At 60.9% G+C, this 52,781-nt stretch carries 50 protein-coding genes, 1 tRNA gene and 2 pseudogenes (1 of these 53 running past the window's edge); 26 read left to right on the forward strand and 27 right to left on the reverse strand.

Annotated features, from left to right (window positions below):
* From AC13Q5_RS28160 to AC13Q5_RS28185, 6 genes are all read right to left on the reverse strand, one after another.
* On the reverse strand, positions 1–273 hold the 5' portion of the coding sequence (locus AC13Q5_RS28160) for an arsenate-mycothiol transferase ArsC (protein WP_457877951.1). The gene continues 210 nt to the left of window position 1, outside the view; 273 of the gene's 483 nt are visible here — the first part of the coding sequence; its start codon is at positions 271–273; the stop codon falls past the left edge of the window.
* A gap of 5 nt (positions 274–278) precedes the next feature.
* A complete protein-coding gene (locus AC13Q5_RS28165) occupies positions 279–752 on the reverse strand; it encodes a UPF0262 family protein (RefSeq protein ID WP_457877950.1) in 474 nt (157 codons plus the stop codon).
* A gap of 3 nt (positions 753–755) precedes the next feature.
* The gene (gene hisD, locus AC13Q5_RS28170; protein WP_488503911.1) at positions 756–2,054 is read right to left on the reverse strand and encodes a histidinol dehydrogenase; all 1,299 of its coding nucleotides are present in this window, start codon (positions 2,052–2,054) and stop codon (positions 756–758) included.
* Between the two features lie 58 nt (positions 2,055–2,112).
* Positions 2,113–2,556 carry a DUF2948 family protein gene (locus AC13Q5_RS28175; RefSeq protein WP_457877948.1) on the reverse strand — a complete coding sequence of 148 codons (444 nt, stop codon included), beginning with the start codon at positions 2,554–2,556 and terminating at the stop codon, positions 2,113–2,115.
* A gap of 233 nt (positions 2,557–2,789) precedes the next feature.
* Positions 2,790–4,082 (reverse strand): UDP-N-acetylglucosamine 1-carboxyvinyltransferase, encoded by a 1,293-nt coding sequence (gene murA / locus AC13Q5_RS28180; RefSeq protein ID WP_457877947.1) that lies wholly within the window; start codon positions 4,080–4,082, stop codon positions 2,790–2,792.
* A 145-nt stretch (positions 4,083–4,227) separates the two neighbouring features.
* On the reverse strand, positions 4,228–4,512 hold the full coding sequence (locus AC13Q5_RS28185; protein ID WP_488503912.1) for a hypothetical protein: 285 nt from the start codon (positions 4,510–4,512) through the stop codon (positions 4,228–4,230).
* A gap of 155 nt (positions 4,513–4,667) precedes the next feature.
* Between AC13Q5_RS28185 and AC13Q5_RS28190 the strand changes: the two genes are divergently transcribed.
* The 4 genes from AC13Q5_RS28190 to AC13Q5_RS28205 all read left to right on the forward strand — a co-directional run bounded on the left by AC13Q5_RS28190 (position 4,668) and on the right by AC13Q5_RS28205 (position 7,502).
* Positions 4,668–4,742 (forward strand) — tRNA-Thr (locus tag AC13Q5_RS28190).
* A gap of 197 nt (positions 4,743–4,939) precedes the next feature.
* On the forward strand, positions 4,940–5,557 hold the full coding sequence (locus tag AC13Q5_RS28195) for a hypothetical protein (RefSeq protein WP_488503913.1): 618 nt from the start codon (positions 4,940–4,942) through the stop codon (positions 5,555–5,557).
* A 107-nt stretch (positions 5,558–5,664) separates the two neighbouring features.
* On the forward strand, positions 5,665–6,303 hold the full coding sequence (locus AC13Q5_RS28200) for a hypothetical protein (RefSeq protein WP_488503914.1): 639 nt from the start codon (positions 5,665–5,667) through the stop codon (positions 6,301–6,303).
* 134 nt (positions 6,304–6,437) lie between these two features.
* A complete protein-coding gene (locus tag AC13Q5_RS28205) occupies positions 6,438–7,502 on the forward strand; it encodes a D-alanine--D-alanine ligase family protein (protein WP_488503915.1) in 1,065 nt (354 codons plus the stop codon).
* Positions 7,503–7,522: 20 nt separating this feature from the next.
* Here the strand turns inward: AC13Q5_RS28205 and AC13Q5_RS28210 are convergent, their stop codons facing one another.
* The gene (locus AC13Q5_RS28210) at positions 7,523–7,870 is read right to left on the reverse strand and encodes a CAP-Gly domain-containing protein (RefSeq protein ID WP_488503916.1); all 348 of its coding nucleotides are present in this window, start codon (positions 7,868–7,870) and stop codon (positions 7,523–7,525) included.
* A gap of 505 nt (positions 7,871–8,375) precedes the next feature.
* Here AC13Q5_RS28210 and AC13Q5_RS28215 point away from each other — a divergent pair.
* Entirely contained in the window at positions 8,376–9,560 is a 1,185-nt protein-coding gene (locus AC13Q5_RS28215; protein WP_488503917.1) for a four-carbon acid sugar kinase family protein, read from the forward strand.
* Positions 9,557–10,573, forward strand: coding sequence for a 4-hydroxythreonine-4-phosphate dehydrogenase PdxA (pdxA, locus tag AC13Q5_RS28220; RefSeq protein WP_488503918.1), 1,017 nt, complete (start codon positions 9,557–9,559; stop codon positions 10,571–10,573). The genes AC13Q5_RS28215 and pdxA overlap by 4 nt, the downstream gene beginning before the upstream one ends.
* Here the strand turns inward: pdxA and AC13Q5_RS28225 are convergent.
* A complete protein-coding gene (locus AC13Q5_RS28225; protein WP_457877939.1) occupies positions 10,570–11,490 on the reverse strand; it encodes a LysR family transcriptional regulator in 921 nt (306 codons plus the stop codon). The two genes, pdxA and AC13Q5_RS28225, sit on opposite strands and share 4 nt — an antisense overlap.
* Before the next feature lie 112 nt (positions 11,491–11,602).
* Between AC13Q5_RS28225 and AC13Q5_RS28230 the strand changes: the two genes are divergently transcribed.
* From AC13Q5_RS28230 to AC13Q5_RS28240, 3 genes are all read left to right on the forward strand, one after another.
* Positions 11,603–12,349, forward strand: coding sequence for an SDR family oxidoreductase (locus AC13Q5_RS28230; RefSeq protein ID WP_488503919.1), 747 nt, complete (start codon positions 11,603–11,605; stop codon positions 12,347–12,349).
* A gap of 102 nt (positions 12,350–12,451) precedes the next feature.
* Positions 12,452–12,925, forward strand: a complete 474-nt coding sequence (locus AC13Q5_RS28235) for a VOC family protein (protein WP_488503920.1) — start codon at positions 12,452–12,454, stop codon at positions 12,923–12,925.
* A gap of 233 nt (positions 12,926–13,158) precedes the next feature.
* Positions 13,159–13,902, forward strand: a complete 744-nt coding sequence (locus AC13Q5_RS28240; protein ID WP_488503921.1) for a metallophosphoesterase family protein — start codon at positions 13,159–13,161, stop codon at positions 13,900–13,902.
* Between the two features lie 156 nt (positions 13,903–14,058).
* Here AC13Q5_RS28240 and AC13Q5_RS28245 read toward each other — a convergent pair whose 3' ends face one another.
* The 4 genes from AC13Q5_RS28245 to AC13Q5_RS28260 all read right to left on the reverse strand — a co-directional run bounded on the left by AC13Q5_RS28245 (position 14,059) and on the right by AC13Q5_RS28260 (position 19,755).
* On the reverse strand, positions 14,059–17,217 hold the full coding sequence (locus tag AC13Q5_RS28245; RefSeq protein WP_488503922.1) for an efflux RND transporter permease subunit: 3,159 nt from the start codon (positions 17,215–17,217) through the stop codon (positions 14,059–14,061).
* Between the two features lie 22 nt (positions 17,218–17,239).
* Complete coding sequence (locus tag AC13Q5_RS28250; protein WP_075851784.1) at positions 17,240–18,388, reverse strand: efflux RND transporter periplasmic adaptor subunit; 1,149 nt, start codon at positions 18,386–18,388, stop codon at positions 17,240–17,242.
* 60 nt (positions 18,389–18,448) lie between these two features.
* On the reverse strand, positions 18,449–19,057 hold the full coding sequence (locus AC13Q5_RS28255) for a TetR/AcrR family transcriptional regulator (protein ID WP_075851785.1): 609 nt from the start codon (positions 19,055–19,057) through the stop codon (positions 18,449–18,451).
* Between the two features lie 218 nt (positions 19,058–19,275).
* On the reverse strand, positions 19,276–19,755 hold the full coding sequence (locus AC13Q5_RS28260; RefSeq protein WP_488503923.1) for a hypothetical protein: 480 nt from the start codon (positions 19,753–19,755) through the stop codon (positions 19,276–19,278).
* A gap of 487 nt (positions 19,756–20,242) precedes the next feature.
* On the opposite strand from AC13Q5_RS28260, the gene AC13Q5_RS28265 reads away from it, so the two are divergent.
* A complete protein-coding gene (locus AC13Q5_RS28265; RefSeq protein WP_075851788.1) occupies positions 20,243–20,782 on the forward strand; it encodes a hypothetical protein in 540 nt (179 codons plus the stop codon).
* A 102-nt stretch (positions 20,783–20,884) separates the two neighbouring features.
* On the opposite strand, the gene AC13Q5_RS28270 is transcribed toward AC13Q5_RS28265, so the two are convergent.
* Positions 20,885–21,316, reverse strand: a complete 432-nt coding sequence (locus AC13Q5_RS28270; RefSeq protein WP_075851931.1) for an OsmC family protein — start codon at positions 21,314–21,316, stop codon at positions 20,885–20,887.
* 365 nt (positions 21,317–21,681) lie between these two features.
* On the opposite strand from AC13Q5_RS28270, the gene AC13Q5_RS28275 reads away from it, so the two are divergent.
* Together AC13Q5_RS28275 and dgoD are read left to right on the forward strand one after the other, a co-directional pair.
* Positions 21,682–22,476 carry a FadR/GntR family transcriptional regulator gene (locus tag AC13Q5_RS28275; RefSeq protein WP_488503924.1) on the forward strand — a complete coding sequence of 265 codons (795 nt, stop codon included), beginning with the start codon at positions 21,682–21,684 and terminating at the stop codon, positions 22,474–22,476.
* Positions 22,477–22,506: 30 nt separating this feature from the next.
* Entirely contained in the window at positions 22,507–23,655 is a 1,149-nt protein-coding gene (gene dgoD, locus AC13Q5_RS28280) for a galactonate dehydratase (protein ID WP_457893870.1), read from the forward strand.
* Between the two features lie 326 nt (positions 23,656–23,981).
* On the opposite strand, the gene AC13Q5_RS28285 is transcribed toward dgoD, so the two are convergent.
* From AC13Q5_RS28285 to AC13Q5_RS28310, 6 genes are all read right to left on the reverse strand, one after another.
* Positions 23,982–24,698, reverse strand: a complete 717-nt coding sequence (locus AC13Q5_RS28285; protein ID WP_075851793.1) for a Bax inhibitor-1/YccA family protein — start codon at positions 24,696–24,698, stop codon at positions 23,982–23,984.
* 22 nt (positions 24,699–24,720) lie between these two features.
* Positions 24,721–25,491, reverse strand: a complete 771-nt coding sequence (locus tag AC13Q5_RS28290; protein ID WP_075851794.1) for an anti-sigma factor family protein — start codon at positions 25,489–25,491, stop codon at positions 24,721–24,723.
* Positions 25,478–26,017, reverse strand: coding sequence for a sigma-70 family RNA polymerase sigma factor (locus tag AC13Q5_RS28295; protein ID WP_457877931.1), 540 nt, complete (start codon positions 26,015–26,017; stop codon positions 25,478–25,480). Before AC13Q5_RS28295 ends, AC13Q5_RS28290 begins: the two co-directional genes overlap by 14 nt.
* Positions 26,018–26,081: 64 nt before the next feature.
* The gene (locus AC13Q5_RS28300) at positions 26,082–27,005 is read right to left on the reverse strand and encodes a bestrophin family protein (protein ID WP_488503925.1); all 924 of its coding nucleotides are present in this window, start codon (positions 27,003–27,005) and stop codon (positions 26,082–26,084) included.
* Positions 27,006–27,127: 122 nt separating this feature from the next.
* A complete protein-coding gene (gene msrA, locus AC13Q5_RS28305) occupies positions 27,128–27,880 on the reverse strand; it encodes a peptide-methionine (S)-S-oxide reductase MsrA (RefSeq protein ID WP_488503926.1) in 753 nt (250 codons plus the stop codon).
* 134 nt (positions 27,881–28,014) lie between these two features.
* Positions 28,015–28,224 (reverse strand): SlyX family protein, encoded by a 210-nt coding sequence (locus tag AC13Q5_RS28310; RefSeq protein ID WP_075851798.1) that lies wholly within the window; start codon positions 28,222–28,224, stop codon positions 28,015–28,017.
* Between the two features lie 235 nt (positions 28,225–28,459).
* Here AC13Q5_RS28310 and AC13Q5_RS28315 point away from each other — a divergent pair, with 235 nt between their 5' ends.
* From AC13Q5_RS28315 to AC13Q5_RS28335, 5 genes are read left to right on the forward strand one after another with little or no spacing between them, the layout of a single operon-like run.
* The gene (locus AC13Q5_RS28315) at positions 28,460–29,296 is read left to right on the forward strand and encodes a metallophosphoesterase family protein (RefSeq protein ID WP_488503927.1); all 837 of its coding nucleotides are present in this window, start codon (positions 28,460–28,462) and stop codon (positions 29,294–29,296) included.
* Positions 29,293–30,456, forward strand: coding sequence for an ABC transporter ATP-binding protein (locus AC13Q5_RS28320; RefSeq protein WP_488503928.1), 1,164 nt, complete (start codon positions 29,293–29,295; stop codon positions 30,454–30,456). The genes AC13Q5_RS28315 and AC13Q5_RS28320 overlap by 4 nt, the downstream gene beginning before the upstream one ends.
* Positions 30,449–31,372, forward strand: a complete 924-nt coding sequence (locus AC13Q5_RS28325; protein WP_488503929.1) for a carbohydrate ABC transporter permease — start codon at positions 30,449–30,451, stop codon at positions 31,370–31,372. Before AC13Q5_RS28320 ends, AC13Q5_RS28325 begins: the two co-directional genes overlap by 8 nt.
* Positions 31,369–32,205 carry a carbohydrate ABC transporter permease gene (locus AC13Q5_RS28330; protein WP_488503930.1) on the forward strand — a complete coding sequence of 279 codons (837 nt, stop codon included), beginning with the start codon at positions 31,369–31,371 and terminating at the stop codon, positions 32,203–32,205. Before AC13Q5_RS28325 ends, AC13Q5_RS28330 begins: the two co-directional genes overlap by 4 nt.
* A gap of 32 nt (positions 32,206–32,237) precedes the next feature.
* Positions 32,238–33,503: an ABC transporter substrate-binding protein gene (locus AC13Q5_RS28335; RefSeq protein WP_488503931.1), complete on the forward strand. Its 1,266-nt coding sequence runs from the start codon at positions 32,238–32,240 to the stop codon at positions 33,501–33,503.
* A 71-nt stretch (positions 33,504–33,574) separates the two neighbouring features.
* On the opposite strand, the gene AC13Q5_RS28340 is transcribed toward AC13Q5_RS28335, so the two are convergent.
* Positions 33,575–34,558 (reverse strand): LacI family DNA-binding transcriptional regulator, encoded by a 984-nt coding sequence (locus tag AC13Q5_RS28340; protein ID WP_457877924.1) that lies wholly within the window; start codon positions 34,556–34,558, stop codon positions 33,575–33,577.
* A 248-nt stretch (positions 34,559–34,806) separates the two neighbouring features.
* On the opposite strand from AC13Q5_RS28340, the gene AC13Q5_RS28345 reads away from it, so the two are divergent.
* A complete protein-coding gene (locus AC13Q5_RS28345) occupies positions 34,807–35,715 on the forward strand; it encodes a YncE family protein (protein ID WP_488503932.1) in 909 nt (302 codons plus the stop codon).
* A gap of 34 nt (positions 35,716–35,749) precedes the next feature.
* On the opposite strand, the gene AC13Q5_RS28350 is transcribed toward AC13Q5_RS28345, so the two are convergent.
* Entirely contained in the window at positions 35,750–36,205 is a 456-nt protein-coding gene (locus tag AC13Q5_RS28350; RefSeq protein WP_488503933.1) for a MarR family winged helix-turn-helix transcriptional regulator, read from the reverse strand.
* Between the two features lie 74 nt (positions 36,206–36,279).
* Here AC13Q5_RS28350 and AC13Q5_RS28355 point away from each other — a divergent pair.
* A pseudogene (locus tag AC13Q5_RS28355) lies at positions 36,280–37,203 on the forward strand (FAD-dependent oxidoreductase); the annotation flags it as partial.
* 300 nt (positions 37,204–37,503) lie between these two features.
* On the opposite strand, the gene AC13Q5_RS28360 reads toward AC13Q5_RS28355, so the two are convergent.
* Positions 37,504–39,090 carry an aldehyde dehydrogenase (NADP(+)) gene (locus AC13Q5_RS28360; protein ID WP_488503934.1) on the reverse strand — a complete coding sequence of 529 codons (1,587 nt, stop codon included), beginning with the start codon at positions 39,088–39,090 and terminating at the stop codon, positions 37,504–37,506.
* A 225-nt stretch (positions 39,091–39,315) separates the two neighbouring features.
* Here AC13Q5_RS28360 and AC13Q5_RS28365 point away from each other — a divergent pair, with 225 nt between their 5' ends.
* Entirely contained in the window at positions 39,316–40,821 is a 1,506-nt protein-coding gene (locus AC13Q5_RS28365) for a mechanosensitive ion channel family protein (protein ID WP_075851809.1), read from the forward strand.
* 5 nt (positions 40,822–40,826) lie between these two features.
* Here the strand turns inward: AC13Q5_RS28365 and AC13Q5_RS28370 are convergent, their stop codons facing one another.
* The gene (locus tag AC13Q5_RS28370; RefSeq protein ID WP_488503935.1) at positions 40,827–41,438 is read right to left on the reverse strand and encodes an NAD(P)H-dependent oxidoreductase; all 612 of its coding nucleotides are present in this window, start codon (positions 41,436–41,438) and stop codon (positions 40,827–40,829) included.
* 79 nt (positions 41,439–41,517) lie between these two features.
* Between AC13Q5_RS28370 and AC13Q5_RS28375 the strand changes: the two are divergent.
* A pseudogene (locus AC13Q5_RS28375) lies at positions 41,518–42,224 on the forward strand (TetR/AcrR family transcriptional regulator).
* Here the strand turns inward: AC13Q5_RS28375 and AC13Q5_RS28380 are convergent.
* Complete coding sequence (locus AC13Q5_RS28380; RefSeq protein WP_457877919.1) at positions 42,179–43,708, reverse strand: S10 family peptidase; 1,530 nt, start codon at positions 43,706–43,708, stop codon at positions 42,179–42,181. The pseudogene AC13Q5_RS28375 and the gene AC13Q5_RS28380 sit on opposite strands and share 46 nt — an antisense overlap.
* Positions 43,709–43,915: 207 nt before the next feature.
* Between AC13Q5_RS28380 and AC13Q5_RS28385 the strand changes: the two genes are divergently transcribed.
* Complete coding sequence (locus tag AC13Q5_RS28385; protein WP_488503936.1) at positions 43,916–44,647, forward strand: dienelactone hydrolase family protein; 732 nt, start codon at positions 43,916–43,918, stop codon at positions 44,645–44,647.
* A gap of 81 nt (positions 44,648–44,728) precedes the next feature.
* Here AC13Q5_RS28385 and AC13Q5_RS28390 read toward each other — a convergent pair whose 3' ends face one another.
* Both AC13Q5_RS28390 and AC13Q5_RS28395 read right to left on the reverse strand, forming a co-directional pair.
* Complete coding sequence (locus tag AC13Q5_RS28390) at positions 44,729–45,433, reverse strand: cysteine hydrolase family protein (RefSeq protein ID WP_488503937.1); 705 nt, start codon at positions 45,431–45,433, stop codon at positions 44,729–44,731.
* A gap of 128 nt (positions 45,434–45,561) precedes the next feature.
* Positions 45,562–46,041, reverse strand: coding sequence for a MarR family winged helix-turn-helix transcriptional regulator (locus AC13Q5_RS28395; RefSeq protein ID WP_083961274.1), 480 nt, complete (start codon positions 46,039–46,041; stop codon positions 45,562–45,564).
* 25 nt (positions 46,042–46,066) lie between these two features.
* Here AC13Q5_RS28395 and AC13Q5_RS28400 point away from each other — a divergent pair, with 25 nt between their 5' ends.
* The 3 genes from AC13Q5_RS28400 to AC13Q5_RS28410 all read left to right on the forward strand — a co-directional run bounded on the left by AC13Q5_RS28400 (position 46,067) and on the right by AC13Q5_RS28410 (position 50,783).
* Complete coding sequence (locus AC13Q5_RS28400) at positions 46,067–46,981, forward strand: haloalkane dehalogenase (protein WP_488503938.1); 915 nt, start codon at positions 46,067–46,069, stop codon at positions 46,979–46,981.
* A gap of 148 nt (positions 46,982–47,129) precedes the next feature.
* Positions 47,130–48,020: an amino acid ABC transporter substrate-binding protein gene (locus tag AC13Q5_RS28405; RefSeq protein WP_488503939.1), complete on the forward strand. Its 891-nt coding sequence runs from the start codon at positions 47,130–47,132 to the stop codon at positions 48,018–48,020.
* Positions 48,021–48,221: 201 nt separating this feature from the next.
* The gene (locus AC13Q5_RS28410; protein ID WP_488503940.1) at positions 48,222–50,783 is read left to right on the forward strand and encodes a GcvT family protein; all 2,562 of its coding nucleotides are present in this window, start codon (positions 48,222–48,224) and stop codon (positions 50,781–50,783) included.
* Between the two features lie 49 nt (positions 50,784–50,832).
* Here the strand turns inward: AC13Q5_RS28410 and AC13Q5_RS28415 are convergent, their stop codons facing one another.
* Positions 50,833–51,696 carry an alpha/beta fold hydrolase gene (locus AC13Q5_RS28415; protein ID WP_488503941.1) on the reverse strand — a complete coding sequence of 288 codons (864 nt, stop codon included), beginning with the start codon at positions 51,694–51,696 and terminating at the stop codon, positions 50,833–50,835.
* A gap of 241 nt (positions 51,697–51,937) precedes the next feature.
* Here AC13Q5_RS28415 and AC13Q5_RS28420 point away from each other — a divergent pair, with 241 nt between their 5' ends.
* Positions 51,938–52,660: a class I SAM-dependent methyltransferase gene (locus AC13Q5_RS28420; protein ID WP_488503942.1), complete on the forward strand. Its 723-nt coding sequence runs from the start codon at positions 51,938–51,940 to the stop codon at positions 52,658–52,660.
* The last annotated feature ends 121 nt before the right edge of the window (positions 52,661–52,781 follow it).

Genomic DNA, 52,781 nt, shown 5'->3' on the forward strand with positions numbered 1-52,781 from the left:
GAAGAAATCATCCTCCAGCTCTTCGAGGGTCTGCGGCTGGCGGCGGCCGAGCGAAAGTCCGATTTCACCAAGGACGACATCGACGAAGGGATTGCGCTCGCCGGCCCGCACGCCCGCCGAGGCGATATAGGTGCCCTGCGGCAGCATGCTGCGGGCCATCGCCTCGGCCATGGGCGAGCGGATGGCGTTCAGCCCGCACATGAAGAGGATGGCGCCGGGGGATTTGCCCCCGGGCGACCTGCCATTGTGCTCGATCGCCTGCGGCTCGTCCATATCAGTCACCCGCGCCAGTGGAGCACGCAGACGAGCGTGAAAAGCCGGCGCGCCGTATCGAAATCCACGGTGATCTTGCCGTTCAGCCGGTCCATCAATGTCTGGGAGCCTTCGTTGTGGATGCCGCGCCGGCCCATGTCGATTGCTTCGATGCGGCTGGGGGTGGCCGAGCGGATCGCCTCGTAATAGCTCTCGCAGATCATGAAATAGTCCTTCACGATGCGGCGGAACGGGGTCAGCGACAGAATATGGGTGGCGACGACGCCACCGTCTTCCGTGCGGATGTCGAAGACCAGCTTCTGCTCGACCAGCGACAGGTTGAGCAGATAAGGGCCGCCTTGGTGACCTGCGGGCTCGAAGCTGTTTTCCTCGATCAGGTCGAAGATGGCGACGGCGCGCTCATGCTCGACATCGGGCGTCGAGCGGCCGATCGTGTCATCCAGGACCACATCGCTCAGCCGGAAGACGCCCTTGGCCATGCCTTACCCCTCGAGATTGAGGCGGATCGCGACCGATCGCGCATGTGCATCCAGCCCCTCGGAATTGGCAAGCGCGATTGCGGCCGGCCCGAGTGCGCGAAGCTGCTCCGACCCCAGCCGGAGAATAGACGTGCGCTTGACGAAATCCAGCACGGAAAGCCCGGAGGAAAAGCGCGCGGAGCGCGCCGTCGGCAACACATGGTTCGAACCGCCGACATAGTCGCCGATCACCTCCGGCGTATGACGGCCGACGAAGATCGCGCCGGCATTGCGCACGCCTGAAAGCAGCGGCTCGGGATCATCGACCGCAAGTTCGAGGTGCTCGGCCGCGATGCGGTTGGCGAGCGGAATGGCTTGTCTCAGGTCCGAAACCAGGATGACCGCGCCGAAATCCCGCCAGCTCGTTGCCGCCGTCTGCGCGCGGCTGAGCTGCTTCAGCTGCCGCTCGACCGCCGCGTCCACGGCCTTGCCGAATTCGGCATCGTCGGTAATGAGGATCGATTGCGCGCTTTCGTCATGCTCGGCCTGGGCGAGCAGATCGGCGGCGATCCAGTCCGGATCGTTGTTCTTGTCGGCGATGACGAGCACTTCCGACGGGCCGGCGATCATGTCGATGCCGACGGTGCCGAAGACCTGACGCTTGGCCGCGGCCACATAGGCATTGCCGGGGCCGGTGATCTTGTAGACCGGCTGGATCGTCTCGGTGCCATAGGCGAGCGCCGCAATCGCCTGCGCGCCGCCGATGCGGTAGATTTCCTCGACGCCGGCCATGCGGGCCGCCGCAAGCACGGCCGGATTGACGGCACCGCCTGTGGCCGGCACGACGATGACGATGCGGTCGACACCGGCGACCTTGGCCGGCACGGCATTCATCAGCACCGAGCTGGGGTAGCTCGCCGTGCCGCCCGGCACATAGAGGCCGACGGCCTCGATTGCCGTCCAGCGCGACCCCAGCCCGACGCCGAGATCGTCCTCATAGATATCGTCCTTCGGCAGCTGCCGGCGGTGATGCGATTCGATGCGGGTGGCGGCAACCTTCAGCGCGCCAAGCACTTCGGCCGGAACCGCCTCGATCGCCGCGTCGATTTCGGCTTCGCTGACGCGCATCGGCGTCACGGCGAAATCGACGCCGTCGAACTTTTTGGAGTATTCCGCAAGGGCGGCATCGCCGCGCGCGCGCACATCATCGATAATGCCGCGTACGACGGCATTCACATCCTCGGACACTTCCCGCTTGGTCGTCAGGAATGCGGCGAACTGCTGCTCGAACCCTTCCGACGCCTGATCCAGCCAGATAGCCAAAACTGATATTCCCTTCCATCGGGGCCGCCGTCAGCGGCCAAATGCAACCGTTACAAGCCTATTCGCCGGCGTCCGGATGTCGAGGCTTATGGGCCGTTTCCCATGCACCGCCGATATCCGCAAGCTGAGCCTCGATACATTCGACATCGAGCGCGATCGTGGCATTGGCGGCAAGAGCAAGCTCGATCGTGCCGTCTGGCCCGTCGCCCCTCTGGTCGAAGCGGATGGCGAGCAGCGACAGCACTTCATCGCGGTTGCGCCGGTCGATGCCGTTCGAACGCACGGCCTGCACGCGCTTGAACACCAGCGCGGAACGATGGCGTTCGTAAGGCTTGCTGCGCTGATCCGATTGCTCCCAGACGAAACGGTTGGCTGCGAGCGAAAACTGCTCCTGCTTCGGCGCAAAGGACATGTCGCCGACCTTGAAGACGCTATCCTGCATATAGGCAGAGATGACATCCAGGTCATCGGTGTCGAGTGCCATTAGCTTGAGATCGCTCATTCGTCCTTTATCCCTAATCGCGCCATCAGAACGCCCGGCAAGCACGATTGCCGAGGTTTCTTCATTCTGGACATAAAATGCGAGCGCAAAAGACGCAACCGAAGAAAACGGGCTTGCCCACTCTCTTGGCGTCATCTGACGGAATTGAGACATGCCCGACAAAATTCTGTCGCGGCTTTGCGACAGCGGCATGCGCAAAACTTCGGATTAATTCCGCGATATCGCGACGCGCTTTAGTCGCTGATGCGCTCGACGACGGCGCCGCAGCGCGTCAGCTTGTCTTCCAGCCGCTCGAAGCCGCGATCGAGGTGATAGATACGCGAAACCAGCGTCTCGCCCTCCGCGGCAAGGCCGGCGATGACGAGCGAGACGGAGGCGCGAAGGTCGGTCGCCATAACCGGCGCGCCCTTCAGCTTCTGCACGCCCTCGACCCGGGCCGTCTGGCCTGACAGAGAGATCTTCGCGCCGAGGCGGGCAAGCTCCTGCACGTGCATGAAGCGATTTTCGAAGATGGTCTCGGTGATATGCGAGACGCCCGAGGAGCGGGTCATCAGCGCCATGAACTGCGCCTGCAGGTCGGTCGGGAAGCCTGGGAACGGATCGGTGACGACGTCGACCGGCTGGATGCCGCCGCCATTGCGCATGACGCGGATGCCGTTGTTGGTCGGCGAAATAACAGCACCGGCGCGGCGCAGGCTTTCGAGCGCGGTGTCGAGCAGCGCGACATCGGTATTTTCGAGCGTGACGTCGCCGCCGGCCATGGCGACGGCCATGGCATAGGTGCCGGTCTCGATACGGTCGGGCAGCACGCGGTGGCGAGCGCCGGAGAGCGAGGTGACGCCCTCGATGGTGATCGTGCTGGTGCCGGCGCCGGAAATCTTGGCGCCCATGGCGATCAGGCAATTGGCGAGATCGACGATCTCGGGCTCGCGGGCCGCATTGCCGATAATCGTGGTGCCGCGGGCAAGCGTCGCGGCCATCATCAGCACATGCGTCGCGCCGACGGAAACCTTCGGGAAGTCATAACGCGCGCCGACGAGGCCGCCCTTCGGCGCGGTGGCGTTGATATAGCCGGCGTCGATTTCCATGGTGGCGCCGAGCGCCTGCAGGCCTTCGATGAAGAGATCGACCGGGCGCGTGCCGATGGCGCAGCCGCCGGGCAGCGACACGCGCGCCTGGCCCTCGCGGGCGAGCAGCGGCCCGATGACCCAGAAGCTCGCGCGCATCTTGGCGACGAGCTCGTAAGGTGCTGTCGTATCGACGATGGTGCGGCAGGTGAAATGGATCGTGCGGGAATAGCCGTCTTCCTGGCGCTCGCGCCGGCCGTTGACGGCGACATCGACGCCGTGATTGCCGAGGATGCGCATCAGGAGCTCGACATCGGCCAGATGCGGCACGTTTTCGAGCGTCAGCGTGTCGCTGGTCAGAAGCGAGGCGATCATCAGCGGCAGGGCGGCATTCTTGGCGCCGGAGATCGGAATGATACCGTTAAGCTCATTGCCGCCGACAATCCTGATACGATCCATATAAGCAATACGGGCGAGGCCCGCCTTTCCTGATAGTCCCGGGCGCCTTGAAGTCGCGGGCGCCAGGTTTCGTGCACCTGGTAAAACGCGCTCTTTAGACGAAATAGATTAACGCATCAATTCGTTTGATGATGGACGACATCAATCATTGCGATTCGTCCCTTTTTGCGGCGGCATCCGCGCTATCCCCAGCCTTTGCAGCCGGCAAACCATCCGTCTCGTCGGCCTGGCCGGCGCGCCGCGCCCTCACCTGCTGCTTGCGCCGCGACAGGTTCTCGCGCAGCTTCTGCGCCGCCCGCTCCCGCCGCCGATCGGCTTCCGTGACCTGCCTGCCGCCCACGGGCTCGCCCGCCTCGTCACCGGCCCCACCCGGCGCCGAACCGCCCTGCAAAGCCTGCCCTTCATCGATTTTCGTCTTGTCCGCAGCCATGGTTTTCCCATAACCGAAAACCCCGGCCTTCAAAAGACCGACACATTTTTTCCAACGATCTTTCACAGAACTTGCAATTTGCGACTTGCACTCGGCCCCGACCTATGGCAATAGCCGCCTCGCCCAATACGGCGCACCACACCGCGCCACGGAATGCTGCTATAGCTCAGGGGTAGAGCACTCCCTTGGTAAGGGAGAGGCCGAGAGTTCAAATCTCTCTAGCAGCACCAGTTTTCCTAAAAAGCTCCAAACTCTGCTAGCTCCGTCTAGCCTATTGACCCACGAAAACACATAGAATCTCGCCGCAGCCTAACTGAACCGTATTTTCTGGGGAAAAACGCAACCTTTACTTTGTAAATTTAGAGTACTCTCGCCGTAAGGATCTTCCGAATCAAGCAACCTTTCTGCATCGTATTACGAGAGAGAGGTGGAAAATATGAGCAACGTTAAGCTGCATATTAATATTGGCCAAGGAATCATTGATGCCGAAGGCGACCAAGATTTCGTATGGCGCGTCTATCAAGATTTCCGAGATCGACTTGCTATGATGACCGCAACTCAGTCACCGTCGGCAACGTCAAAGAACCTTGAGGCTGAAAATCAACACTCGCAAGGTATCGAAGTCGCGGATGAGGAAAAAACGAAAACGCGACCCAAGAAGCGGCAGCCATCCGGCCAAGCAACTACTGGGAGCAAAGATAAAGGCCCATCGGGCGTAACCTCGCATCGCCCTAAGCTTCTCCCAGATCTCGATACCACGGGAGTCAAAGAGTTTCTTAGCCAATATCAATTGACTAGCCATACAAACACTATTGTCGCAATCAGCAAGTTCCTAGAGTCTAAGGGCCTATCACCAGCTGGTTTTGATGCATTCTTTACGTGTTATACAGATGCAGGCCTCAAACTTCCCGAAGCATTTGGACAAGCATTTGTTACAGCACGAGGCAAAGGCCTAGTTAACTTCACCACAGTCAACGATGTTGAATTAACGCTCAGAGGCAAAAACCACATCGACCATGGCGGAATCAAGAAAGCTAGCACGTGAGGCCCGCGGTCACTCGCTTTTATGAAGCCATTACAGATCGAGCTTCCGCTACCGATCGAGATCTTACTTCGTTCTTTGTATATTTTCTGACTGTCGAACAAGGAGAAGTGGCCGCCACTGCCAAGACTGTGGGAGGATGCTTCACTATCTGCGATCTAAACGTCCCGTCCCGCCTCGCAGCCTATCTCTCGGAGGGCCTTAAAGGGAGTGAGAAGCGATACATTCGCACTCCTTCGGGTTACAGACTCCATCGTACCTTCAGTGACACGCTATCTCAAAGATTTGGATCTCATCGCGTTGTGCTTCAAACAAGTGCAGAGCTTCGCTCTCTCGAAAGGAGTTTTGAAGAAGGGCCTAAAAGGCGATTCCTTGCTGAAGTCGTAGATTGTTTTGAAGCAAATGCTAACAGAGCGGCTATAGTCATGGTTTGGATATTAGCAATAGACCATCTCTTCGATCACGTGCTCAACGATAAATCAGCTGATTTCAATGCCGCCCTCTCAGCAAATCCAGACAAACGAATAAAGAAAATTTCCACCAAGGAAGACCTCTCGGAGTTGAAAGAAAGTAAGTTCATTGAGCTGTGCCGTGCTGCAAACATCATATCAAACGATGTTCGCAAGATATTGGAGGACGCTCTCGGGGTGCGAAATACGGCTGCCCATCCATCTTCCGTAGAGATAACTAAAAGCAAAGTTATCTCGATCATCGAAGATCTCGTAATAAACGTAATAAAAAAGTTTTAGATCACAACCTCAATATTATCCCGAATTTGAAGCCGATTACAAAAGTCCGCCTATACCCTCCCCAATTCCGCTGCAATCCCCCGTATAACCCCTTCTCCCATCACACCCATTCCAGCCCGGGAGAGCAACCCTCAATGTCGAAACTACGCGTCGCCGTTCTGTTTGGCGGTCAGTCCAGCGAGCATGAGGTTTCCGTCATGTCAGCCCGCAATGTCGTCAGGGCGATTGATGGCAGGCGATATGAGATCGTGCCGATCCTGATCGAGCGCGGCGGGCGCTGGCTGCTGGTGGAGGAAAAGGGCGGCGTGCTGCCGGAGCCGATTGCCTATGAGGGCACGGAAGTCTGCTTCGCTCCAGGCGGCAAGGGCCGGCTGCTGACGCTGGAGGGTGCTGGCGCGCGCGAGCTGCCTGCGGTCGATGTGTTGTTTCCGGTGCTGCATGGGCTGAACGGCGAGGATGGCTCCATTCAGGGCCTTGCCCAGATCGTCGGCTTGCCCCTCGTCGGCTGCGGCATTCTCGGCTCGGCCAATGCGATCGACAAGGACATGGCAAAACGCCTGCTGCGCGAGGCCGGCCTGCCGGTGGGGCGCTCCGTGACGCTCATGCGCGGCGACAAGCCTGATTTCGATGAGATCGTGAGCACGCTCGGCTCGCCCGTCTTCGTCAAGCCCACGCGCCAGGGCTCGTCTGTCGGGGTCAGCAAGGTGCAGGATGCTGCGGCGTTCGAGACAGCGCTTGCCGAGGCCTTCCGGCATGACCGCAAGGTGCTGGTGGAGGAATTCGTGCGCGCCCGCGAGATCGAATGCGCCGTGCTGGAAGAGCCTGACGGCACGCTTTTCGTCTCCGTGCCGGGCGAGATCGCCACGGCCGCGACCCACGGTTTCTATTCCTACGAGGCGAAATATCTCGATCAGAACGGCGCCGTCGTCACCGTGCCGGCGGATATTCCGGCCGAGACGGCCGAGGTGTTGAAGCGCATGGCCGCCGATGGCTTCCGCGCGCTCGGCTGCGAAGGGCTGGCGCGCGTCGATTTCTTTGTGCGGCCGGATCAAAGTGTCGTCATCAACGAGATCAACACCATGCCCGGCTTCACCAATATCAGCATGTATCCCAAGGCCATGGATGCCTCGGGAATTTCCTATCCGGAACTCGTCAGCCGCCTGATCGAACACGGGCTTGCGCGGGCGCGTCGGGGTTAATCGAGGCTACCCGCCTACCCTCAGACCTTTTCCGTCTTCTTGGTCTTGACCTTCTGCTCGACGGGCGCATCAGGCGTCGGCGCCAGCAACTTTCTGAGCGAAGCGATCTTGTCCTTCACCAGCGGGCGGAAGCGGCTGGCGCGATAGGGCATGTCGGCGGCGCCATAGCCCTCCGGCCCGTCATCATCGCCGCGATGGATCTCTTCCAGCTTGACGCCGATGAAGGTGCCGTCGACATAATGCGTGTATTCGCCGACCCAGCGGATGGTGTAGATCGTCCCCTTGCGGATCAGCTGATCGATGCTGACATGCTTGAATTTGTCGTCGATGCAGACGACCTTCTGGCCCACATGGAAATCGTAGCTCACCCTGCCCTCCTTGAAGCGGCCGAAGCACCGCCGCGTCGTTCAGATACAAGCATATGCGCATATGCGCCAGTGAGTAAACGCGGGCTGAGGTCGCAGCCCGGATGGATGAAATGGCAGGCAGTTGCATAGGGACAGGTTGCCCCTCATCCGTCCTCTCACAGTTTCGCTTCGCTCAACTGTTCGAGTCCATCTTCTCCGCGCCCCTTCGACAAGCTCAGAACGGGGCGAAGGGGCTTGGGGGATCGCCCCCTCTCCCCGTCAAAACGGGGAGAGGGCTGGGGTGAGGGGCGCTTCTTGTTTCATATGCAATCGCCTGCTCCAATGGCGCAAGGGGTTGTGCGACAGCGATCTCATAGGCGATGGCCCGACATGACTCGGTGACAAAGCAACCCGTTGACATCCTTCACGGAAGGCTGAAGATTGCGCGTCGCCCGAGCAGCCGCAAGGCCTTGGCTTTCATGTTCATATCCGATACCCGCAAGGCCGCTGAAGGCTCCCGAAGCTTATGCCCACCCTCCGCCTCATTGCCGATGACTTGACCGGTGCGCTCGATACCGCCGTCGAATTCGTCGGCGTCTACGGGCCGATCGACGTGGAGCGCAGCGACGCGCTTTCCAAAGACCTGCCGGATTGCCTTGCGATCGACAGCGGCACCCGCGAGAAAACGGCGGCCGAAGCCGAAACGATCGTCGGCGGCATCGCGCCGCTGCTGGAGGGCGCCGATCTCGCCTTCAAGAAAGTGGATAGCCTGTTTCGCGGCCCCTGGGCGGTGGAGCTTGCTGCCTGCTTCCGCCTCGGCCACTGGCGGCACTGCATTCTCGCGCCGGCCTTTCCGCATCACGGACGCCACACGCGGGGCGGACGACAGGTGCTCTATGCCGGCAAGGACGCCTGGCGCGATGTTAGCGGCGATCTCGTGACACATTTGCACGCCGAGGGATTGCCGGCCTTCAACACGACGCTCGATAGCGCTGGAAAACCGCCCGTTCCGGATGGCATCCATGTGTTCGATGCCCATACGGATGACGATCTCGACGCGATCATCGCATGGGTATCGTCGGAGCTGGAAGGGCCGGTCCTCTGGAGCGGCACCGGCGGCCTCGCCCGCGCTCTCGCGCGCAATATCGACCGGGCAACGCATCACCTGCCCCGCGCCCAAGAAAGCGCGGGTGAAAGACGACCCGCACCCGCCGTCCCCATATCGCGCAAGCTGCAAAGGCCCGTGCTCGGCCTGTTCGGCTCGGATCAGCCGATCACGCTTGCGCAACTCCAGGCCTGCGGCCCCAATTGGCTGAAGCTTGGCGAGAGTGCGGATGCCGGTGCCATCGATCATCAAATCCAGCAAAGCGGCGTGGCCATGGTAAGCCTTGGCCTACCGATAGGGCTTGAACGCGACGATGCCGCGAGGCGGATCGCGGCAAGCTTCGGCGGCATGGCCAAGGCCCTGCCGGCCCCAGGTACATTGATCGTCGCCGGCGGAGAAACCCTACGCAATCTCTGTTCGGCGCTTGACGTATCGGCGCTCAGCATCACCGGCCAGGCGGCACCCGGCCTGCCGCGCTCGACGATCGTCGGCGGCCCCTGGGAAGGCACGACCGTCATCTCCAAATCAGGCGCCTTCGGCGGCCCGACCTTGTGGCGCGATCTCTTGAGTGAAAACGGGCTGATTGCCGGAGGAGAAGAACCATGACGCGGCATCTCGCAATCACCATGGGCGACCCCGCCGGCATCGGCCCGGAAATCATCGTCAAGGCGGCCGCGCGGCTAAGAGATCGGCTTGCAGAAGGTAAGCTGAAACTAACAATTATCGGCAGCGGCCCCACTCTGCGGCTCGCAGAGCAGCAACTCGGCCTCGATATCGAAATCCCTGAAGCGCAAATGGATGGCGACTGGCCGAACCTCTGCTTCATCCAGGCCGATGCCGAGGGCGAACCGATCCTGCCAGGAAAACTTTCCGCCGATGGCGGCCGCATGGCCTTCAAGGCGATCGAAAAGGGTGTTCAGCTGGCGCTATCCGGCAAGATCGGCGGCATCGTCACCGCGCCGCTCAACAAGGAAGCGCTGAACAAGGCCGGCTTCCACTATGCCGGCCATACCGAGCTGCTGGCGGAACTCACAGGCGCGCGCGGCTCTGTCATGATGCTCGCCCATGGCAACATGCGCGTCAGCCACGTCACCACCCATGTCGCGCTGGAGGACGTGCCGAAGCGCCTGACGCCGGAGCGGCTGCGGCTTGTCATCGACCTCACCGACAAGGCGCTCAAGAATCTCGGCATCACCAGCCCGAAGATTGCCGTTGCGGCGCTCAATCCGCATGCCGGCGAAGGCGGCCTCTTCGGCCGGCAGGATATCGACATCTCCACGCCGACCATCGCCAAGGCTGTTTCCGACGGGCTCGATATCGTCGGCCCCGTTCCCGGCGACACCGTCTTCGTCAAGCTACGCGCCGGCCAATATGACGCCGTCATCGCCATGTATCACGATCAGGGCCATATCCCAGTGAAGCTGCTCGGCTTCGAAATCGATCCGGCGACGGGCAAATGGATGGATCTTTCCGGCGTCAACATCACGCTCGGCCTGCCGATCGTGCGCACCTCCGTCGACCACGGCACCGCCTTCGACATCGCCGGCAAAGGCATCGCCAATGAACGCAGCCTGATCGAAGCGATCGAATTCGCCGAAAGACTCGCAGCCAGCCGCTAGGAGCCTTGGGCCGCTGGCGTCTCGCCAAAGAGCTCGTCGGCGCGCTCGGCGAGCAGCGCAAGAAAGGCCTTCGTCCTCGCGGCGGGGCGCGGCCCCGGCGGATAGATGGCGTGGACTTCCACGCGCCTGAACTCATGGGAAGGCAGCACGGAAACCAGCCTTCCTTCGGCGATCTCCCGGCCACAGACGGCAACGAACAATGCGCCTATCCCTCTTTCCGCCAGCACTGCCTCCATGAGCGGCCGCCAGTGATTGACACGCCATGCGGTGCGGATCGGCGCTTCCACCGTCCCGCCGTCGGAACCGATCAGTTGCAGTCGCTCATCCGCCGCGAAACCGGCGACCCGGATGAAGGGATGCGCCGCAAGTTCTGCCGGTTCGCGCGGCTGCCCGTGTCGCTCGAGGTAGCCGGGAGCGGCCAGCATGAGCCGGCGCATCGTCCCCAACCGGCGGGCGATGAAGTTGCCGCTGCCGATCTCGCCGATGCGGATCGAGAGATCAACGCCTTCGGTCATTGGATCGACGAAGCGATCATTCAGGGTTACGTCGATCGCCAGGGCCGGATGCAGTGTCTGGAATTCGATGAGCAACCGCGGCAAGGTCATCTCGCCCAGCCCATGCGGCGCCGCGATCCGAAAGGTTCCGGTGAGCGACGTCTCGGCCGCGGCGACAGAAGCCTCTGCCTCCTCGGCTGCCTCGATGGCACGCTTGGCATAGTCGTAGAAGCGCGCGCCGGCATCGGTCGCCTGCACCGAACGGGTCGTGCGGTAGAGGAGCCGCGCGCCCAAATGCTTTTCCAGCTTCTCGACGCGTTCGCTGACGGTGGGCTGGCCGAGGCCGAGATCGCGCGCGGCGGCTGAAAGGCTGCCGCGCTCGACGACGCGGATGAAGATGCGCATGGCGGAAAGCATGTCCATGACGACATTCTATCGCCTTTTACGATAAATGACATCGCCATTCGCTTCCTTCCAAAGCATATGCCGATCAACGATCTTCGGACCGGTTAACAATCCAACCGGAGAACCAGTCTTGCAGACCAGCACCATTCATACGGGCAACACGCAGCCTCAATCGTTCCAGGGGCAGAATGTCGTCATCATCGGCGGCTCTTCGGGCATTGGCCTGGCAACCGCCAGGCAGGCCAAGGACGCCGGCGCGAATCTCTTTCTACTATCCCGCAATCCGCAGCGTCTTCGCGAAGCTGCGGAAGCGATCGGCGGCGCGACCCAGATCGTCGCAGACATTGCCGCCCCACAACCCACGATGTTCGCAGGGATCGAAAGGATCGACCATCTGCTGATCACGGCCGGCACCGTTCACCTGCAGTCGCTCAAGGATCAGTCGGAAGCGGATCTCTCGAAGGTCGTGAGCGAACGCCTGATCGGGCCGTTGCTCGCCATCAAGGCTGCTCTTCCGCTTCTTCATTCTGCAAGCTCGATTACCATGACCTCCGGGCAATTCGCCTCTCGCCCGGCCGCCATCGGTGCCGTTGTGGCGGCTGCCGTCGCCGCGGTCGAAAGTACGGTCCGTGCCCTTGCCATTGAACTGTCGCCGATGCGCATCAACGCGGTTTCGCCGGGATGGGTGGATACTCCGCTGCTCGATGGCCTGATGGGCGATGCCAAGCGGCAGGCCCTCGAACAAACCGCCTCGACGCTGCCGAGCCGCAATATCGGCCGGCCGGAGGATATCGCTGAGGCCATCCTCTTCCTGATGACGAACCGCTTCGTGACGGGAGAGGTCTTGCACATCGATGGCGGCGGCCGCCTCGTATAATGGCCGGCGGCCGGTATGGACTCGAAAAAATTTTCGCCACCCTGTCGGCCCTGCCGCTCCTCCTTCGTCCTAAGGGCATTCAATCGGAGAGAGGAGTACCCAATGTCCAAGATTGCCCCATGCCTGTGGTTTGCAAAAGAAGCGGAGGAAGCAGCGAATTTCTATGTCTCACTTTTCCCGGATTCCCGGATCGATCATGTGCAGAAGAACATTATCGACACGCCCGCCGGCAAGCCCGATGAGGTTCTGTTCGTCACTTTCACGCTTGCCGGCCAACGCTTCATGGCGCTGAACGGCGGCAGCCGCATCGAGTTCAATCATGCAATCTCGCTGGAGATAGATTGCATCGATCAGGCCGAGGTCGACCGCCTCTGGGATGGCCTTACCGATGGCGGCGCGCCGGTGGAATGCGGTTGGGTGACGGACCGCTACGGCGTCTCCTGGCAGGTCGTACCGACGGTGCTCGGCAAATATATCGCCGATCCAGACCCGACCAAGGCCGCCCGCGTCATGCAAGCTCTGATGGGAATGGTCAAGCTCGACATTGCCGGGCTCGAAGCTGCCTATCGCGGCTGAGCAGCATAACCATTCGGGAGGTTGCACAAGGTTCGACCTCCCAAAGATGATGCCGAATCTTTCTGAAATTTCAACGGTTCAGACCAATGCCTGTGCCCGTAAGACTTGCAGCAAACCGATGCTTGGAATACCGTCCCATATAAGCTCGCCAAAGGCGGGTTTCTCGACACCATGTCAAGCAATTGGGCTGCCGCGGCCATTCAGGCACGATCCGGCAGGAAACGGTCGATTTCATGCAGCATCAACGAGACCGTATCGATCTCACCGGACGTGATTACACAGCAATCTATGCCCTGAGCGACATCCATGGCTGCTACGACGAGATGGTGGAGGCCGAAAGGCGCATCATCGCGGATGCCCGCAGCCTTCCCGGCCGAAAGCTGTTGATGTATCTCGGCGATTATGTCGATCGTGGCCCACGTTCCGGCGATGTCCTGGCGCATCTTAGCGCACCGCCGCCCGAAGGTTTCGATCGCTATGCGCTTTGCGGCAATCACGACGATGTCTTCCTTCGTTTTCTGGACGATCCCGATGCCAACATCCATTGGCTGGAGTTCGGCGCCTTGCCGACGCTCGCATCCTACGGCATCGATGCCCGGCATATGCTTTTCGATCTCGGTTATAGCGTCGGGGAGTTGCGTGACACGGTGCTAAGGGTGATGCCGGCAGCGCATATCGATCTGCTGCGTTCGCTGGCTATAGCTGTCACTTTCGGTTCGACACTCTTCGTCCATGCCGGCATCAAACCAGGCCTTCCTTTAAGTGAACAGACGGACGAAGATCTGATGTGGATTCGCGAGCCGTTCCTGTCGGTCGGACCGCTTTTGCCGCTGCTGGTGGTCCACGGCCACACGCCGGGCTCGCATCCCGTTTTTGGTCTAAGCCGCATCGGTATCGATACGGCCGTTTCCATGGGCGGAACGCTGACGATCCTCAAGATCACCGAAGGTAAGCAGACGATCCTGCCGTCTATCTAAAACATTTCCAGGAAAAGTGCGTAGCGGTTTTCCGTCCGGAATGCGTTGGGAAATAAGAAGAAAGGACGTTTTGGCGATTCGAAGAAAAGCGGAAATGCTTTAACGGCTCAAAAGAAAACCCCGGCCTCAGGCCGGGGTTTTCTTCTTTCAGGCGCCTCACTCCGCCGCCACGGCCGGCGGCAGTTGGATCGTATTCTGTTCTTCCTCGTCAGCCTGCTGTTTGGCTGGCGGCGCCGCCGACTTGTTCTTGGGCTCGCGACCGAAGAACAGGGCGTAGCCGGCGGGCAGCACGAAGATCGTCAGTACGGTCGCGACCAGAATACCGCCCATCATCGCATAGGCGAGCGGCCCCCAGAAGACGCCGCGCGAGATCGGGATCAGCGCCAGCACGGCCGTCAGCGCGGTCAGCGTGATCGGCCGGAAACGACGCACGGCCGAGCCGATGATCGCTTCCTTCCGGTCCATGCCCGCCGCGATATCCTGGTCGATCTGGTCGACGAGAATGATCGAGTTGCGGATGATGATGCCGAGCAGTGCGATAACGCCGAGGATCGCGACGAAGCCGAAGGGCGCACCGCTGATGAGCAGAGCCGCGGCCGCGCCGATGATGCCGAGCGGCCCGGTGGCGAGCACCAGCATCGCCTTGCCGAAGTGCTGCAGCTGCGCCATTAGCAGCACGACGATGATGACAAGCATGATCGGCGCCTTGGCGGCGATCGAGGCCTGGCTTTCGGCGCTGTCTTCGGCTCCCCCCTGGATCTCGATCTTGTAGCCGGCCGGCAGGCTGTTCCTCAGATCAGCCATGTCGTTGTAGAGCTTGGCGGTCACGTCGTTCGACTGCACATTGTCGGGCAGGGTCGCCCGCACGCTGATGGTCGGCAGGCGGTCACGGCGCCATTCTATGCTCTGCTCCATGATAGGCACGATCTTGGCGACCTGTGACAGCGGCACGAAGCCACCGCTATCCGTCGGGATATAGACCGAGTTTACCGACGTCAGCAGATGACGGCTTTCTTCCGGCTCGCGGGCAACGATTCCAACGGTTTCCTCACCCTCGCGATAGTTGTCGAGAGTGACGCCCGACATCGAGGCCTGAAGCATCTGGCGAATGCGCTGCGAGGTGACGCCGAGAGCGCGGGCGCGATCCTGATCGATCACCAGCTTCATGGCCGGCACCGGCTCAAGCCAGTCGTCATGGATGGCGCCGAGCAACGGATTCTGGACAAAGCGTTGCTTCACCTCGTCAGCAATATGGCGAACCTCCTGACGATCCGGCCCCATGATGCGCAGCTGTACGGGCCAGCCCGTCGGCGGGCCGAGGAACAGGCGATCGACCTTGCCGCGAACGGATGGGAAATCGTTGGCCAGTATGCCGCGCATCTTGGTGATCAGCCGCTCGCGAGCCGGCTCATCCTTGGCCATGACCAGCATCTGGGCATAGTTCGGGTTCGTCAGCTGCTGATCGAGCGGCAGGAAGAAGCGCGGCGCGCCCTGGCCGATATAGGTGGCGATGAAACGCTTGTCGGGATCATCGGCCATGCGGGCTTCCAGTGCCTGGGCCTGGCGCTCGACTTCCTTGATGCTGGTGCCCTCTGGCAGCCAGAGATCGACGAGGATTTCCGGGCGCGAGGACTGCGGGAAGAAGTTCTGCGGAATGAACTGGAAGGACCAGAGGCTGCCGACGAAGGCGGCGAGCGTCAGAAGCAACACGATGACGCGGTGGCGCACGGCCCAAGCGACCGAGGAATGCAGACGGCGGTAGAAGCGCGTATCGAACACGTCATGATGCTCGCCGGCATGATGGCGCTGCTTGAGGATCATGTAGCCGAGCCATGGCGTGAAATAGACCGCGACGAACCAGGAAACTACGAGCGCGATGCCGACGACGTAGAAGAGCGTGCGGACATATTCGCCCGCGGTCGACGCTGCAAAGCCGACGGGAATGAAGCCGGCCGTCGTGATCAACGTGCCGGTCAGCATCGGGAATGCGGTCGAAGAATAGGCGAAGCTTGCTGCATCGAGCTTGACCAGCCCTTCCTCAAGCTTGCGCTCCATGAGTTCCACCACGATCATGGCATCGTCGACCAGCAAGCCGAGCGCGATGATAAGAGCGCCGAGCGAAATGCGCTGCAGGTCGATGCCGAATTCGTACATGATGGCAAACGTTGCTGCGAGGACCAGCGGAATGGCGATCGCGATCACCAGACCCGAGCGCCAGCCGATCGACAGGAAGGAGACGATCAGTACGATGACGAGAGCTTCGCCAAGCGCATGCATGAATTCGCTGATCGCATCCGTGACGACGTCGGGCTGGTTGGCGATCTGATCGACCTGAACGCCGACCGGCAGCGAGGCTTCGAAGCGCTTGTAGGTTTCCTCAACCGACTTGCCGACATCGGTCACCTTGAAGCCTGGAGCCATGACGACGCCGAGCTGCACGCTTGGATGACCGTTATAGAGGAACTTGGCGGTGTAGGGGTCCTGCAGCCCGGCGGTGACAGTGGCGATATCGCCAAGGCGCGTCACCTGGCCACCGGCGGTGAGCCGAAGGTTCTTGATATCCTCGATCTTGTTGACGTCGCCCTCGACCGAGATGCGCACCGAGCGGATGCTGGTATCGACGGTGCCGGCCGGATCGACGTTGTTCTGACCGACGATGGCGTTCTTCAGGTCAGTGAGCGTCAGTCCGCGCTCGGCCAGAACCTTGGAAGAGACATCGATATAGATCTGCTCCGCCTGATCGCCGATGATAGTCGCCTTCTCGACGCCGGGCGTCGAGAGCAGCATGTCACGGGCCTGAATGGCGAATTTCTTCAGCTCAGGATAGCTGTAGCCATCGCCGCTGATCGAATGCAGCGTGATGAAGGTATCGCCGAATTCATCGTTGAAATAAGGGCCGAGCAGGCCGGACGGCAGCTCGTTGCCGATATCGCCGACCTTCTTGCGGATCTGGTAGAAGGCATCCTTCACCTCTGCGGTATTGGTATCGCCCTTGATCTGGATGGTGGTGATGGCAAAGCCGGCACGCGTATAGGATTTGACCCAATCGAGATGCGGCGTTTCCTGCAGCTTGCGCTCGATCTTGTTGACCACCTGGTCTTCCATGTCCTGCAGGGAAGCACCGGGCCAGACGGTCTGCACGACCATGACGCGGAAGGTGAAATCCGGGTCTTCCTTCTGGCCCATATGGGTCAGGCCGAGTGCACCGGCGATGATGATGAGCCCGAACAGAAAGCGCGCAATGCTTGGATGGGCAATTGCCCAACGCGACAGGTTGAAACGCTTCCTCTCGTCGGAGGTACTATTGATGGACATGGTGTCGTCCCCTCGATCCGGGTCAGCGTACGATATCCGCCGAGGCGGCTTTGGTTTCTGCGGAGGCCTGCTGGGCTGCGGCGCCTGAAAGCTTGACCTTCATGTTTTCGCTCATGAACTGGGTCCCTGCGGCAACGACGACGTCGCCGGTCTTGAGACCATCAGCTACGCGCACGCCGTCATCGGCGAAATCGGCGACCTTGATGGCACGCGAATGCACGGTACCGGCGCTGCGGTCGACGAGCCAGACGATCTGCTGCCCATCCTTCTGCGCCAGGGCGCTCAGCGGAATGGAAACATAGGGCTGGGTATTGTCGGCAAGCGCCTCGATCGTCGCGGTCATGCCAAGCAGAACGCGCGGATCGTTCGGTACGCTCACACGCACGGCGAAGGTGCGCGACTGATCGGCACTGCCGGACACTTCCCGCACCTTTCCATCCAGCACGAGGGCCGCATCGGACCAGAAGCGCGCCTTGACATCCTTGCCGACCTTGAACTGGGCGATGTCCATTTCCGGGACAGCGACCTGCACTTCCTTCTCGCCATCGACGGCAACGGTGATGACGGCTGTACCGGAACTGACCACCTGGCCGACATCGGCGTTGATCGCAGTCACGATACCATTCATGTCGGAGGTCAGGTCGGCATAGGCAACCTGGTTCTTGGCTTCGGTCAATGCCGACGCTGCGGAATCGCGCGTCGAAACGGCCTGCTCATAGGAAAGCTCGGCCTGCTCGAGTTGCGACTTGGAGGTGACATTCTTGTCGAAAAGCGTCTGCGCGCGATTGCGGGCAAGCTCGGTCGTCTGCACCTGCTTTTCAGCCGCATCCAGATCGGCCTGCGAACGGCGCACGGCGAGAACATAATCGGTTGCATCCATGCGGGCGACCACATCGCCGGGCTTTACCCTTTGGCCGATATCCACCTTGCGCTCGACGATCTTGCCGTTCACGCGAAAGCCGAGATTCATCTCCGTCCGCGCACGCACGGCACCGGAATAGTCGAGCTTGCGCGTCGTATCGGCCTGAGCGATCTCGACGACCTTGACCGGCCGGATCACCTCCGCCGTCTCTTCCTTCTTCTCATTGCAGCCCGAAAGCCCAAGCCCCAAGGCGGAAAGAAGAACCGCACCGGCAGCGGCTCGTAGAGTGTTGGTCGTCAGCGAAACCATGTCGCTCTCCTAAAGTCGAACAAAGAGTGGGAACACGCCGGGCATCCGGTGCGCGCATTGCTATTTCTTCAAAGCCCTGATGGCGAATTCGATGAGATCCTCGGGCTCGGCCCGGTTTGTCTTGGCGAGGCACTGGGCCACCATCTGCGGGTGACAGAGATTGATGGTCGCCGCACCGAAGCATTTGGACGCGACATAGGGGTCCTGCTCGACGAACTCGCCGGCGGCAATGCCCTCCGCGATGATCTCTGCGATCAGATCATGGATGCGGTCGATATGTTTTTCGATAACGTGCCAATCACGCTCGATGGCGACAACGACCATCTCGTGAACCTTCTGCTCGTCGAGCATGGCCTCCATCGTCATCTTATATTGGGCCATGGTATAGGCCCGCAGCCGTTCGGTCGCGCTGATCGGTTGATTGCGGATGGCAAGCGCCATCTGGTAGCTCTGGCCGAGCATGCGCCCACAGATAGCCTGATGGATTTCCGTCTTGGAGCCGAAGAATCGGTAGATATTCGCCGTCGACATGCCGAGATCGCGTGCGATGTCAGCTACGTTCGTCTTGCTGTAGCCGTAGTGGCGAAACAGCTTTTCGGCGGCATCGAGAATGCGGGCGATGTTTTCCTGGCGGGCAGGATCGGCGTTGACATCGTGAAGCTCGAGCATGACTAAGGCCTGATGGATTACGAGTGACGATTTTCAATTTTCGTCACTCGTAATCCATTAGAGTGCCGATGTCAATAAGCCACCCACAACCGCAGGCCGTTTGAGATGCTACTGAATAAACCGATGATGCGCCGAACAACTTGAAACAACAGTTAAACCTTCAACAACGCTCCTTGCGGATCGGGCTGAAAGTGTCCGGCATTTTGTCGCAGGCCCGATCAGGCGCCCAAAAGCGTCGGACGGAAGCGGCGAATACTGAAATACCCGACAAACAGGCAGGCCACCAAAAGCGCCACCTGCGCCGCGAGGATCGGCGGCTCGTTACCGGCAGGCGCCAGCGCATTGAGCGCCGGTATCTTCTGGAACGATTGAATGATCAGCACCAGACAATTGAAGAAGAGCAGCACCAGCGCACCGACCACGAAAACCGACCGCCAGATGCCGGCAAGATGAAACCTGTAGCGCGCCAGCGCCGTCGGTATGAAGATGAGAAGACAGAGAATGCCGACAACGATCGCCGGCGTGATCCCGTGAAACGGAAACAAGAAACCCGTCAGGCTGGTGAGCGCAGTCGTAAGCATATAGACGAGCGTCGATCGGTCGTGGCGATTGGCCGTGAGAAATCCCTGAGCCACGACAATACCGCTGATGATGGCAAGCAAACTGATGACGACATGAATCAAAAGAATTCCAGACATTCGCCCCTCCCCTTGAGCACTGCATTTCAGTGAAAATGACAGCCCAATGCCCGGGCGTGGACTATATACCAAACCCGCCGCACGCGCAGGATATTTTGTAGCAAGCCTGGATCGAGGCAGCGGCGAGGGATTGCAGATGCATGCGCGAAAACACGCCTTCGCATGGCGAGACCGGTCGATGTCGCCTGGCCGCAATTTTACGAAGCCGCGATATAGCCAATACTTATCAAACCGCCGACCGTTTGAATTGGTGTTGCGACGGCATCCTCTTTATTTGTCCGATGAATAGTCGGACTGCGAGACGAAATGTCGAGGCGCCGTCAATTATGCGATGGTAGGAGCCGACCGTCATGATCGGCCCCGTCAGGCTCCCGATAAATTTTCCCGCGCCGTTAGAAAACCTCCGAAAGAGGACCTTACGCCCATCCATAATTTGGATGGTCAGGCATGAATTTGAGAGTGGAGCAATCAGGGAGGAAAATCGAACATGAGCAGCAATTATAACGAGATCCGTCGGGATACGAAGCTGGGAGAAGGCCTCACGGATACACCGGCCCTGTGGGCGACCATAAAAGCCGGTGTGATCGGGGGTCTCGCCGGCGGCATCCTGATCTGGATATATGAGGCGATCGTCTGGGTTGGCATCCAGCAGCTCATGCCGCTGGCGGGCATCCCCCGCAATGCCACCGGCCTCGTATTCGGCAAGGCGGTGCAGGAATCCCTGGGATTGACGGCGTATTTTCTCGGCACCGCAATCCACTTCTCCTTCGTCTTCGCCTGGGGCATCGCCTTTGCCTATATCTGGCCGTACTTCCGCCGGCGCGGTTTCGAGGCGACGTTCGTGGCATTGTTCTACGCCGTCGTGATCTGGATCGTGATGCATGCTGCCATCATGGTGGCGACTGCGGATCATCCGAACTATTTCGATCCGATGGTCGTTATCGGCGGCTTCATGTCGCACTTTTTCTACACGGTTCCACTGGCCTTGATCGTGAAGCGACACCTTGCAGCAGACGCAGGCTCGTAAGACCTATTGGCCAGCGAAAATACACCGCTTTTGCCATCATAAGGCGGCATTCGACAGGCCCCTCGCCCCGCAAAGCGCCTGTCGAACCATGAGATTTCGAGCCTATGCGGCGTGAACTTCCAGAGAGATCGGAACGGAAGCAAGCGCCTTGGAAACCGGGCAACCGGCCTTTGCCTTGTTGGCAAGCTCGGTGAAGGTAGCTTCGTCGGCGCCAGGCACCTTGCCTGTTAGCGTCAAATGGATTGCGGTGATGGCGAAGCCGCCTTCGACGCTTTCAAGCGTCACCTTGGCCGTCGTCTCCATGCTTTCGGCGGTGAAGCCGGCTTCATTGAGGATCAGCGACAAGGCCATGGTGAAGCAGCCGGCATGCGCCGCGCCGATCAGCTCTTCCGGATTGGTGCCGGCAACGCCTTCGAAGCGGCTGGCAAAACCGTAAGGATAGTGACTGAGCGCGCCGCTCTGCGTCGAAATCTGACCCTTGCCGTCCTTCAAACCGCCGGACCATTGAGCCGAACCTGTGCGATTGATCTGCATGTCGTCCTCCTTGTCGTTGAATGAACTTCGGGGAGCAAAGCTCGCCTCCCCCTGATGATCGGCGGCAAGCGGCCTCGCCACCTGCACCGACACCATAATCCTTCTATCCGTCGAAGACGACGCCGCCGTAACAGATGCGGCGTCAATCCGGAAAACGGCTGCGCCAGCCGCTTGTTCCTGAAAAGGCGATTGCGCAGGTCTTTCAAATCATCATACAACGATATTGTCAATGTATGATGAATATCGTATGATCATTTCGACGTTGGTCACGAAACGTGGCCGGGCATCGCCCGCATGAAAGTCCCGCTCGTCTCCGGTCGAGAAAGATTCAGGCAGAGCATGCGAAACGGCGTGGAGGAGATAGGGTGGAATCGCTCGAAAGACAGGGGCATGGCTCCTCGGCTCAGCCGGTGCGCCGTCCCCGCGTGCGCAGAAACGTGACTGCCGCGATCGCCGAAGACATCTGCGCAGAACGCTACCCTTCCGGCTCGACCCTGCCGCGTGAAAACGATCTCTGCGAAATGTACGGCGTCAGCCGCACGGTTATTCGTGAATCCCTCAAGGTACTGGAGTCCAAGGGTCTCGTGCGCGGCTTGCCGCGCATCGGCACCACGGTCTGCGACAAGGACGACTGGAACATCCTCGACCAGGATGTGCTGGAATGGATGGGACCCTATATCGCCGATTTCGACATTCTCGGCTCCATTCTTGAAGCCCGCCGCACGATAGAACCCGCCGCCGCCGAATATGCCGCGGAACGGGCGACGGCCCGCGAAATCGCCGATCTCGAGAGCGCATGGCAGCAGATGCGCGACAGCGGCGATGATCCGGAGGGCTTTACCGAAGCCGACGTGGCATTCCACAAGCTGCTGCTCAGCGCCAGTCACAACCAGGTGTTTCGCCGTCTTTCCAGCGCCATGCATGCCGGCCTGAAATATGCGCTGCACGCCTCCAACGTCGCTGCCCATAGCCGCGACGAGGCGATCGCCGTTCACGGTGAACTTGTCGAAGCGCTGCGCCTTCGCGATCGCGACGCCGCGCGTGACTGCGCTCACCGCATGCTCGATCTTGCCGCCCGCGATCTCGCCGTCGAACGGCAGCTGGACGCAGGCCGGAAAACAAATCCCGCAACCCAAAGATCCGCGGCATCGCGCCGCTGACGCAACCCAAAGCCAAACGGAATCATTCCCATGAAAATCACCAAGCTGACGACCTACATCGTTCCCCCGCGCTGGCTGTTCCTGAAGATCGAGACCGATGAAGGCATTGTCGGCTGGGGTGAGCCCGTGGTCGAGGGTCGCGCGCTCACCGTACAGGCGGCCGTGCACGAGCTGGAAGATTATCTGATCGGCAAGGACCCCTTCCTGATCGAGGACCACTGGAACGTCATGTACCGCGCCGGCTTCTATCGCGGCGGCGCCGTCCACATGTCGGCCCTCGCCGGCATCGACCAGGCGCTCTGGGACATCAAGGGCAAGGCACTCGGACAACCGATCCATTCGTTGCTCGGCGGCCAGGTGCGCGACAAGATCAAGGTCTATTCCTGGATCGGCGGCGATCGTCCCTCGGACGTCGCCAAAAATGCCAAGGACGTCGTTGCCCGCGGCTTCAAGGCGATCAAGCTCAACGGCTGCGAGGAAATGCAGATCGTCGACACCTACGACAAGGTGGAGAAGGCGGTCGAGACCATCGCCACCATCCGCGAGGCGATCGGCCCCTATATCGGCATCGGCGTCGACTTCCACGGCCGCGTCCATCGTCCGATGGCCAAGGTTCTCGCCAAGGAGCTGGAGCCCTACAAGCTGCTCTTTATCGAGGAACCGGTGCTGTCGGAAAACCGCGAGGCGCTGAAGGAAATCGCCAACCATTGCTCGACGCCGATTGCCTTGGGTGAGCGCCTCTATTCGCGCTGGGATTTCAAGTCGGTGCTGTCGGACGGCTATGTCGACATTCTCCAGCCCGATCTATCCCATGCCGGCGGCATCACCGAATGCCGCAAGATCGCAGCCATGGCGGAAGCCTACGACGTGGCGCTGGCGCCGCATTGCCCGCTCGGCCCGATCGCGCTTGCCGCCTGCCTTCAGGTCGACGCCGTCAGCTACAATGCCTTCATCCAGGAACAGAGCCTCGGCATCCACTACAACAAGGGCAACGACATCCTCGACTACATCTCCAACAAGGAGGTGTTCCACTATGCCGATGGCTTCGTCTCGATCCCGCAGGGACCGGGCCTCGGTATCGAGGTGGACGAGGCCTACGTCATCGAGCGCGCCAAGGAAGGCCATCGCTGGCGCAACCCGGTCTGGCGCCACGAGGACGGCAGCGTCGCCGAGTGGTAAGACCACGCTCGTCCGCTGACGGACGAGAAACCGCATATCTCCAATGATGAAAGGCCCGATGGCAGCAGATCTGCGCTATCGGGCCTTTTCTCTAGACGATGCTCTCTTGGTCCGGCACCTTCCCCCTTTGCCGCCTGGCGGCGAAGATTGCTGTAAACTTGGTTTACCGCCTCCCCCAAAAAAGTTGCGCCTGCAGTATCGGCGCAGATACTGCAGGCGCGTCATGCGTCTCAACAAGCCCCCAGGGAGACGCATTACCGGAGCATGATCACCAAAGGCGTGGAGTGCCCTTTAGCTCAGACCATGCTCAAGCAGGCAATTTCAGACTACTCCCGCTCGCCGGTGAAGTTCAGCAGCAGCTGGAAGATGTTGACGAAGTTCAGGTAGAGCGACAGGGCACCGAAGACGGCGAGCTTCTGCTGCGATTCCTGATCATGGTTTTCAGCATACTGTTCCTTGATGTTCTGCGTATCCCAGGCGGTCAGGCCGACGAAGACCACGATACCGATGACCGAGATGGCGAACTGCAGCGCGCTCGAACCCAGGAAGATATTGACGATGCTGGCGATGATGACACCGAACAGACCCATCATCAGGAACGAGCCGATGTTGGAAAGGTCACGCTTGGTCGTGTAGCCGTAGAGGCTGGTCGCACCGAACATCGTCGCGGCGATGAAGAAGGTGCGCGCAATACTCGTGCCGGTGAAGACCAGGAAGACCGAGGCCAGCGACAGGCCCATGACCGCACAGAACGCCCAGAACATCATCTGCGCCGTGCTGGCCGACATCGACTGGATGCGGAACGAGAAGAAGAACACGAAGGCGAGCGGCGCCAGCATGACGACCCACTTCAGCGGGCTCTGGAAGATCGGCACATAGAGCGCCGGCGTCGTGCCGACGATCAACGCGACGATGCCGGTCACGACAAGGCCGATACCCATGTAGTTGTAGACGCGCAGCATGTGCCGGCGCAGTCCCTCGTCGAAGAGCGCCTGAGAGCCGGCGGCGGCTCCGTAGCCGTATCGCGGATTGGTCGGGTTCATGGTCGTTCTCCTTTAATCCAAACTAGTAGAGGCTGCGGGCAAGCTTTTCGGCATCGCCGTCAAGCTGACCCGCTTTGCCATTGCCGATCAGCGCATAGGCGACTTCGCCGATCTGCCAGTAGGCAGCCTGAACATCGTCACGCTTGATGTGACTGACGTCCTGGACGGCGAAATTGCCCGGGCGGACAGCAAACAGTGATAAATGCCCGTCTTCCCCGGCATCGACCATCATTTCGATGCTCGGACCGAACTCGGACGGATAGATTTGTGCATCGGTGACACGCCAGTCGCCCGGCAGTTCCGGCAATATGATCGCCGTCGAAGCACGGATTTCTTCCGGATTGTAATTCGCAGCCGCCGATTGCGGCTTGATCTCTTCGCGCACGGCGGTCGTCTTGTAGGCGCGCACCGCGTCGTCGACGAAGGCCGGCGGCCTTGTGGACGCACTGACCTCGCTCGCCGTAAAGGCGCCGAAGGACGTATGCGCGACCCAGCCGGTCGTCACGAGCACGGCGATGGCGGCAACCCGCTGGAAGGATCCCAGCATGCGGCCATAGACCAGTCCGCGCTCCAGCCGCCGCGCGGCCTCCCGAGTTTCTGCACGGACCACATGACCTTCTCCGGCCAGCGCCATGCGCAGCTCGCCACGGATGCTCATATCGGCCATCACCTTGGCGGCGATTTCCGGATGCTCTGAGAGATAGGATTCCACCTCGACACGGCGCGCGAGTGTCAGCTCGCCATCGACATAGGCGTCGAGATCGGTATCGATGATCGGATCAACGATTTTCATTGCCGCCTCCCTCGATAAGCCTGAGATGTGAAACCTTGGAGGTAGCCTCCTCGAAATTACGCAGGCTCGCACGAGCCCGCGCAATGCGGGACATCAGCGTGCCGACGGGAATGCCAAGAGCGGAAGCCGCCTCCTGATAGGAGAGATCCTCTATCGCCACGAGATGCAGCGCCTCGCGCTGCTCCTCTGGCAGACTGAAGAAGGCTTCGCGGACCTGGCTCAAACGCACCGTGTGGTCCTGCGATGCCGGCAATGCCGTTTCCAGCTCGGTCGCCGCCTCTTCATGGCGACGGTTCAGCGATTTCTTCTGGCGCAGGCGGTCGATATGCACATTATGCAAGATCGACAACAGCCAGGTGCGCAGATTGCCGTCGCGCCTGAAAGATGCCTTGCGCTCATATGCCTTGACCAGCGCATCATGCACCAGATCCTCGGCCTCGTCCGCATTGCGCACGAGCGAGCGGGCGTAACGTCTCAGCGAACCGAGCTGCCCCAAAACATCGAATGTGCGTCCTTTGCGTTCCATACACCTATATACGGAAGCACTCCGGATTCTATTCCATCGCCCGACGAATATTTTTGCAGATTTTTTACATCAGCAGGAAATCTTTGGGCTGTGGCAGCGGCGGCAGGTCGGTTTCGCCCAGCGCTTCGCGCAGATTGATCTCGATCGTATCGGCAAGGGCACCTATGGCGAGCGCATTGGGCCGCCGGCCGAACGGGTCTTCCAATTCGTCGCCCAGCGCATCGAGACCAAAGAATGTGTAGGCGATCAGCGCTGTCACGAAAGGCGATCCCCAGCCGAGCATATCGACATAGCCGAAAGGAAGCAGGAAGCAGAAGAGATAGGCGGTGCGGTGCAGGAGCAGCGTATAGCCGAAGGGCAGCGGCGTGTTGCGCAGACGCTCGCAGGCCGCCTGGGCCGCACCCATCTGGCCGATGGTGATATCCAGCATCTGATATTGGATATCCGAAATCGCACCCGATGCCTTCAGCCGTGCGAGATCGGCGGACATCAGTCGCAGAATAAGGTCGGGCCGGTTCTGGGCGACATGATAGAATTCGGCTTCGCTTGGCGTCAGCAGGCGCAGCACCTTGCCCTCGTCGCTGCCTTCACGCAGAAGACAGACCAGTGCCTGCGCGAAAGCCATGGTCAGGCGCAGCAGGTTCTTGCGCGCCTCGACGCCCACCTCGCCTGCGCCCTCCAGCACCAGCGTCTGCCGGGCGAAGCTGCGCGCGAGTTGGACGAGTTGCCCCCAGTCGCGACGCCCCTCCCACCAGCGGTCATAACAGGCATTGTTGCGGAAGCCGAGGAAGATCGAAAGCGCGATGCCGAGCAGCGACAGCGCCGAGCCGTTGAAAGAGACGATGAGGTGCGGCTTCTCCTCATGCCCCCAGACGATCAGGGCCGACAGCAGGAAGATGGCGATGATCTGCGGCAGGATGCGCCGGATGATCGACCCTCGAACGATGAAGAAAAGCTGGAAGAGATTCGGCCGGTCGCGGACGATCATGACGAAGCGCACTCTCGATCAATGTATGGTGAGGCAGCAATACACCAGACGCACCGGGAGTAACGAGCATTTCTTGCAAGCGGCCCTGACCGGCGGGCATCGCTCGCCGGTCAGGCGGACCATCATTTCGCGCTCGCGCTTGCCGTCACCAGAACCGGGTCGGCACGATAATCCTTAGGGAAGAGATGTTGCAGGTTCTTGATCTTCGGCAGGTCGTTGATGACGATATAGGGATAGCTCGGATGCGTCGTCAGGAAATCCTGATGATAATCCTCGGCGGCATAGAATTGCCGCGCCGGCTCGATCTTGGTGACAACAGCCGCATCGAAGGCCTTGGCGTGGTTGAGCTGGTCGATATAGGCCTTGGCAATGTCGGCTTGCGACTGGCTGGTCGGGAAGATCGCCGAGCGATATTGCGTGCCGGTATCAGGCCCCTGATAGTTCAGCTCCGTCGGATCATGGGCGACGGAGAAATAGATCTGCAGCAGATGGCCATAGCTGATCTTGTGCGGATCGAAGACGATGCGCACGGATTCGGCATGGCCGGTATCGCCCGAGCTCACCATTTCATAGTGAGCCGCATCCTTGCTGCCGCCAGTATAGCCAGAGGTCGCGCTGATCACGCCGTTGACGTGCTGGAAGACGCCCTGGACGCCCCAGAAACAGCCGCCGGCAAGCACGGCCGTCTCCGTATTGGCGGAAGGAACCTTCTCGTCCACGCTCGGCGACGGGATAACCCGCGCATCCTCGGCCGATGCGCGGCCGGCAAATTGCAGGGCAACGGCGGCAACCAGTACCGAGGCTGCTGTGAGTCCGGCAAAGCGCGCAACCCGCGCCGAACCGATACGGATCATATCTGTCGATAAAGTCTTCATGACACTCTCCTCTCGACCGCCATTCTAAACGCTTCGGTCAGAAGGAGATACGGGAAGGCGAGGCTCAATGTTACAAACGGCCGCGTGTAACACTGAAACGTGAACAAGGCAGCGGCCTTGTTCAGAGATGGTGTTCAGTAATGGGGCGGCTTGGTAATGGCCGGCGCATCGAGAGACTGCTCTTCCAGCGTCAGAAACCGCTCGGTCAGCCGATCGAGCTTCTGCCGCGTCTGCTCGACCACCTTCCATTGTTCGGCAATCTGGTCGGACAGCTCCTCGATCGTCTTCGCCTGATGGGCAACCGTTTCCTCGAGCTTGATGATGCGGCTTTGTTCGTCTGACATATCTGATCCCTTTCGCAACGATCTATAGCAGCGTGGCAACCGCGTATAGTGCTTCCATTCGGCAGGAGGCGGGCGGCACTCTCGTTTGACGGCGATGTGACAAAACTGAAAAACAGATGAAAAGACCCGTTACCTAACTGACATGGGGGCCTTCTAAAGAGAGCGCAGAGACGCGCTGGTTTGAAGGCCATTCCTTCCTCAGGCGCACCCATTCTGACGACTGCGGAGAAGCGCCTTGAAGATCATCCAGATCACCGACACCCATTTGAGCCCCAACAAGCCGCATTTCAACGGCAATTGGGAGCCGCTGGCGAAATGGATCGAGGCAAGCGGCGCCGATCTCGTCGTTCACACCGGTGATCTTAGCGTCGACGGCGCCGACAAGGACGAAGATCTTATCTTCTCCATGGATCTGATGCGACAGATCTCCGTGCCGATGCTGATCGTGCCCGGCAACCACGATGTCGGCCACCTGCCCGGCTCCTACCAGCCCGTCAATCCCGAACGGCTGGACCGCTGGCGCCGCCTCGTCGGCCCCGACTATTGGGCAAAGGACGTCGACAATTGGCGGCTGATCGGCCTCAACAGCCTGCTGATGGGCTTCGAGGACGACGAAGAGCAGAAGCAGTTCGACTGGCTGCAGGATATGCTCGAAAGCCGCGGCGACCGCCGTATCGCCCTCTTCGCGCACAAGCCGCTCTTCGTCGATGCGCCGGATGAAGGCGACACCGGCTACTGGAGCGTGCGCCCGGCGCAGCGCCGCCGCCTCTATGATCTGATCGCGGCCCATGACGTCGCCCTCTTCGGCAGCGGCCACCTGCACTGGACCTGGGAAGGCCGCTTCAACGATACCGCCGTCGTATGGGCACCGCCCGGCGCCTTCATCCTCGACAAGATGGAACGCGAGATGCCCGGCGAACGGCTGATCGGCGCGGCCATCCATGAACTCGGCGAGACGGTGTCGACCGAGCTCGTCGCCGTACCCGGCATGACCGCCTACTTCCTCGATGACGTCGTCATGGAAGTCTATCCGCAGGCAGCACCCAAGGCACAGAAGGAGCCGACCGAATGAGTGCACTCTCGCTTCGCGGCATCGCCAAATCCTTCGGCGGCAATGCCATCCTCAAGGGCGTCGACCTCGAGGTCCAGCCCGGTGAGTTCATCGCCCTCGTCGGTCCGTCCGGCTGCGGCAAGAGCACTCTGCTGCGCATCCTTGCCGGCCTCGATCATGCCGATAGCGGCGAAATCATCCTCGGCGGCAGCGACGTATCAGGCGTTGCGGCAGCGGATCGCAACATTGCCATGGTGTTCCAGTCCTACGCGCTCTATCCGCATCTGACGGCCTCGGAAAACATTGCCGTGCCGCTCGCCATGCGCCGCCTGTCGCGCGTCCAGCGCCTGCCCTTCATCGGTTCGATGATCCCCGGCCAGCGCGCGGCCCGCACCGGCATCATCCGCGATGTCCGCGAAATGGCGGTTTCGCTGAAGATCGACCATTTGCTCGACCGCAAGCCCGGCCAGATGTCCGGCGGCCAGCGCCAGCGCGTGGCGCTGGCCCGCGCCATGGTGCGCCGCCCCGCCGTCTTCCTCATGGATGAGCCGCTCTCCAATCTCGATGCCAATCTGCGCGTCCATGCCCGTGGCGAAATCGTTGATCTCCACCGCCGCGCCGGCGTGCCCACAGTCTATGTCACCCACGATCAGGCCGAAGCACTGTCGATGGCGGATCGCGTCGCCGTCATGATCGGCGGCCAGCTGCTGCAGTTCGCCTCGCCGCAGACGATCTACGACGATCCCGCCCATATCGAAGTAGCCCGTTTCGTCGGTCAGCCGCGCATCAATCTTTTGCCGGCGCTGGCCGAAAACGGCATCGTTGCCTTCGGCGGCATCCGGCTTGCACTGGAAGACGGCAGCGTCGCCGGCGGCAACGTCACGCTCGGCATCCGTCCGGAATTCGTGACCCTCACGCAGAACCGGCAGGATGCGCTTGCCGCTCACATCGAGCGCATGGAATTCCTCGGCTCCGAAGTCATCCTCTATGCCAAGCTCGACGCCATCGGCGAGACGATGGTCATCAAGCTCGCACCGGCAGACGTTGCCGGCCTTACTGCCGGCATGCCGGTGGCGCTGGGCCTCTCAGCGGAACAGGCGATGGTCTTCGCCGAAGACGGCCGCCGCCTGCGCGCCGCACCGACGACCGTCGACGCCACGCGGGAAAAGGCGCATGGCTAGCATTGCCGCCACCTCCTTGCCGATGCAGGCGGCCGCAGCCCGCGAACGCAGCGAAGCCCGCACGGCCCTGCTCTTCGCCCTGCCCGCCATCATCTTGATCGTGCTCTTCATCATCGTGCCGATCGTCGCCGTCGTCGTGCTCGGCTTCACGGATTTCCAGCTGGGCGACAAGAGCCTGCGCTTCGTCGCCTTCGAAAACTACGCGCATCTGCTGCGCGACCGCGCCTTCCAGAAATCCCTCTGGAACACGACTGTCTACACAGCCATCGTCGCGCCGGTCTCGATCGTGCTCGGCCTCGGCGTTGCGCTGCTGATCGAAAGCGAAGGCGTCGGCCGCAGTTTCTTCCGCACGGCCTATTTCCTGCCCGTCGCCTCGCTGATCGTCGCCATGGCAACCGTCTGGCAATATCTCTTCCATCCGACGATCGGCCCGATCAATGCGATGCTCGCTCAAATCGGCTTGCCTGGCCCGAATTGGCTCGGCTCGTCGGCGACCGCCCTCTACAGCCTGTCGATCATCGGCGTCTGGCAATCGGTCGGCTTCAACATGGTGCTGTTCCTGGCCGGTCTCACCGCCATCCCGCGCGAGCTTTATTCTGCAGCGGAAGTGGACGGCGCAAAATCGGCGTGGGATCGCTTCTGGCTCGTCACCTGGCCGATGCTCGGGCCGACGACGCTCTTCGTAACCACCATCAGCATCATCAATGCGGTGAAGGTCTTCGATACGGTAAAGGCCCTGACCGACGGTGGCCCGAACCATGCGTCGGAAGTGCTGCTCTTCAGCATCTACCAGGAAGGCTTCGTCTATCTCCGGGTCGGCTATGCCTCGGCGATGACCACCGTCTTCCTCGCCATCCTCGTGGTGCTGACCTTCCTGCAATATCGCGTCCAAGACCGGCAGGTGCATTACACATGACCTCGACAGGCTTCACTCCCGGCCGCATCCTGCGCCTCGCTTTGCTGATCCTGGGCTCGCTGATCTTCCTGGCGCCCTACATTTTCATGATCTCGACCGCCGGCAAGGCGCAGGACGATATCTTCACGTCGGCCCTGAAGCTGATCCCGACGCATTTCTATTACGTCGAGAACATCGCCAAGGCGCTGAGCAAGGTTGACATGGGCACGCTGCTGTTCAACGGCGTGCTCGTCTGCGGCCTGATCTTCTTCTTCCAGGTGCTGATCGCCATTCCCTGCGCCTATGCCATGGCGAAGCTGAAATTCCCGGCGGCACGCACCATGATGGTGCTGATCATGCTGGGCCTGCTGATCCCGATCCACGCGACGGCGCTGCCGCTCTATGTCGGCTTCAACAGCCTCTCGCTCCTGAACAGCTACACGGCTCTCGTCGCGCCCTTCTCGATCTCGGTCTTCGCGATCTTCATGTTCCTGCAGTTCTTCCGCGCCATGCCCGACGACCTGATCCACGCCGCGCGCCTCGACGGCATGTCGGAACTCGGCATCGTCGCCCGCGTGATCGTGCCGAACGCATGGCCGGCCGTGACCGCTTTCGCGATCTTCTCGGTCGTCGCGCACTGGAACGACCTCTACTGGCCGCTGATCGTCATCAGCAAGCAGGATTATTTCACGCCGCCGCTGGGCCTCATGTATTTCCGCGCCGCCGAAGCCGGCGACGACTACGGCGCGCTGATGGCGGCAACCCTCATCATTACCCTTCCCCTCGTTGCGGCGTTCCTTCTCGCACAGAAGCGTTTCGTCGAGGGCATCACCATGACCGGTCTCAAGGGCTGACCGGTTCGAAATTTGAAAACGGAGAACGAGCGATGAAGCATATCACCCAGATTCTCGCCGCCGCGGCCATTTCGATGGTCGTGTCGGTCCCGGCCTATGCCGAAACCACCCTGACGGTTCACTATCCCATGCCCGGCTTCTTCAAGAACGTGATGGACACGATCTCGAAGAAGTTCATGGAAGAAAATCCGGACATCAAGATTCAGTTCGCCGCTCCTTCGGCCACCTATGAGGAAGGCATTCAGACCATCCTGCGCCAGGCCGGCACCAGCGAAATGCCCGATGTCACCTTCATCGGCCTCAACCGCCTGCGCATGATGGACGAGCGCAACGTCGCCGTCGACCTCGGCCCCCTCGTCAAGAAAGAGGGCAACATGGCCGAACAGGGCTTCTCGGACACGATCCTGAAGCTCGCCCAGGTCAAGGGCAAGCAGGTCGGCCTCGCCTTCGCAACGTCGAACCCGATCATGTACTACAATGCCGATCTGGTGAAGGCCGCCGGCGGCAATCCGGACAACCCGCCGAAGACCTGGGATGAAGTCATCGCGCTCGCCGGCAAGATCAAGGCGCTCGGTAACGGCGTCGACGGCATGGACTTCCGCTGGCAGGGCGACGACTGGATGTTCTCCGCCCTCCTCTTCGGCGCCGGCGGCAAGATGCTGAGCGACGACGAGACGAAGGTTGCCTTCAACGGCCCCGAAGGCCAGAAGGCCGTCGAGATGATCCAACGCTTCGTCAAGGAAGGCGGCATGCCGGTCTTCACCAAGGCTGCAGGCGAACAGGCTTTCGCTGCTGGCAAGGTCGGCTTCGAATTCCAGACCACCGGTGCTCTCGTCAACACCATCAAGAATGTCGGCACCAAGTTCGACCTGCGCACCGCCAAGCTGCCGCTGATCGACCCGGTCAACGGCCGCCTGCCGACGGGCGGCAACGCCGTCGTCATCCTGACCCATGATCCGGTCAAGGAAGAGGCCGCCTGGAAGTTTGCCAAGTTCGCCGCCGGCCCCTATGGCGCCTCGGTCGTCGTTCCCGGCACCGGCTACGTCCCGAACAACGAGCTGGCCGCCAAGTCGGCCGAATATCTCGGCGACTTCTACAAGAAGAACCCGCTCTTCCAGGCCGGCCTCAGCCAGATGTCGATCATGATCCCCTGGTATGCCTTCCCGGGTTCCAACGGCGTCAAGGTCACACAGACCATCGTCGACAATCTCTCGCGCATCGTCGACGGCTCGGCCACGCCGAAGGAAGCGCTCGACGACGCTGCTTCCGACGTCGAAGGCCTGCTGCCGCGCAGCTGATCTTTCGATCCGGTCTGAACAATCCACGCCGCTTCTCCTTGAGAGGCGGCGTTTCCGTTCGCAGGCAGGCGTCAGGGTTGAATGGCGAGATTGCGCACCGTGCCGCCCGCACGCATCCGATAGGGTACTGTCAGATGACGCGGCGGCGCGGCATTTTCCGCCATGTCGAGCAGCAGCGAGGCCGCTGCCGCTCCCATCGTCCCGTCCGGAATTTCCACTGTCGTCAGCGGAACCTCACCCAGAAAACCAAGGGAAATCCCGTCGAAACCCGCGACCGAAATATCGCGTGGGATCGAAAGCCCCTGCCGCCGAAGCGCTCCCATGACTCCAAGCGCGAGAAGATCGTTGGAGCCGATGATCGCCGTCGGACCAAAGCGTGAAACCGCATCCGAAAGATCGAGCTGCTCCAGGCTGTTTACGAAGGAAATCTCCAGTGCATCGAGTGGCTGTTGCCCCGCGGCTTCCATGGCCCTGATATAACCGAGGTAGCGCAGCTTCGCCCGATCCGAGGCCGAAAAATGGCCCGATATGAACAGAATACGGCGATGCCCCTTGCACAGGAGATGATCGGTCAGATCACGACCAGCGCCGAAATTGTCGGTCGCGACGGCGGCGGTGAAGCGGCTGGTCGGCAGGTTGCCAAGCAATACGGTCGGCGGCAGGGTGGATGACGGGAGCAGGCTGCGTTCGGGATCGCAGAGCGTCAGGATAAGACCGGTCGGTTGCTGTTGAAGCAGCGAAGCAACGGCATCGGCCTCCTGCGCCGGATCATAATTCGATTGCGCGATCAGCACGCTATGCCCGGCATGAAGCGCCCTGTTCTGGATGCTGGAAAGCGAAGCCGCGAAGACCGGATTGGTGATGCTGGGAATAAGCACGCCGATCGCCGGCCGACCGTTGCCGGTGCGCCCACCCGCCCGATAGCCGAGCTCCGCCGCCGCACGCCGCACGCGCCGCACCATTTCGTCGCTGACGGGTCCGTTACGGTTCAGCACCCGGCTCGCGGTCGCGACCGAACAACCGGCCCGAAAGGCGATCTGCTGGAGCGTCGACATGATATCAATCACCTCCGGCTTCGGGTTTCAGGCCCTCGTGGAATATCCCCTGGAATGAGGGGATTTATATCAGAGCGATGACACTTATTTGACGGACCTTCGCATAGGTCGCGACATCAATGCACTTGACTTTGTTGCAGCGCAACAGATCTTCATCGTGATCGCAGCGGCGAATGATGCTGTCATCAAGCGATGCCATGATTGCCGCGCTGTGATCCGCAGATCCGCCCCCTCGAAAGGATGCTCTCATGTCAGAAGCAGAAGCACGGACGCCTGCCAACACCGAAAGATTGTTCTTCCTCGACATCAACGACGGACGAATTCTCTCCTCCGCCATCGACGGCACCGATCTCAAGCTCATCGTCCAGCGGGCCGGTCGCAGCCCGGATGGCATTCTCGTCGACAGCGAGAATGGCTGGATCTACTGGACGGAGATGGGCAACGACTACAACGCCCATGATGGCTCCATCGAGCGCATGGACCTCGACGGCGGCAATCACGTAACACTGATCCCGCCCGGCAGTACGCTGGTCACACCGAAGCAGATCCAGATCGATCGCGACAACGGCAAGCTCTATTGGTGCGACCGCGAAGGCATGCGAGTCATGCGCGCCAATATCGACGGCAGCGACATCGAGACCCTGGTGCAGAACGGCGAAGGCCCTGAGGACAGCGCCGAGATCGAGCGCTGGTGCGTCGGCATCGCCCTCGACCTGCCGCTCGGGCAGATCTATTGGACCCAGAAGGGACCGCCGGATGCCGGCCTCGGCCGCATCTTCCGCGCTGGTATCAACATCCCCGCCGGCGAAACCGCGACCGACCGCAGCGATATCGAAACCCTGCTGGACAAACTGCCGGAGCCGATCGATCTCGAACTGGATCTCGCCACCCGCACGATCTACTGGACCGATCGCGGTAATCTTCCGCGCGGGAATACCGTCAACCGCGCCCTGATGGATGATATCGCCGCAACCTCCGCAGTCGTCCTCGAAGGTCTGGACGAAGGCATTGGCCTCTCGCTCGACCTGCCGAACAACCGCATGTTCTTCACCGATATCGGCGGCAATCTCTATTCCGCAAGCCTCGACGGCTCGGGGGAGCGTGAACTGCTGCACCATGCCGGCTCTTTCACCGGCATCGTCTACGCCGAGGTCTGAATGGCTGTCATCGTAGGCGCGCAGATATGCGCGTCTACGCCCCATCCTCCTCGGCCACCATCCGGTCGAGATTCTGGTTGAGCCGGCGCATCAACTGAAGCAGCGTCTGAACCTCCTCCGCGCTGAACCCGGCCAATACCGCCTCGCGACCCTGTTCCAGCGCCTGACGGGCAGCCGGAAGCCTTTCGCGCGCCGCGTCGGTTAGAGATACGAGACTACTACGACCATCCGCAGGATCGGGCGTGCGCTTGATCAGCCCATCCCGCTCCATGCGCGCCAGCATCTGCGCCATCGACGGCTGCTCGATCTTGGCGAATTTTGCCAGATCCTTCTGCGACATCTCGGCGCCATTGCGGAGCATGTAGAGCACCGGCAGCTGGCCGATATTGAAGCCCAATGCCTTCACACGTCGCTCGCCGAGACGCGCGAACGACCGCGACGCCATGTTGATGAGCGGCGCCGGCGCGTCGAACAAATCCCAATCCGTCATTTTCGCCCCACTTGAATAGGTACCTATGTTAATCTATATAGGTACCTATGTACAAAATTATGAGAACCATGTCCATGAGATCCTATCCCCGCATCGCCATCATCGGCGCAGGCCCCGGCGGGCTGACGCTTGCCCGCATTCTCCATCAGGCCGGCGTGCCGGCCAGCGTCTTTGAGCGCGAAGAACACGCCCTTGCCCGCCCGCAGGGCGGCACGCTCGACCTGCACGTCGAATCCGGTCAGCTGGCGATACGCCGTGCCGGTCTCTACGAAGAATTCCTGCAGATCGCCCGCTACGAGGACCAGGGGAGCCGGCTTTACGACAAGGACGGCACGCTCATCTTCGCTGATGATGATGCCGACGACTCCGACCGGCCGGAAGTGGATCGCACGGCCTTGCGGCAAACGCTGCTCGCCTCCTTGCCGGCTGAACCCATTCGCTGGAACCATGGCCTGCGCGAGGTACGCCCACTAGACGACGGCACATACGAGCTGGTTTTCGAAAGCGGCACGGCAGGCCCCTTCGATCTCGTCGTCGGCGCCGATGGCAGCTGGTCCAAGGTCAGGCCGCTGGTGTCGTCGTACCGCCCGCAATATAGCGGCATCACCTTCATCGAATTCGGCATCGATGACGTCGACGCGAGCCACCCCGATCTTGCGGCCCTCGTCGGCCGCGGCAAGATCGGCGTCGAGGCCGATGGAAGAGGCCTGATTGTCCAGCGCAATGGCGATGCTCATCTCAGAGGCTACGCGATCTTCCGCGTACCGACCGAATGGGCCGAGAAGACGTTCGACTTTACCTCACCGGCAAAGGCTCGGGCGCGGCTGGCCGCAGAATTCGAAGGCTGGGCGCCGCGCATCCTTGGCCTTGTCGAGGCCAGCAACGACCATATCGTTTCGAGGCCGATCTATGCGCTGCCGGTCGGCCACCACTGGCAGAACCGTATCGGCATCACGCTCCTCGGCGACGCCGCGCATGTGATGTCGCCCTTTGGCGGCGAAGGCGTGAATATGGCGATGCTGGATGCCGCGGAGCTTGGCCGCCAGCTTCTCGAAAACGACGAGTGGAAGGACGCCGTCAAAGCCTATGAAGCGGAGATGTTCGAACGCGTCATCGAGGCGGCCGAACATGCTGCGGAAGCCGTCGCCACCGAGCTCTCCCATCTCGGCGCGGAGCTTTCTCTCCAGCATTACAAGGCACATCTCGAAGCCCGCCTTGAAGATTCGGCGGATAGCACCGCGCAAAAGAAAAGCGGGCCAATATGGCCCGCCCCAAAAGACGTTACTCGGAGTGTCGGCTTAATTGCCCTTGCGCACGCCATCGAGGAGATGCGGCAGCGACCTGACACCCTCGTTACGCAACTCTGCCGGCAGCAGGCCTTCCGGAAGATCCTGATAGGAGACCGGGCGCAAGAAGCGGCGGATGGCCAGCGTGCCGACCGAGGTCGTGCGGCTGTCCGACGTTGCCGGAAAAGGCCCACCATGCACCATTGCGTGGCTGACTTCGACGCCGGTCGGCCAGCCATTGGCGAGAATGCGCCCGGCCTTGCGTTCCAGCACCGGCACCAGCTTGGCGGCCGTCGCATAGTCATCCGCCTCGATCTGCAAGGTCGCCGTCAGCTGGCCCTCGAGCTTTTCTGCAACTGCGATCATCTGCTCGATATCCTTGCAGCGCACGAGAAGGCTGGCCGCACCGAAAACCTCGTGGCCGAGGCGCTCATCCGCCAGGAACTGCTCGACATCGGTCTCGAAGAAGATGCCGGGGCTGCGGTTGACGCCTTCGGCCGGCGCGCCATGAGCGACGGTCTTGACCGCATCATGTTCCGCCAGTGCGGCAACGCCCTTGTCGAAGGCGGCGTGAATGCCAGGTGTCAGCATCGGCGCCGGCGCGCGGCCGGTCAGCGCATCGCTGGCAGCCTGGACGAACCGGTCGAGATCGGGGCTTTCGATCGCAAAAAGCAGGCCCGGATTGGTGCAGAACTGACCGGCACCGAGCGTGAGCGAATCGATAAAGCCCGTTCCGATCGCTTCGGCGCGCGCGGCAAGTGCTGCCGGGAAGAGGAAGACGGGGTTGACGCTACTCATCTCGGCATAGACCGGGATCGGCTCCGGCCGGGCCGCAGCGATGGCGCCAAGCGCCAGGCCACCACCGCGCGAGCCGGTGAAGCCCACAGCCTTGATGCGAGGATCACGCACCAGCGCGGCACCCGTCTCGTTGGCGCCCGTCAGGAGCGAGAAGGTGCCTTGCGGCAGACCGGACGCGGCAACCGCGGCGCGGATGGCACGGCCGACAAGCTCGCCCGTGCCCGGATGGGCCAGATGACCTTTGACGACGACCGGGCAGCCTGCGGCAAGCGCCGAAGCCGTGTCACCGCCGGCAACCGAGAAGGCGAGCGGGAAATTGCTGGCGCCGAAGACGGCGACCGGGCCAAGCGGGATCTGGCGCAGGCGCAGATCGGCGCGCGGCAGCGGCTTGCGCTCCGGCAAGGCGGGATCGACGCGCAGATCGAGCCATTCGCCGGCACGAACCACCTGGGCAAACAGCCGAAGCTGGCCGACGGTGCGGCCGCGCTCGCCCTGCAGGCGCGCGACAGGCAGGCCGGTCTCTTCCGTTGCCCGCTCGATCAGCGCATCGCCGATCTCCATGATGTTGTCTGCAATCTTTTCGAGGAATGCCGCGCGCTGCTCGGGGCTGGTCGCACGGTAGACGTCGAATGCCTGTGCCGCCAGCTCGCATGCCTTGGCAACGTCGCTTTCGCTGGCAATCGCAAAGGCCGGCTCCAGGTTTGCGCCGGTTGCCGGATTGATGGCACGCGCGGTCCTGTTGCCGCCGGTGGAATCTGAGCCGATCAGCAGATCGCCGCGAATCTCGAAAGACTGTGTCATGGGTATTCCTTGATGATGTCGGAGCGCGAAGCTCGGCGCTCTCTAAGGCAGATAGCAGGATGGGATGACAGATGTAAGATGATAATCGTCATCTAATTATCAAGGGACAAGCCCTGAGATCAAGGCGTCAGCGTCAATTAGTCATACTTTATCTGCATATGGCGCTGCGGCCTCTTTCGTGCCAATTTAGCGGCCATCCGAAAGACCGAGTGCGGCCAAGCCCCTATGTCCATTGCACTTCTTGGTGATCCGATCGTCCAGTTCTGTATCCTGGTCGTCATTGGCACATTCGTCAGCCGCATCATGCTACGCCATCAGCGGGCGGGCCGACTGATCGGACAGATCATCTTCTTCGTCTGCCTGACCGTGCTTTTGCTCTATCACGGCATCGTCCCCTATGAGCCAAGCCCGCCGCAGGAGTCGGTTACGCTGCGCACCTTTACAGGCTTTGCCAAGATCATATGGTGGATCAACGGTGCCTGGGTGCTGATCGCCTGCGTGCGGCTGTTCCTGATCTTCGAGCGCAAACCCCGCGAGGGCCGGCTGCTGCAGGATCTGATCGTCGGCGTCATCTATCTCGGTGCCATTCTCTCCATCGTCGGCGATGTCTTCAGCGTCCCGATCGGCACGCTAATCGCGACGTCGGGCGTTTTCGCCATTATTCTCGGCCTCGCCCTGCAGAGCACGTTGAGCGATGTTTTCTCGGGCATCGCCCTCAATCTCGGCCGGCCCTATTCCGTCGGCGATTGGATCGTCCTCGACAACGACATCCAGGGACGGGTCGTCGAGACCAACTGGCGCGCCACGCAATTGCTGAGCGGCACCAACGATCTGGTCGTCATTCCAAACAGCATCCTGGCCAAGACGCGGCTGACCAATCTCTCCTCGCCGGATGAAAGCCATGGTGTCACCGTCACCGTACGGATCCAGCCCACCACCGTGCCGCCCATCATCATCGATGTGATGCAGAACGTGTTGATCAGCTGCAACTCGATCCAGAAAAACCCGGAACCCAGCGTCGCCATCAATTCCATCGACGGGCAGGCGATCGAACTGCAGCTGTCCTTCCGCGTGCGCGACATGTCGCTGACAACGGCCGCAAAGAACGAAATCTATGATCTGCTCTTCCGCCATACCAAGGCGGCAGGCCTGAAATTCGCCGATCCTCCCGGCACGATCATGCTGCCAATGGAGCAAAAGGCCGAGGCGCCCGACGGGAAGCAACACGCTCCGGGAACGCCATGGCGATTGGTCAGCAATATCCCTCTGTTCTCGTCGCTGACCGAAGATGAGAAGGAACATCTGGCGTCGCACATGCAGCGCCGGACCTACCGCAAGGATGCCGTCATCGCCGAGCAGGATGCTCGCCTGCGTGCACTGACGATCGTCCGCTCGGGCGTCGTCAGCATCACCCGCCGCGAAGGGCATCGGCAGATCGAGCTGACGCGCCTCGCGCCGGGAGATTACTTCGGTGAAAACGGCCTGTTGATGGGATCGGGCGAAGTCGGGACAGTTCGCGCCCTGACCTTCGTCGTCACCTATGAAATCGGCGAGGACTGCCTGGCGCCCATATTGCACGACAGACCCGCGCTTGCCGAGGAGCTGGGCGCCATCATGGCCAAGCGCATCGAGGCCGAACAACATCTTTTCGCCAACGCCGATATGCTGGTCCACGGCGCCCCCGTGAGCTCGCTAAGCTCGCGCATCAAGCATCTCTTTCAGCTGCAGTAGCGAGACTAGGCCGCATCCGCCGTCGTTTGCGATGGTGAAGCCGCAAAGAGGTTTTGTCCGATAGAGCGAGCGGTATCGAGATGAGAGGTCATGTCCTGCGTTTCCGTCAGGAGCAGTTCGGAGGAGATGACTGGAGCGCCGCAATAGCCGAAAATTCCGTGGTCGATCTGCGTCCTCATGGCGCCGAAATAGCCGTGGCGCGCATAGGTGCGCATTGTTGCCCCGCCAATGGCAATCAGGTGGATACGAAGATGCTGCAATCTCTTGATCGACCTGTCACCGGGCATCTCGTCATAGGCCCAGCCATTGCTGAACACACGATCGATCCATCCCTTGAGAAGCCCCGGCATGGACCACCAATAGACGGGATAGACCAGCACCAGTGCATCGGCACGATCGATTCGCGCCTGCTCGGCAACGACATCTTCAGGCGACGGCCCCTCTCTCAGATGTGCGGCTATATCGGCAGCGGTGAAGCGCGGGTCGAAACCCTCCGCCGAAAGATCGGCGATTTCAAACGTAGCCGCCGAAGCCGTTACGCCTTCGGCGACTTCGGCTGCAACACTATGGCTGAAGGAACCAGGATTCGGATGGGCGACGACGATAAGCGTATGCATGTGAAAAACCCCTGCTGACACATTGTAGGCAATAGTTCAGTCCTATATACTTTTAGTAAGTTACTTTTGGTATATAACGATGTCAAGCATGCAGACAAGGAAACCGGAGTCCCGCAGCCGGCTGACGCGGGAGGAGCGCTACCGGCAGCTCATCGAGGTCGCCTGGCAAATCGCGGGGGATGAGGGAACGGAGGCCCTGACACTGGGACGGCTTTCGGAGCGTGCCGGCGTAACGAAGCCCGTTGTCTACGACCATTTCATCACCCGTTCCGGCCTACTGGCCGCACTCTATCGCGAGTTCGATAACAGGCAGACCGAGGTGATGGACAAGGCGCTCGATGCTAGCAGCCCGACGCTGACAGGCCGGGCGGAGGTGATCGCCGCCTCCTATGTCGATTGCGTTCTGCGGCAAGGGCGCGAGATACCTGGCATCATCGCCGCGCTTGCGGGCTCGCCGGAGCTTGAAAGGATCAAGCGCGAATACGAAACGGCCTTCATCGAGAAGTGCCGCGCGTTGCTTGCTCCCTTCGCCAATGCCAGCTCCATTGCATCGGCCGGTCTCTGGGCAATGCTGGGTGCGGCCGAAGCGCTCTCCTATGCCGCCACGATGGGGGATATCACCCCGCAGCAGGCAAAGGACGAGCTCTGCGAAACCATCAAGGCCATGGTTGCGAGAAACACGTGAAGGCCGGTCTCATGACGTTGCCGGATTCCAGGCGGAGCCCGGCAGGTCGGCGCAGTCAGTTCGATTGCGCTGCCGGCGCGGCCTTGACCCGTCCGGCATAAAACGCCTTGGCATCGCTGGTGAACTGCTCACGCGACATCGGTCGTGTGTAGAACATGTGGCCGCCGCGATAGAGTTTCAGCGCCACCCGATCGGCAAAGGCTGCCGGCATGTGGTCGAGCACATATTTATTCACGCCGAAGGGAATGACGAGATCGCTGTAACCCTGCCCGATCATCACCCGGAATGATGGCGTCAGCGACAGTAACTCCTTGAGATCGTCGCTGGCGCCCGCGGTCCCGCGCGAGCCGCCATTACGCCCACCCCATTTCCACTCCCTGTTCACCGATGACGACAGCAGTGCGTAGGTCATGTCGGTGCGGAAGCCCAGCTCATCGCGGGCATAGCCGGAAAAGGCACCGCCATAGGCGCGCACGAACCCATCCAGAACCGGATCGCCACCGTGTTCGGCCTCCGACTGCGGATAGGGGTCAGGTGCGAGGAAGGAAGCATCATAGGCGCTCGCGACATCGGCGCCGTCGCCATCGGAATGCTTGCGGTAGACTCCGCTGAGAAAGCCCTGGCTCTTGGCGACGACATCTTGCGGAATGCCGGTCAGTTTCGCCACGCGCCCATAGAAGGCTTGGCCGGCATCGCCTGATGGCGGCGGCCCGGCAAGCGCTGGCAAATATTCGTTCAAGGCGAAAGCCTGGGCATCCTGGACCGCTTTCTCGCTAAAAGCGTTTTGCCGTTCCAGCTCGGCGGCCGCCAGCGACGGCAGCTGCAAGGCAGCGCCAAGCGCATCCTCACCACCGCCGAAGACAAACCGGCCTTCCAACAGGGGCGACAGCATGACGATGCCGGAAATCAGAAGGCCTTGATCCTCGCGCAGGCTGTTGGCAACCTTGACCGAGCGAAAACCGCCATAGCTCTCCCCGAGAATATATTTCGGCGACGCCGCCCGGCTGTTGTGAGCGACGTAAAGAGCGATCGCCTTGGCGAGGCTTTCGGCATCGCTGTCGACGCCATAAAAATCATTCTGGTCGTCCGGTTTGGCGGTGCGGCTCCAGCCAGTGCCAATCGGATCGATCAGCACGAGATCGGTGAATTCGAGCCAGCTTTGCGGATTGTCGACCAGCTTGGCATTGGCGCCATCACGCCCGTTCGCGCCGAAATCAACGATGCGCGGACCGACGAGCCCGAGATTGAGGAAGGCTGAGGCAGCACCCGGCCCGCCATTGAACACGAAAGTCACGGGCCGGTTGGCATCCCGGTTCTTGGCGACATAGGCGGTATAGAAGATCGCAGCGCTGCGCTGACCATCCTGACCGAAGAGATCGAGCGTCCCGGCCGTCGCCGTATAGGGAATGGTCTTGCCGTCAGCATTGAGAACATGGTCGCTGACCGCATCGGGCGGCAGGAGCGAGAGCACGCCGCTCGCACCGGCAGGCGCGCCATGACCCTGCTCGGGCGGGGCGGCAGATGCCGTCGCCGATATCAGCGAAAGAACCAGCACCAGGCCGGGAACCATCTGGCGAAAAGACATGAAATCGCATCCTCCAAAGGGGTCATCGCATAGACGTCGTTGCTGGCGATACTATGTCACAGACGACGAGCGCCGAAACTCAAGAGATGTTGATCGATGACCCCGGCGGTTTTGAAGGAACATGCTCTTGAGGGCCTGTGGGCCGTTTGCCAAAGTAGGATGCGCTGCGGGGCACGAGCCGATAATGAGATCGCAAGGGAAATGACGATGAAACAGGATATCGAAATCAGGACGGCCGACGGCACCGCCAAAGCCGCCATCTTCCGCCCCGACAACGGCGCCTCAGCCGAGCATGGCGTGATCCTCTACATGGATGCCATGGGTCCGCGCCCGTCGCTCACTGGCATGGCGCAACGACTGGCCGATGCCGGCTATATCGTGCTGCTGCCCGATCTCTTCTATCGCTTCGGCGCCTATGGCCCCTTCGACGGCAGCGCCTTCGGCAATCCGGCCTCCCGCGAGACGATCATGTCAATGATACGCGGCACGACGCAGGAGATGACCAAGGTCGACAGCGCCGCCTTCCTCGACGCGCTGTCTGCAGCCGGCGCGAAGGGTGTGGCTGGCGTGGTCGGCTATTGCATGGGCGGGGGCCGCGCGCTGACCGCCGCTGCCGCCTATCCCGATCGCATCGCGGCCGCCGCAAGCTTCCACGGCGGCAATCTTGCAAGCGAGGCGGAAGACAGCCCGCATCGTCTGGCCGCCGATATCAAGGCGCGCGTCTATATCGGTGTCGCCGGCGTCGACAATAGCTTTCCGCCGGAGCAATCGGCCCGTCTTGCCGAAGCGCTGCGCACCGGCGGGGTGGATCACGCCATCGAAAACTATGTCGGCATGGCGCATGGATGGACCGTGCCGGATCACGGCGTCTACGACGAGGTCGGCGCCGAAAGGCACTGGAAGCGGCTGCTGAACCTGTTTGATGAGGCCTTCGCCTAAACAGCTCGTGCGGACATCCCGTTGCCGCGCGGGCAGCGGGATGGTTTCCTTCCGATCGGCTGCTAGGCAAGCCGCTGGGGATCAGAACTTGATCCTGTCGATGCTGGTCAATGTCGTCTTCTGCGAGACGCCGGGCGCATTGACCATGTGCCAGGCCACATATTGCTCGCCATAGAGCTCTGTCGACGACATGCCATCGACGGGCAGCACGATGTTCATGCCGTTGAGTGCGGCATCCGTCGCCGTATCGAGCACCGCGCCCTCAGACGCCGTGCCTGTCACGATGACGGTCTTGATGCCCTTGTCGGAGAGAATGCTGCGCAGGTTCGTGCCAATGAATTTGTCCGGTCCGGATTTGACGATCGGCTCGCTCGCCAAAGGCGCCAGCGCCGTTGCGATATCCTGCGCTTCACCAACGCCGGCCAGACTGAACACGACAAGCATCTCCTTGGCGCGCGCCTGATCGAGCAGGGTTTTCACCTTGGGCACGGAGGCGAGACAGCGCGGCTTGATCTTCGCGTTGCACGGTCCCTTGGTCGGGTCCTGCGCGCCGTTGAAGTCGAGGATCAGCAACGCCGTCGTCTTCGGATCGACCGTGACGGTTTTCAGCTCCGGCGGCGCCGGCGGCTTCACGTTGTGCCATTCGTCGATGATCGTCTGGGCTGCTGCCGGCGATGTCAACCCAGGGCTGAAGGCTGCAGCAAGGACTGCAAAACCCGCGCAGAAAGCAAAAGCCGCATTCCGCCCCATGCCGCTTGCCTGGCTGATGAAGTTCCTCTCTTGCATCGACGTTCCCCTCGGTTGACCGTGGTGCAAACAGATAGGCTAGAAACCGTGACGGAGTAACGAAACTCTTCGTGATAGCGCTTTAAAGCATGCGCCCCGCATATCACAGGCGCATCGAACCGTACCGCCTATGTCGCCGCTTCGTCCATTGGCTCTCCGGAGCTTCCTCCGCTACGAAGCTTGCCAAGCACTGCCTGTAAAGCCTGCTTGAGCCCTTCGATCTCCTGTGAACCGGCAATGTCGGACCAACGCTCATCCACAAGACGGCCGGTTGAAACCGCGATCGGCCGCACGCCTTTGCCACGCTCGGTCAGAAAGACCAATCTTGCCCGCCGGTCGTCGGGGTCCGGCCGGCGCTCGACATAGCCGAGGCGCTCCAGTTCTTCCACGGCCTGCGTCATCGTCTGCTTGCGGACATGGGCGAGCCTGGTGAGCTCGCTCACCTGAATTCCTTCCGGGCGCATGAAGGTGAACACATTGGCGTGCGGTGGCCGGATATCGCCATAACCGGCTTGTTCCAGCGCGGCTTCGACATCCTGTGTCCAATGTTGATGCACGAGCCGCAGCAGCAGGCCCAGGGACAGACGGGTGGGAGCGCAATTTTCCATGGATATAGACAGGCACCTGACCATTATGATAGATAGACAGGTACCTTACCATCCTATTTCACGAGAGGATACCCACATGCCCTCGCTCGATGTGTTGGACTCGACGATCTTCTATGAGGATGCGGGCATGGGAGCGCCCTTCGTCTTCCTGCATGGCAATCCGACCTCATCCTACTTGTGGCGGCATATCACCCCAGCCACTACGACGCCGGTTCGCCGCCTTGCTCCCGATCTCATAGGCATGGGCCAGTCCGGCAAGCCCGATATCGCCTATTCATTTGCCGACCACGCGCGCTATCTCGACGCCTGGTTCGACGAACTCGTGCTGGACGATGTCATATTGGTCGGCCACGATTGGGGCGGCGCGCTCGCCTTCGATTGGGCCGCCCACCATCCGGAACGCGTGCGCGGCATTGCCTTCATGGAAACCATCATCAGGCCTTTGACCTGGAACGACATGCCGAATGCACGCGCCCGCTACGAGATCCTGCGTTCGCCGGGCACAGGGGAAGCGAAGGTTCTGGACGAAAACTTCTTCATCGAGCAGGCACTGAAGGCTACGGTTCTGAATGGATTGAGCCACGAGGACCATGCCGTCTACCGCGCGCCCTACCCGACGCCCGAAAGCCGCCGACCGCTGCTTGCCTGGCCACGCGCAATGCCGATCGAAGGCGAACCGGCCGATGTCGTTGCGCGCATCCAGGCCTATGACGCGTGGCTTGCCCGCAGCGAAGATATCCCGAAGCTGCTGCTGACCTTCGATGGTCCAGCAGAGACGCTGCTGGTCGGCGAGACGATGACGGACTGGTGCCGCGAGAATATTGCCGGATTGGAGATCGAAAACTGCGGGCCGGCTAGGCACATCGCACCGGAGGATCAGCCGGAGGCGATTGCAGCGGCAATCTCCAGCTGGGCCGCGCGTCACAAATTGTCCCGTTGAAGCATCGACCTCCAAGACAAGAAGGATTTCGCCACCCCTGCTCGACGGCAAGCGATTAAGGACAATCCATCGTTGACAAAAACCTGTCAGGCCATAATCTGCACCTAAGCCTTTGCGATTGCCCAATTTTCTTTTGGAGATCAGGATCATGCCGGCAAATTGCATGAGACGACTGGTTCTGGCAGGCATCATCCTCGGCATATTCGCCTATGCGGCTGCCGCCGCGCAGACGCTCGATATCATCGCCCAGAAAGGCGTGATCCGCATCGGCTATATCAGCGACGAAGCCCCCTTCTCCTTCAAGAAGAAAGACGGCAACCCGACGGGATACACCATCGACCTTTGCGGCAAGATCGCCGATGCGGTCGGGCGCAAGGTCACGAATCTCAAGCGCGATTATGTCGAAACCACGCTTGCCGATGGCTTCGATGCGGTGAAGAGCGGCCAGGTCGACCTTCTCTGCGGCGCCCTGACCATCAGCCTCGGCCGACGCCAAAGCGTCGATTTCTCGCAGCCGATCTTCATCACTGGCGCCAGCGCCCTGCTGCGCAAGGATTCGCCCGATTATCTGATGGCTTTGTTCCTAGACAAGCGTCTGGCGCAGGTCTCCGCCAAGCCGGCCGCTGCGACAAGCACGATCGGCGTTCGCGCCGACACGACGACGGGCGCGACACTGCGCGAAGCGCTGGGCTCCGACGTGCCGAAGACGCGGATCGCCGATTTCGCCACGCATCAGGACGGCCTGATCGCGCTCGAAAACCATAAGATCGACGCCTATTTCGCAGATCGCGCCCTGCTCTTCGATCTCGCTTCCCATGCCCATAATCCGTCCACGCTCGCCATCGGCAATCGCCTCTTCACGCACGAGCCCTATGGCATTGCACTTCGGCAGGATGACTCCGCCTTTCGCCTGCTTGTCGACCAAACGCTGACCGAGACCTACCAGTCGGATGATTTCGCCAAGCTGCTTGCGACCTATTTCGGCCAGGAAGGCCCGATCTTGCGCCGCGAGATCATGATGCAGTCGATCCCGCAATAGCGCGACATGAGTTCACAGACGGCGAACTCATCGCCTTTGCGACATGATGACTTGCGATCATCGGCGCGAACTTCACCCATTTCTCCATGGGGAAGGCTGCGCAGTCGTCGTGCAAGCATCTTGATTATGTCGTAGACAGGCTCTGGTCGTCGCCGCACACATCATAAAATCCGTTTTCAGTATCAATCAGGGTCGCACGCAATGGCAGTATTTCCTCAAAAGGCGAAGGTCGTCATCATCGGGCTTGGCGGTATCGTCGGCGCATCGATCGCCCACCATCTGATCGAGCGCGGCTGGGACGACATTGTCGGTATCGACAAATCAGGCATCCCGACGGATATCGGCTCGACCGCCCATGCATCCGACTTCTGCTACACGACCAGCCACGATTTCCTCTCCTGCTGGACGACACTCTACTCGATCGATTTCTACGATAAGCTCGGCCACTACGCCCGCGTCGGCGGCCTGGAAGTCGCCCGCGTCGGCGATGATGACCGTATGGCGGAAATCAAGCGCAAGGTGACCTCGGGCAAGGCCTTCGGCACGCGCGTGAGCCTGGTCGACCCCGCCGAGATCAAGGAGAAATTCCCGCTGATCGAGGAAAGCATGGTCCAGGGCGGCATGTGGGACCCGGATGCCGGCCTCGTCATTCCCCGTTCGCAGACCGTTGCCGGCAAGCTGATCGATCAGGGCGAAAAGAGCGGCAAGCTGCAGTCCTTCGCCAATACGCCGGCCCAGTCGCTGATCGTTAGGGATGGCCGCATCACCGGCGTCGTCACCCATCGCGGCACGATCGAGGCCGAATATGTCATCGTCTGCGCCGGCCTCTGGGGCCGCCTGATCGCCGAAATGGTCGGCGAAGATCTGCCGGTCATGCCGGTCGACCACCCGCTGACCTTCTTCGGCCCCTATAACGAGTTCGCCAACACGGGCAAGGAAATCGGCTTCCCGTTGATGCGCGACCAGGGCAACTCCGCCTATATGCGCGACACCGGCGACCCGAAGACCGCCGAAGGCGGCCAGATCGAATGGGGTTATTACGAAGAGAAGAACCCGCGCCTCTGCCATCCTCGTGATCTCCTCGAAAAGCATGAGGCACGCCTTTCGCCCTCGCAGCGCGATCTCGACATGGAACAGATCATCGAGCCGCTCGAACGCGCCATGGAGCTGACGCCAATCCTCGGCGAGCTCGGCTACAATGAAGGCCATTCCTTCAACGGTCTTCTACAGGTCACGACCGATGGTGGCCCCTCCGTCGGCGAAAGCCAGAAGGTTCGCGGTCTCTGGTATTGCGTCGCCATCTGGGTGAAGGACGGCCCCGGCTTCGGCAAGCTCGTCGCCGACTGGATGACCGACGGCCGCACGCCGATCGACCACAACAGGATCGATTATTCCCGCTTCTACCCCCATATGCTGGAAGAGAGCTTCATCGAAGGCCGCTGCACGGAGGCAGCCCAGAAGGTCTACAATCCCGCCGTTCATCCGCGCGAACCCTATGCGACTGGCCGCAACATCCGCCGCTCCCCCTTCTATGAGCGTGAAAAGGAACTCGGCGGCTACTTCATGGAGCTCGGCGGCTGGGAGCGCGCGCATGGCTATGCCGCCAACGAGCATCTGCTCGAGAAATACGGCGATCGTATCCCCGTGCGTGCAAACGAGTGGGACAACCGCCATTTCTGGCGCGTTTCCAACGCCGAGCATCTGGCGCTGAGCGAAGATTGCGGCATCATCAACCTCTCGCATTTCGCCATGTATGATATTGAAGGCCCCGATCATGTCGAGCTGCTGGAATGGCTCTGCGCGGCCAAGATCGGTGGCGACGCCAATATCGGCAAGGGCATCTACACCCACTTCCTCGATGACGAGGGCATGGTACGCGCCGACTTCACCGTCATCCGCATGGCCGACCGCTGCCGCCTGATCGACGGCGCCGATGCCGGCCCGCGCGATTTCCACTACATGCGCCGCGTTGCCGAGGACAAGGGTTTTGACGTCACCATCACCGACGTCACCGAACGCTATGTCACGATCGGCATCTGGGGTCCGAATGCCCGCACCAACCTGCAGAAGGTGGTCGAAAATCCGGAAAACCTCGCGCACGAAAACTTCCCCTTCGCGGCGATCAAGCAGATCCGCATCGCCGGCAAGAACGTCACCGCATTCCGCATCTCCTATGTCGGCGAACAGGGCTGGGAACTGCACATGGCCTATGGCGATGCTCTCGCCGTATGGGATGCGCTGCGCTCGACAGGCGCCATCGCGGTCGGCGTCGAGACTTATGCCAACAGCCGCCGCATGGAAAAGAGCCTGCGCCTGCAGAACGCCGACCTGCTGACGGAATATAATCTGCTCGAAGCCGACCTCGCCCGCCCGAAGGTCAAGGACGCCGATTTCCGCGGCAAGGCCAAGCATCTGGAATATCGCGCCCGCGAGCACCAGCCGGCCACGCTCTGCACGCTCGTCGTGACTGACAATATCGATGCGAACGGCGTGGCCCGCTACCCGGTCGGCATCCTGCCGGTCATGGACCCCGAAACCGGCGAAACTCTGGTCGACGACCTCGGCCGCCGCTCCTTCACCACCTCGATCGCCTACGGCCCGACCATCGGCAAGAACATTGCGCTCGCCTACCTCCCCTGGTCCTATGCCCAGGAAGGTCGCAAACTGCAGGTCGAATATTTCGGCGAGATCTATCCGGTGGAAGTCGTCGGCGTAGGCTACAAGCCGCTCTACGACGCCGAGAATTTGAAGCCGAGAAGCTGATTTTCACAGAGCGGAAAGCGAGGCCATGACTGGCTTTCCGCTCTGTCTGTCAGGCCGTGTGATCGACGATGGCCCGGACGATCTCGTCAATGTCACGCTCATGAATTTCGTGCCCTCCACCTTCGATCCGGTGCAGCCGTCCATTTTGTACGACCTTGGTGAAGGCTTCGCCATGCTCTACGGGAAACAGCGGATCGGCTGTGCCATGGATCGCAAGAACCGGCTGCCTGATATCGGCTACCCGCAACCTTGCAGGCCCTTCCTCGCCCACCAGCGCGAAATGGTTCGTGGCGCTGGCAAAGGACGGCGCCCGGTCCATGTCGCGCGCAATCAAGGCACTTGCGGCGTCAGGATCGTGCGGATGCCTGGTGCCGGCAAGCATGGCTGCGTCACGGAGGAGGAACGCAGCAATAGCCTCAGAGCTAGACCAATCGACCGTTTCGGCGGCCCTGGAGTGCTCCTGATATGCTTTTGTCGAGGAGGGCAAGCCCTCGACTGCAAGCGGTGATGTGCTGATCAGCGTAAGCGTCCGCACACGCCCGGGGTGATGCAACGCGACCTCCTGCGCGACGAAGCCGCCCATCGACATGCCGACCACATGCGCTGCTTCCAATCCGTAGCCGCCGAGAATGGCGATGACATCGTGAGCGAGATCGCCGGACGAATAACCGGGCGCGCCTTGCGGATAATGTGTGGAAAGGCCAGTATCACGCTGATCGTATCGGATCACATAGCGCTGGCAAGCGGCGAGCTCCTCGCACAATCTGTCCGGCCACCACAGCATCGAGGCCATCATCCCCATGATCAATATTATGGGCGGGCTGGAGGGGTCACCGAAAGCCTGGGTCTGCAGTCTCGCTCCGTTGACTTCGATCGATGTTTCGGTGACGGCGATTTTTCCTGCTTGCTCCATGACAAAATCCATCCGCTTGCGAATTGCAACTAGAGTACATGTTGCATAACTGATCCTACTATGCAATCAGTTAGGGAAAAAGTGTCGCACGGAAGCCAACGTCCCCTAAAGCAGCTGTAGCAAGACCCCCCGGCAGCTTCCGTCTAAGACTGCGCGAGAATCGAGAATAATGAGTTAGAACGGTTCGGATATCCGGGAGAGTTGAACCGTTCCGACAGCTAAACCAAAATGGGGAGGCCTCATGGCGTTGCGGTGTGCTGATTTTTACGACGCAGAACTTTTGCGGCATAACCGGCATTTACGAGCAGCTGCCGACGTCCGGCCGCTCGACCGCGTGCTCGATATCGGCTGCGGCGCCGGACAAACCACCCGGGAGGCCGCCCTTGCCGCAACGAACGGCGAAGCGTTTGGCGTGGATACTTCCGCCGAAATGCTTGCGATTGCGTGGCAACGCTGCCTGGAGGCGGGGTTACGGAACGTCAGCTTCGAACTAGGCGACGCGCAAAGCCACGACCTGCCATCGGCCGGCTTCGATCTATGTATCAGCCGTTTCGGTGTTATGTTCTTTGCCGATCCATCGGCTGCATTTGCCAATATCGCCCGCGCCATGCGCCCGGGTGGACGCCTCGCCTGGATGGTATGGCAGGATCAGAAGCACAACAAATGGTCCGGCGCCATCAGGCATGCCTTGGCACCAGCCACGAAGCTGCTGGGCATCGCCGGCTTCACCTCGATCGATTTCAGCGAGGTACACGAACCGGTCTTTTACGGGACGGATGTCGCTAACGCGCTCGATGCTCTTGCCGGCCTCTATATGGTGAAGGACGCGCTCACCCAAACTGGTGAGGCACCAGACCAACCACTACGACGGCTCCGTGCACTGCTGGAGGCGCATATGACGCCCGAAGGCGTGCTTTTCGACTCCCGGGCATGGATCATCACCGCTGATCGGGCCAGCACTTGAAGAGCTCTGGCCCGACGGAGTTGCGGCATCTCGATATCGAGCAATGAAGATGTTTGTCTCTCGTTGAATTCAAAAGTTAGTGGACTTGGCTTTGTCTTCTGGTTTTGAAGCTGGCCCATTT

Source organism: Martinezella sp. CNPSo 3964 (assembly GCF_057784375.1).

Bases quoted from the DNA above. Each gene is read 5' to 3' on its own strand.
- AC13Q5_RS28165 (WP_457877950.1), bottom strand. From the start codon at position 752: ATGGCCAAGGGCGTCTTCCGGCTGAGCGATGTGGTCCTGGATGACACG.
- AC13Q5_RS28370 (WP_488503935.1), bottom strand. From the start codon at position 41,438: ATGCATACGCTTATCGTCGTCGCCCATCCGAATCCTGGTTCCTTCAGC.
- AC13Q5_RS28415 (WP_488503941.1), bottom strand. From the start codon at position 51,696: ATGGAGCAAGCAGGAAAAATCGCCGTCACCGAAACATCGATCGAAGTC.
- AC13Q5_RS28380 (WP_457877919.1), bottom strand. From the start codon at position 43,708: ATGTCTTTTCGCCAGATGGTTCCCGGCCTGGTGCTGGTTCTTTCGCTG.
- AC13Q5_RS28245 (WP_488503922.1), bottom strand. From the start codon at position 17,217: ATGTCCATCAATAGTACCTCCGACGAGAGGAAGCGTTTCAACCTGTCG.
- AC13Q5_RS28205 (WP_488503915.1), top strand. From the start codon at position 6,438: ATGTCGAAACTACGCGTCGCCGTTCTGTTTGGCGGTCAGTCCAGCGAG.
- AC13Q5_RS28260 (WP_488503923.1), bottom strand. From the start codon at position 19,755: ATGTCTGGAATTCTTTTGATTCATGTCGTCATCAGTTTGCTTGCCATC.
- AC13Q5_RS28350 (WP_488503933.1), bottom strand. From the start codon at position 36,205: ATGACGGATTGGGATTTGTTCGACGCGCCGGCGCCGCTCATCAACATG.
- AC13Q5_RS28185 (WP_488503912.1), bottom strand. From the start codon at position 4,512: ATGGCTGCGGACAAGACGAAAATCGATGAAGGGCAGGCTTTGCAGGGC.
- AC13Q5_RS28295 (WP_457877931.1), bottom strand. From the start codon at position 26,017: ATGGAACGCAAAGGACGCACATTCGATGTTTTGGGGCAGCTCGGTTCG.
- AC13Q5_RS28400 (WP_488503938.1), top strand. From the start codon at position 46,067: ATGATAGATAGACAGGTACCTTACCATCCTATTTCACGAGAGGATACC.
- dgoD (WP_457893870.1), top strand. From the start codon at position 22,507: ATGAAAATCACCAAGCTGACGACCTACATCGTTCCCCCGCGCTGGCTG.
- AC13Q5_RS28330 (WP_488503930.1), top strand. From the start codon at position 31,369: ATGACCTCGACAGGCTTCACTCCCGGCCGCATCCTGCGCCTCGCTTTG.
- AC13Q5_RS28235 (WP_488503920.1), top strand. From the start codon at position 12,452: ATGTCCAAGATTGCCCCATGCCTGTGGTTTGCAAAAGAAGCGGAGGAA.
- AC13Q5_RS28365 (WP_075851809.1), top strand. From the start codon at position 39,316: ATGTCCATTGCACTTCTTGGTGATCCGATCGTCCAGTTCTGTATCCTG.
- AC13Q5_RS28335 (WP_488503931.1), top strand. From the start codon at position 32,238: ATGAAGCATATCACCCAGATTCTCGCCGCCGCGGCCATTTCGATGGTC.
- AC13Q5_RS28385 (WP_488503936.1), top strand. From the start codon at position 43,916: ATGAAACAGGATATCGAAATCAGGACGGCCGACGGCACCGCCAAAGCC.
- AC13Q5_RS28340 (WP_457877924.1), bottom strand. From the start codon at position 34,558: ATGTCGACGCTCCAGCAGATCGCCTTTCGGGCCGGTTGTTCGGTCGCG.
- pdxA (WP_488503918.1), top strand. From the start codon at position 9,557: ATGACGCGGCATCTCGCAATCACCATGGGCGACCCCGCCGGCATCGGC.
- AC13Q5_RS28325 (WP_488503929.1), top strand. From the start codon at position 30,449: ATGGCTAGCATTGCCGCCACCTCCTTGCCGATGCAGGCGGCCGCAGCC.
- AC13Q5_RS28360 (WP_488503934.1), bottom strand. From the start codon at position 39,090: ATGACACAGTCTTTCGAGATTCGCGGCGATCTGCTGATCGGCTCAGAT.
- AC13Q5_RS28300 (WP_488503925.1), bottom strand. From the start codon at position 27,005: ATGATCGTCCGCGACCGGCCGAATCTCTTCCAGCTTTTCTTCATCGTT.
- AC13Q5_RS28270 (WP_075851931.1), bottom strand. From the start codon at position 21,316: ATGCAGATCAATCGCACAGGTTCGGCTCAATGGTCCGGCGGTTTGAAG.
- AC13Q5_RS28265 (WP_075851788.1), top strand. From the start codon at position 20,243: ATGAGCAGCAATTATAACGAGATCCGTCGGGATACGAAGCTGGGAGAA.
- murA (WP_457877947.1), bottom strand. From the start codon at position 4,082: ATGGATCGTATCAGGATTGTCGGCGGCAATGAGCTTAACGGTATCATT.
- AC13Q5_RS28290 (WP_075851794.1), bottom strand. From the start codon at position 25,491: ATGAAAATCGTTGATCCGATCATCGATACCGATCTCGACGCCTATGTC.
- AC13Q5_RS28345 (WP_488503932.1), top strand. From the start codon at position 34,807: ATGTCAGAAGCAGAAGCACGGACGCCTGCCAACACCGAAAGATTGTTC.
- AC13Q5_RS28320 (WP_488503928.1), top strand. From the start codon at position 29,293: ATGAGTGCACTCTCGCTTCGCGGCATCGCCAAATCCTTCGGCGGCAAT.
- AC13Q5_RS28215 (WP_488503917.1), top strand. From the start codon at position 8,376: ATGCCCACCCTCCGCCTCATTGCCGATGACTTGACCGGTGCGCTCGAT.
- msrA (WP_488503926.1), bottom strand. From the start codon at position 27,880: ATGAAGACTTTATCGACAGATATGATCCGTATCGGTTCGGCGCGGGTT.
- AC13Q5_RS28255 (WP_075851785.1), bottom strand. From the start codon at position 19,057: ATGCTCGAGCTTCACGATGTCAACGCCGATCCTGCCCGCCAGGAAAAC.
- AC13Q5_RS28395 (WP_083961274.1), bottom strand. From the start codon at position 46,041: ATGGAAAATTGCGCTCCCACCCGTCTGTCCCTGGGCCTGCTGCTGCGG.
- AC13Q5_RS28285 (WP_075851793.1), bottom strand. From the start codon at position 24,698: ATGAACCCGACCAATCCGCGATACGGCTACGGAGCCGCCGCCGGCTCT.
- AC13Q5_RS28405 (WP_488503939.1), top strand. From the start codon at position 47,130: ATGCCGGCAAATTGCATGAGACGACTGGTTCTGGCAGGCATCATCCTC.
- AC13Q5_RS28420 (WP_488503942.1), top strand. From the start codon at position 51,938: ATGGCGTTGCGGTGTGCTGATTTTTACGACGCAGAACTTTTGCGGCAT.
- AC13Q5_RS28410 (WP_488503940.1), top strand. From the start codon at position 48,222: ATGGCAGTATTTCCTCAAAAGGCGAAGGTCGTCATCATCGGGCTTGGC.
- AC13Q5_RS28175 (WP_457877948.1), bottom strand. From the start codon at position 2,556: ATGAGCGATCTCAAGCTAATGGCACTCGACACCGATGACCTGGATGTC.
- AC13Q5_RS28310 (WP_075851798.1), bottom strand. From the start codon at position 28,224: ATGTCAGACGAACAAAGCCGCATCATCAAGCTCGAGGAAACGGTTGCC.
- AC13Q5_RS28225 (WP_457877939.1), bottom strand. From the start codon at position 11,490: ATGGACATGCTTTCCGCCATGCGCATCTTCATCCGCGTCGTCGAGCGC.
- AC13Q5_RS28240 (WP_488503921.1), top strand. From the start codon at position 13,159: ATGCAGCATCAACGAGACCGTATCGATCTCACCGGACGTGATTACACA.
- AC13Q5_RS28390 (WP_488503937.1), bottom strand. From the start codon at position 45,433: ATGCAAGAGAGGAACTTCATCAGCCAGGCAAGCGGCATGGGGCGGAAT.
- AC13Q5_RS28250 (WP_075851784.1), bottom strand. From the start codon at position 18,388: ATGGTTTCGCTGACGACCAACACTCTACGAGCCGCTGCCGGTGCGGTT.